General features: G+C 42.6%; 52 protein-coding genes and 1 pseudogene (2 of these 53 cut by a window edge). 15 read left to right on the top strand and 38 right to left on the bottom strand.

The genetic code is table 11. The features are described from left to right. Positions 1-386 carry the 3' end of a DMT family transporter gene (locus tag FPL17_RS02630; protein ID WP_159883028.1) on the top strand. It extends 448 nt beyond the left edge of the window, so only the last 386 of its 834 coding nucleotides appear in the window; its start codon lies off the left edge, out of view; it ends in the stop codon at positions 384-386. Positions 387-438: 52 nt separating this feature from the next. On the opposite strand, the gene FPL17_RS02625 is transcribed toward FPL17_RS02630, so the two are convergent. From FPL17_RS02625 to FPL17_RS02595, 7 genes are all read right to left on the bottom strand, one after another. Then, positions 439-1,623: a porin gene (locus FPL17_RS02625; protein ID WP_159883026.1), complete on the bottom strand. Its 1,185-nt coding sequence runs from the start codon at positions 1,621-1,623 to the stop codon at positions 439-441. Between the two features lie 228 nt (positions 1,624-1,851). Further along, entirely contained in the window at positions 1,852-2,346 is a 495-nt protein-coding gene (locus tag FPL17_RS02620) for a hypothetical protein (protein ID WP_159883024.1), read from the bottom strand. After that, positions 2,343-3,173: a lipase family protein gene (locus tag FPL17_RS02615; RefSeq protein ID WP_159883022.1), complete on the bottom strand. Its 831-nt coding sequence runs from the start codon at positions 3,171-3,173 to the stop codon at positions 2,343-2,345. Before FPL17_RS02615 ends, FPL17_RS02620 begins: the two co-directional genes overlap by 4 nt. A 2-nt stretch (positions 3,174-3,175) precedes the next feature. After that, positions 3,176-5,911 (bottom strand): type VI secretion system Vgr family protein, encoded by a 2,736-nt coding sequence (locus tag FPL17_RS02610; RefSeq protein WP_159883020.1) that lies wholly within the window; start codon positions 5,909-5,911, stop codon positions 3,176-3,178. A gap of 183 nt (positions 5,912-6,094) precedes the next feature. After that, positions 6,095-7,270 (bottom strand): cyanate transporter, encoded by a 1,176-nt coding sequence (locus tag FPL17_RS02605; RefSeq protein WP_159883019.1) that lies wholly within the window; start codon positions 7,268-7,270, stop codon positions 6,095-6,097. A gap of 24 nt (positions 7,271-7,294) precedes the next feature. Continuing rightward, positions 7,295-7,756, bottom strand: a complete 462-nt coding sequence (locus tag FPL17_RS02600; RefSeq protein WP_159883017.1) for a nucleoside deaminase — start codon at positions 7,754-7,756, stop codon at positions 7,295-7,297. Position 7,757: 1 nt separating this feature from the next. Further along, on the bottom strand, positions 7,758-8,444 hold the full coding sequence (locus FPL17_RS02595) for an ankyrin repeat domain-containing protein (RefSeq protein WP_159883015.1): 687 nt from the start codon (positions 8,442-8,444) through the stop codon (positions 7,758-7,760). 170 nt (positions 8,445-8,614) lie between these two features. On the opposite strand from FPL17_RS02595, the gene FPL17_RS02590 reads away from it, so the two are divergent. From FPL17_RS02590 to FPL17_RS02580, 3 genes are all read left to right on the top strand, one after another. Beyond that, positions 8,615-9,472: a LysR family transcriptional regulator gene (locus FPL17_RS02590; protein ID WP_159883013.1), complete on the top strand. Its 858-nt coding sequence runs from the start codon at positions 8,615-8,617 to the stop codon at positions 9,470-9,472. A 195-nt stretch (positions 9,473-9,667) separates the two neighbouring features. After that, positions 9,668-10,510: an alpha/beta fold hydrolase gene (locus tag FPL17_RS02585; protein ID WP_159883011.1), complete on the top strand. Its 843-nt coding sequence runs from the start codon at positions 9,668-9,670 to the stop codon at positions 10,508-10,510. 11 nt (positions 10,511-10,521) lie between these two features. Beyond that, complete coding sequence (locus tag FPL17_RS02580) at positions 10,522-11,451, top strand: metal-dependent hydrolase (RefSeq protein ID WP_159883009.1); 930 nt, start codon at positions 10,522-10,524, stop codon at positions 11,449-11,451. A gap of 104 nt (positions 11,452-11,555) precedes the next feature. Here the strand turns inward: FPL17_RS02580 and FPL17_RS02575 are convergent, their stop codons facing one another. After that, positions 11,556-13,040, bottom strand: coding sequence for a flavin-containing monooxygenase (locus FPL17_RS02575; RefSeq protein WP_159883007.1), 1,485 nt, complete (start codon positions 13,038-13,040; stop codon positions 11,556-11,558). Between the two features lie 350 nt (positions 13,041-13,390). Here FPL17_RS02575 and FPL17_RS02570 point away from each other — a divergent pair, with 350 nt between their 5' ends. Beyond that, on the top strand, positions 13,391-14,386 hold the full coding sequence (locus tag FPL17_RS02570; RefSeq protein ID WP_151716120.1) for an AraC family transcriptional regulator: 996 nt from the start codon (positions 13,391-13,393) through the stop codon (positions 14,384-14,386). Positions 14,387-14,458: 72 nt separating this feature from the next. Here the strand turns inward: FPL17_RS02570 and FPL17_RS02565 are convergent, their stop codons facing one another. From FPL17_RS02565 to FPL17_RS02500, 14 genes are all read right to left on the bottom strand, one after another. Continuing rightward, a complete protein-coding gene (locus tag FPL17_RS02565; protein WP_159883005.1) occupies positions 14,459-15,652 on the bottom strand; it encodes a hypothetical protein in 1,194 nt (397 codons plus the stop codon). A 149-nt stretch (positions 15,653-15,801) separates the two neighbouring features. Then, complete coding sequence (locus FPL17_RS02560; protein ID WP_159883003.1) at positions 15,802-17,442, bottom strand: thiamine pyrophosphate-binding protein; 1,641 nt, start codon at positions 17,440-17,442, stop codon at positions 15,802-15,804. Between the two features lie 38 nt (positions 17,443-17,480). Continuing rightward, entirely contained in the window at positions 17,481-18,947 is a 1,467-nt protein-coding gene (locus FPL17_RS02555) for an aldehyde dehydrogenase (RefSeq protein WP_159883001.1), read from the bottom strand. Between the two features lie 11 nt (positions 18,948-18,958). Further along, complete coding sequence (locus FPL17_RS02550) at positions 18,959-19,750, bottom strand: aspartate dehydrogenase (protein ID WP_159882999.1); 792 nt, start codon at positions 19,748-19,750, stop codon at positions 18,959-18,961. A 9-nt stretch (positions 19,751-19,759) separates the two neighbouring features. After that, positions 19,760-20,554: an SDR family oxidoreductase gene (locus tag FPL17_RS02545; RefSeq protein WP_159882997.1), complete on the bottom strand. Its 795-nt coding sequence runs from the start codon at positions 20,552-20,554 to the stop codon at positions 19,760-19,762. 22 nt (positions 20,555-20,576) lie between these two features. Continuing rightward, on the bottom strand, positions 20,577-21,392 hold the full coding sequence (locus FPL17_RS02540; RefSeq protein ID WP_159882995.1) for an alpha/beta fold hydrolase: 816 nt from the start codon (positions 21,390-21,392) through the stop codon (positions 20,577-20,579). A 33-nt stretch (positions 21,393-21,425) separates the two neighbouring features. Then, the gene (locus FPL17_RS02535; protein WP_004652930.1) at positions 21,426-21,947 is read right to left on the bottom strand and encodes a cupin domain-containing protein; all 522 of its coding nucleotides are present in this window, start codon (positions 21,945-21,947) and stop codon (positions 21,426-21,428) included. 33 nt (positions 21,948-21,980) lie between these two features. Further along, positions 21,981-23,204: an MFS transporter gene (locus FPL17_RS02530; RefSeq protein ID WP_005187272.1), complete on the bottom strand. Its 1,224-nt coding sequence runs from the start codon at positions 23,202-23,204 to the stop codon at positions 21,981-21,983. 40 nt (positions 23,205-23,244) lie between these two features. Further along, positions 23,245-24,456 (bottom strand): NAD(P)/FAD-dependent oxidoreductase, encoded by a 1,212-nt coding sequence (locus FPL17_RS02525; protein WP_159882993.1) that lies wholly within the window; start codon positions 24,454-24,456, stop codon positions 23,245-23,247. Between the two features lie 27 nt (positions 24,457-24,483). Continuing rightward, a complete protein-coding gene (locus FPL17_RS02520) occupies positions 24,484-25,416 on the bottom strand; it encodes a VOC family protein (RefSeq protein WP_159882991.1) in 933 nt (310 codons plus the stop codon). Positions 25,417-25,427: 11 nt separating this feature from the next. After that, positions 25,428-26,192, bottom strand: coding sequence for an SDR family oxidoreductase (locus FPL17_RS02515; protein ID WP_159882989.1), 765 nt, complete (start codon positions 26,190-26,192; stop codon positions 25,428-25,430). Beyond that, complete coding sequence (locus FPL17_RS02510; protein ID WP_159882987.1) at positions 26,185-27,252, bottom strand: aromatic ring-hydroxylating oxygenase subunit alpha; 1,068 nt, start codon at positions 27,250-27,252, stop codon at positions 26,185-26,187. The genes FPL17_RS02515 and FPL17_RS02510 overlap by 8 nt, the downstream gene beginning before the upstream one ends. Positions 27,253-27,269: 17 nt before the next feature. After that, positions 27,270-27,569: a recombinase-like helix-turn-helix domain-containing protein gene (locus FPL17_RS02505; protein ID WP_004772875.1), complete on the bottom strand. Its 300-nt coding sequence runs from the start codon at positions 27,567-27,569 to the stop codon at positions 27,270-27,272. A 25-nt stretch (positions 27,570-27,594) separates the two neighbouring features. Continuing rightward, the gene (locus FPL17_RS02500) at positions 27,595-27,900 is read right to left on the bottom strand and encodes a non-heme iron oxygenase ferredoxin subunit (RefSeq protein ID WP_004772876.1); all 306 of its coding nucleotides are present in this window, start codon (positions 27,898-27,900) and stop codon (positions 27,595-27,597) included. Between the two features lie 268 nt (positions 27,901-28,168). Here FPL17_RS02500 and FPL17_RS02495 point away from each other — a divergent pair, with 268 nt between their 5' ends. Next, positions 28,169-28,981: an IclR family transcriptional regulator gene (locus tag FPL17_RS02495; RefSeq protein WP_123774846.1), complete on the top strand. Its 813-nt coding sequence runs from the start codon at positions 28,169-28,171 to the stop codon at positions 28,979-28,981. A 62-nt stretch (positions 28,982-29,043) separates the two neighbouring features. Here the strand turns inward: FPL17_RS02495 and FPL17_RS02490 are convergent, their stop codons facing one another. The 3 genes from FPL17_RS02490 to FPL17_RS02480 all read right to left on the bottom strand — a co-directional run bounded on the left by FPL17_RS02490 (position 29,044) and on the right by FPL17_RS02480 (position 30,933). Then, on the bottom strand, positions 29,044-29,850 hold the full coding sequence (locus FPL17_RS02490) for an SDR family NAD(P)-dependent oxidoreductase (protein WP_159882985.1): 807 nt from the start codon (positions 29,848-29,850) through the stop codon (positions 29,044-29,046). A 113-nt stretch (positions 29,851-29,963) separates the two neighbouring features. Further along, complete coding sequence (locus FPL17_RS02485; protein ID WP_005187260.1) at positions 29,964-30,419, bottom strand: SRPBCC family protein; 456 nt, start codon at positions 30,417-30,419, stop codon at positions 29,964-29,966. A gap of 241 nt (positions 30,420-30,660) precedes the next feature. Then, positions 30,661-30,933, bottom strand: a complete 273-nt coding sequence (locus tag FPL17_RS02480; protein WP_005187258.1) for a hypothetical protein — start codon at positions 30,931-30,933, stop codon at positions 30,661-30,663. Positions 30,934-31,166: 233 nt separating this feature from the next. Between FPL17_RS02480 and FPL17_RS02475 the strand changes: the two genes are divergently transcribed. After that, on the top strand, positions 31,167-31,583 hold the full coding sequence (locus tag FPL17_RS02475; protein WP_159882983.1) for a hypothetical protein: 417 nt from the start codon (positions 31,167-31,169) through the stop codon (positions 31,581-31,583). Positions 31,584-31,760: 177 nt separating this feature from the next. On the opposite strand, the gene FPL17_RS02470 is transcribed toward FPL17_RS02475, so the two are convergent. Beyond that, positions 31,761-33,209 (bottom strand): NAD-dependent succinate-semialdehyde dehydrogenase, encoded by a 1,449-nt coding sequence (locus FPL17_RS02470; RefSeq protein WP_159882981.1) that lies wholly within the window; start codon positions 33,207-33,209, stop codon positions 31,761-31,763. Beyond that, positions 33,206-34,516, bottom strand: a complete 1,311-nt coding sequence (locus tag FPL17_RS02465; RefSeq protein WP_159882979.1) for a 4-aminobutyrate--2-oxoglutarate transaminase — start codon at positions 34,514-34,516, stop codon at positions 33,206-33,208. The genes FPL17_RS02470 and FPL17_RS02465 overlap by 4 nt, the downstream gene beginning before the upstream one ends. A 162-nt stretch (positions 34,517-34,678) precedes the next feature. On the opposite strand from FPL17_RS02465, the gene pdxR reads away from it, so the two are divergent. After that, a complete protein-coding gene (pdxR, locus tag FPL17_RS02460; protein WP_159882977.1) occupies positions 34,679-36,187 on the top strand; it encodes a MocR-like pyridoxine biosynthesis transcription factor PdxR in 1,509 nt (502 codons plus the stop codon). Between the two features lie 99 nt (positions 36,188-36,286). Here pdxR and FPL17_RS02455 read toward each other — a convergent pair whose 3' ends face one another. Then, positions 36,287-36,754: an Lrp/AsnC family transcriptional regulator gene (locus tag FPL17_RS02455; RefSeq protein WP_151716139.1), complete on the bottom strand. Its 468-nt coding sequence runs from the start codon at positions 36,752-36,754 to the stop codon at positions 36,287-36,289. Positions 36,755-36,874: 120 nt separating this feature from the next. Between FPL17_RS02455 and FPL17_RS02450 the strand changes: the two genes are divergently transcribed. Beyond that, positions 36,875-37,735 (top strand): EamA family transporter, encoded by an 861-nt coding sequence (locus tag FPL17_RS02450; RefSeq protein WP_159882975.1) that lies wholly within the window; start codon positions 36,875-36,877, stop codon positions 37,733-37,735. 33 nt (positions 37,736-37,768) lie between these two features. Here FPL17_RS02450 and FPL17_RS02445 read toward each other — a convergent pair whose 3' ends face one another. The 3 genes from FPL17_RS02445 to aptA all read right to left on the bottom strand — a co-directional run bounded on the left by FPL17_RS02445 (position 37,769) and on the right by aptA (position 42,267). Then, positions 37,769-39,160 (bottom strand): amino acid permease, encoded by a 1,392-nt coding sequence (locus tag FPL17_RS02445; protein WP_159882973.1) that lies wholly within the window; start codon positions 39,158-39,160, stop codon positions 37,769-37,771. 100 nt (positions 39,161-39,260) lie between these two features. Beyond that, positions 39,261-40,823: a CoA-acylating methylmalonate-semialdehyde dehydrogenase gene (locus FPL17_RS02440; protein ID WP_159882971.1), complete on the bottom strand. Its 1,563-nt coding sequence runs from the start codon at positions 40,821-40,823 to the stop codon at positions 39,261-39,263. A gap of 61 nt (positions 40,824-40,884) precedes the next feature. Next, positions 40,885-42,267 carry an omega-aminotransferase AptA gene (aptA, locus tag FPL17_RS02435; RefSeq protein ID WP_167515352.1) on the bottom strand — a complete coding sequence of 461 codons (1,383 nt, stop codon included), beginning with the start codon at positions 42,265-42,267 and terminating at the stop codon, positions 40,885-40,887. 96 nt (positions 42,268-42,363) lie between these two features. Between aptA and FPL17_RS02430 the strand changes: the two genes are divergently transcribed. After that, positions 42,364-43,284, top strand: a complete 921-nt coding sequence (locus FPL17_RS02430; RefSeq protein ID WP_159882967.1) for a LysR family transcriptional regulator — start codon at positions 42,364-42,366, stop codon at positions 43,282-43,284. 68 nt (positions 43,285-43,352) lie between these two features. Here the strand turns inward: FPL17_RS02430 and FPL17_RS02425 are convergent, their stop codons facing one another. From FPL17_RS02425 to FPL17_RS02400, 6 genes are all read right to left on the bottom strand, one after another. Further along, positions 43,353-44,720 (bottom strand): MFS transporter, encoded by a 1,368-nt coding sequence (locus FPL17_RS02425; protein WP_159882965.1) that lies wholly within the window; start codon positions 44,718-44,720, stop codon positions 43,353-43,355. A gap of 90 nt (positions 44,721-44,810) precedes the next feature. Beyond that, positions 44,811-46,097, bottom strand: coding sequence for a DcaP family trimeric outer membrane transporter (locus FPL17_RS02420; protein ID WP_159882963.1), 1,287 nt, complete (start codon positions 46,095-46,097; stop codon positions 44,811-44,813). 263 nt (positions 46,098-46,360) lie between these two features. Next, positions 46,361-47,086, bottom strand: coding sequence for an SAM-dependent methyltransferase (locus FPL17_RS02415; protein ID WP_159882961.1), 726 nt, complete (start codon positions 47,084-47,086; stop codon positions 46,361-46,363). Positions 47,087-47,109: 23 nt separating this feature from the next. Continuing rightward, positions 47,110-48,102, bottom strand: a complete 993-nt coding sequence (bioB, locus tag FPL17_RS02410) for a biotin synthase BioB (protein ID WP_159882959.1) — start codon at positions 48,100-48,102, stop codon at positions 47,110-47,112. Between the two features lie 87 nt (positions 48,103-48,189). Continuing rightward, a complete protein-coding gene (locus tag FPL17_RS02405; protein ID WP_159882957.1) occupies positions 48,190-49,884 on the bottom strand; it encodes an AMP-binding protein in 1,695 nt (564 codons plus the stop codon). Positions 49,885-49,997: 113 nt separating this feature from the next. Next, the gene (locus tag FPL17_RS02400) at positions 49,998-50,615 is read right to left on the bottom strand and encodes a TetR/AcrR family transcriptional regulator (RefSeq protein ID WP_005187203.1); all 618 of its coding nucleotides are present in this window, start codon (positions 50,613-50,615) and stop codon (positions 49,998-50,000) included. Between the two features lie 148 nt (positions 50,616-50,763). Here FPL17_RS02400 and FPL17_RS02395 point away from each other — a divergent pair, with 148 nt between their 5' ends. The 5 genes and pseudogenes from FPL17_RS02395 to FPL17_RS02375 all read left to right on the top strand — a co-directional run bounded on the left by FPL17_RS02395 (position 50,764) and on the right by FPL17_RS02375 (position 57,278). Next, entirely contained in the window at positions 50,764-51,936 is a 1,173-nt protein-coding gene (locus FPL17_RS02395; protein WP_159882955.1) for an isovaleryl-CoA dehydrogenase, read from the top strand. A gap of 24 nt (positions 51,937-51,960) precedes the next feature. After that, positions 51,961-53,562, top strand: a complete 1,602-nt coding sequence (locus tag FPL17_RS02390; RefSeq protein ID WP_159882953.1) for a carboxyl transferase domain-containing protein — start codon at positions 51,961-51,963, stop codon at positions 53,560-53,562. A 9-nt stretch (positions 53,563-53,571) separates the two neighbouring features. Then, positions 53,572-54,406 (top strand): annotated as a pseudogene (locus FPL17_RS02385) (enoyl-CoA hydratase/isomerase family protein). Next, positions 54,388-56,379 carry an acetyl/propionyl/methylcrotonyl-CoA carboxylase subunit alpha gene (locus FPL17_RS02380; protein WP_159882949.1) on the top strand — a complete coding sequence of 664 codons (1,992 nt, stop codon included), beginning with the start codon at positions 54,388-54,390 and terminating at the stop codon, positions 56,377-56,379. Before FPL17_RS02385 ends, FPL17_RS02380 begins: the two are co-directional and overlap by 19 nt. Then, positions 56,376-57,278: a hydroxymethylglutaryl-CoA lyase gene (locus FPL17_RS02375; protein WP_159882947.1), complete on the top strand. Its 903-nt coding sequence runs from the start codon at positions 56,376-56,378 to the stop codon at positions 57,276-57,278. Before FPL17_RS02380 ends, FPL17_RS02375 begins: the two co-directional genes overlap by 4 nt. A gap of 242 nt (positions 57,279-57,520) precedes the next feature. Here the strand turns inward: FPL17_RS02375 and FPL17_RS02370 are convergent, their stop codons facing one another. Continuing rightward, positions 57,521-57,671, bottom strand: partial view of a LysR family transcriptional regulator gene (locus FPL17_RS02370; RefSeq protein WP_159886763.1) — the final stretch only. The gene runs 788 nt beyond the window's last position; 151 of the gene's 939 nt are visible here — the last part of the coding sequence; the start codon falls outside the window, past its right edge; the stop codon is at positions 57,521-57,523.

The following is a 57,671-nucleotide window of genomic DNA, read 5'->3' as shown; positions in this document are numbered from 1 at the left end:
TCCTGATTGCGGGTTATACCTTGCTGGATGGTCATGGCGTTCGTCTGGCAGGATCAGCCATTGCCTATATCCTATGGAGCTTCGTGCTTTCAGGACTGATCTTTTTTATCTTTGCCCTGAAAATGCAGTATCGTCAGATGGGTGAGTATTTTCGACATAATTGGCATTTAGGTTTAATCGGTGGGATCGGTTCATTTTTCTCTTATGGTTTGGCACTATGGGCAATGACACTTGCACCTGTTGCGATTGTTGCTGCACTAAGAGAAACCTCGATTTTATTTGCCACGCTGATCTCGATCTTTATTCTAAAAGAGCGCATCAATGCAGTACGGATTATCTCCTCGTGCATCATTTTAATCGGGGCTTTGATCTTAAGAACCGCCTAAATGAATAAAGCCAGTCTATCGCAAACAGACTGGCTCATTTTCCAAGCTGGATTTAGAAATAATAACCCAACGATAAATAGAACAACTTATTCCATTGATTGCTGTCACCTTGCGCAAGGCCATCTGCGCCACTGCCCGTCATTGGGTCATTGCGACTCCAGATATATTCACCCTGTATGCCGACTTTTTTATAGTTAAAATATAGGCCTGCGATTAAGCGATCCGAATCTTGATAGCCTGATTCATCTTTATAAAAACGGCTATACGACACATAAGGTTTAATATTTTCTAACTGATGAAAAGGCTTGGCAAAGGTGTAGTTAATTTCATTGGCCATATATTTGCCTTTGTTGGCCACTTGATAAGGATAGTCAAATGCCCCAATGGTCGAACTTTTTGGCAAAAGATCATCTGCGTTTTTAATGTCCTGCTCGCCTGCCAGGAACAACCATTGCCATGCCTGATAATTGGTGGTGCTAAAGATACTCCATGTACTACGATGCCCGTCTCGGTTACTGCGATTATTTTCCAATTCCGAATACCAGTAAGAGCCACCAATTTCCGTGGAGAAATTCTGAGATTGATCTAACTCAAACTTTCTAGATAAACGCGTCACCCACATATTCTTTTCATCAATATCGGTACCTTGCGTCAGATCGTCTGCCTGCACAAAGTTACCGCTATAGCGACTTGAATCTTTGGATGTGCCTTTGTAGTTACCACCATCAGTCGGGTAAAAACCGAGAATGAAGTTATACAGATTGTCCTTAAACTGGTATTTCACCCCAAGGTTTTGGATGTCCTCCAATCCCACGGTATTGAGTAAAGTTTCATAATAGCTATTGCCCCACAGTCGCCCAAAGCCGAAATCAACCGATTGAAAACCGACTGTCACGCGCTGCTGATCTGAAAACTTATAGCCTGCCCAAGCATCTTTTAAAAACAGTGCATCACATAAGCGGTCATACTGGTAGCAACGTACATCCATCGATGCAATCCAGTCTGGGTTTTCATAACTCAAGACCGCCTTGATATCGGCTAGTCGCCAGTCATCATTTTTGGAGCCTTCATTGGCTTCGACAATATAGTCTTTATGGATATAGCGGGTACGGATAGCGCCCGTCAGTTTCAGTTCACCCGATTGTGTTTTCGGGTCACCGATACTTAAATCGGCTGCCAAGACTGGCATATTTGCCAAGATCCCTATTGAACCCATGAGAAGCAGTGCTTTTTTCATTGTTGTACGTCCTTGTTTAACCTCATAAGAAAATGAAGAAATTCACGCTGACAAACAACGCTTAAACTATAAAGTCGGTCTTTACGGAGTGTGTTTAATGAAATGCTATAAACCTCAGATTCTAAGTTAAAATTTTCAAAGTTAACCTCAAAAACCCTCCTAAACAAAAAATTAATATTACACTATATCTTTATCAAAAAGATAAAATCACTCCAACATAATATTATATCACCCTTCTTTACCAGCTTTAATAATAGAATTCTTGGATATTATTATATTATCAGCTACTATTTTACTTTTTTGCAAAAGCCCCCCCAAAACAATTTTACAAGAAACATCTTTAATTAGAAAATTCTCAACTTGTTTTTTTTCCAAACATGTATTCATTGACTCATCTTCACAAACTTTAAAATACCCTGATGAAATATACTCTCCATTTTCAATTCGCCCCTCATCTATAGCGACTGAACCAACAACCAAATAACCCTGAACTCCATCACACTTTAAATGTGAATATTTATATTTTTCTCTTTGATAAAAATTATTTAAATTTGTTTTTGTTACTACATCAAATTTAAATACATCACCACTTAGCCCATCCAAATGAGAGTAAGTTAGATTAATTATACTTAAGTCATTGACAACCACCTCCTTATCATTATTTTCTAAAGGGTTACATGCAGATAAGAAAATACTAGTTAATATTAATAGAAAAATTTTCATTTTATTTTGGTTAACTCTCTCGATAAAATCTCTTGGGCACTTGAATTACCAATAATTTTCTCTTGCATCATCTGTCTAAAATCAGCATGACTATAATTTGTCACGTGATAATAAGAGCTATTAGTACTAGGATAAGCACTCCATTGCCCTCCTAAATCTGCAATCAAATCATTATTCCATTCATAACTTTTAGGATCACAACTTATACTAATCCACCATCTAAACACTGGTTTTGGTCGACTATAATAAATACTAGTTCTTGAGCCAATTCCTATTTTTGACAATATCTCACCAACAGGATCAATTGTAATTAGTAAGTTTACTTTACATATATTTTTCTTATGCAATACCTCAGCCAAGCCAGCTGCATTCCACCCTCCAAGACTATGTCCAATAATATTAACTTGTGTTTGTGGATTAACTTTCAAAAAAGACTCTATATCCTTAAATGCATTTAACTTTTTATTTTTATTTGTATTTACAGTTATTTCTTGATCTGCTGATATATATGCTTCTTCATAGCCATAATATTTAACGACTGCATTTTTACTATTTTCTTTTATTTTTGAAAAGTTTTTATTAACATAATTCCCAACAAAAAATGTTGGTCCGATAGGTCTAAACTTTCCCCAGCCAATTGGAACATCTCCCGGAGTAAACACATACTTATCCGCAGCACCACCGATGAAAATTGTTAAACTATGCGTATAGATTGGTATATGTACAGGAATCACAGGTGGAGTCTGCCCCACTTTTCCTTGTGCTTTTTTTAACAAATCATTAGCTTTCTCTTTAATTTCTTTATTAGCATCTACTTCATTCAACATTTTTAAACTACCACATGTATTTTATATTGTTTATTCGGTTCATTTGTCTCTAATTTGACTAAACCTGTTCTATCTAATTTTCCACGTGCAATTTCTTTCTCAGCTTCATCGAAAATAATATACTCTGTTCCATGTGCTAATTTATTGCCTTGCTTATCCATAACATCAAACCATAGACCATATTTTTGTTTTTCATTTTCAGGCAAGTATGGTAATGGGCAATTTATGCGGCTCCCCCCCATAAACAAATGCTGCCCCGCCTTTACCTCAAACTTGCCACCTGTGATTGGAAAAATCCCCGACCCATTCAGCTTGATCTGGGAACTACCCGCTGTGATCACAATCTCTTTCGGACTACTGATCTCAATACGATCTTCAGTTGAAATAATCTGAATGCCTTGCTTGGCCAGTAAATCCATGCCATCTGACTGTGCTTGGACTTCAAACTTACCTTTGGCAGCAACCTGCTTAATACCATTCTGTGCTGCAAACACACTGATTCGGTTTTGAGCATGTGTAATCAGGTTTTTCTGTGTACTTAGATTGATACTCTCGCCTGCAAACTGATTAATCTGGCCATCCGCAGATAAATGAATATCTTCATTGGTGCTTAAGCCAATGCCTGCGGGTGAATTAAGTAATAACAGTGATTTTTTAAACTGGGCGATTTTTTCTTGAATCTGTTCTGCAAATGTTTTCAATTGTTCAACGGATTCAATTTCATCAGTTTGCTGATTCTTGGCAACTTCACTTAAGGCTTTTGCATTATTTTGATTACCATCCAACTGTTGCTTGGCAGGTTGAGCATCCAGATGTTCACCTTGCGCTTGATCCTGTTTATGCGTGGAAAGTAATAAACCCTCGCCTGCACGTACTGCACCCCACTGATCGGTACGCAGTTCAAAACCTTCGCCTCGATCTTCGCTCTCTGCTTTGTCTTTGGGATGACTCAATTTTCCGAGATTGAGTTGACTGGCAGCATGGCTGCTTTGTAGTTGTGCGCTGATTTGTCCAATGGTGTCATCAAAGCGGAGTTGGTTAAACCCTTCGCCTTGAACTTCTTTGGACTTGATCCCTGCCAGTTTTTTGGTGTCTGGCAGCTTACCTGCATTGTCGAATTTGGTTGGGCTACGATGGGCTTCGTGAATCCGTCCTACTACAAACGGACGATCGATATTGCCATCAAAGAAGTCAATCACCACGATTTCATCAATACGGGGCAAGAAGCGTGCCCCATAACCTTCACCTGCCCAAGGGGTCAGTACATCCACCCAAGCAGAATCAGTGTCGTTGTCATTGGCACCTGCACCACCATCATGGCTGTGATCTTCATTGCGAGTAAACAGGAAACGAACTTTAATTCGCCCCCATTCATCCACATGGATTTCTTCTCCACTTGGTCCGACCACTTTGGCACGTTGTGGTGAAGCAGTTGGACGGTGTTGTAATGGATTATATTCGGGTACGGTTTTGATGCTACGACGTTGCAGGGTGAGCTGGTTGGCTTGGCGTTCGTCACTCTCTTTTATTTGCCAGTTGCTTTGGGCTAAGAGTTGGTTGATCTGTTGATGTAGATCTTTAGGTAAATTATTTTGATTATAAAATTTTTTGCCTGTAATCAGGAATTCTTTGTCTGCACCATCGTGTTGATCAATTTCAGGATGTTCGGCTAATTCAAACCAGTAGCCGACATGGGTATCGCGCACGGTGGTATTGGCGGTAAATTGTTTAGATTGTAAATCGTAGTATTGACCCAAGTTCTGATTCAGTTTTTCAATTTGGGCATTGCCTGATTGGGTTACCCCGTCTTCACCATTGAGGTCTTGCATCCATGCTGGTGAAAAATGCCATGCCTGTTCTAGACCAAGACTGGCATTGTCATGTTGATCACTGTGTTTGTGCGTGCTTTGCACACTGCCTGCACCATCTTCCTGTTCTAAGGCATCGGCTTGCCAGCGTTGTACATGCACGCTACTGGGCTGTAATGAACGTTGTCCAACTAGGCTGGTCATACTGTCATATTGTTCAGTGGCACTGCTACGGTGATAACGGATCTGTCGACGCTCTAACGCTTGGTACTGGCTATTGTCATCAATCAAACGAAGTTTTTGCGGCTGAATCGCGGCACTGCTGAGAGGAACTGTGCGCTCGGCTTCATCAATCAACCAGTTAATCCCTTCACTTCTCATCAAGCGGGTGAGGAAGTCATAGTCGCTTTCATTAGACTGCATAATGAATGGGCGGACATCATAGTCTTGACTCAGTCCACTTAAGTCAAGCGTTAGGCTCGATGCAAATAAAGGGCTTTTGCTCTGCCATTCTTTAAAGACAACTTCTACCACATCGCGCACGCTCTTGTTCATAAACACGCGGCTGTTACGGCGTTGTTTCCACAGTGCAGTTGGGTCTTCGAGTGTCAGTTTATATAAAGTTAAGCTACCGTCTGATTGTCCTTGTAAGGCTTGGGTGATAATGCCTGTGACACGGGTCAACTGGCCTTGATCAGTCACGCTATCTATCGCAGCTTGGCTGCCAATAAATTGCTTTAGTGGAATGGTGGCATTGGTCGATAGGCAAATCAGTTCTGCCTTAAATCCATCATTGAGTTGATGCTGACCATCAATACGTTGCAGAAAAACCTGCGAATTTAAATTTTGATTAGAAAATTGAATATGAATCGCACGTTTTTGTGCTGTAAGGCCCAAACTATCCAAGGCCTGAAATATATTAGCCAACATTATTTATAGAACATTTCATTAAATTTTGCATATTTTACTCAAAAAAACGATTCAATGTCTATACAGCCCTGTCTACGTGACAATAAATGTCACACTTTATTTGATTTTTCGGATTATCTTGTGAACTTAATGATTATTACGTTTTAAGACAGGTCTCTTTTCTGCTCGGCAAGACATTTACTTTTATTTTTCTACCCCAATCACCTTCGCATAATGTACCGGATCAAGCCTGATCATAAGCATTGCCACGACAAGCACCATACTCAAATGCCAAATCCAGCCTGATGCATAAGTCCCAGTCATACCATACAATACGGCAACTAACCACGGTGCAATTGCTGCAAGCAGAAAACCACCACCTTGCATCAAGGCTGAAAGCTGCCCCGCATGCGCAGGATCAGGTAAATGGTCTAGAACTACAATCATCAATAAAGCAAAACAGCCACCCAATCCCATACCTACGGTTATCGCCCAAACATAAGGAAAAGTATCTGGTACAAAAGCCAATCCAGCAAAACCAATCAATTGTAAGATCAGGGTGAAAGCAATCCAAACGCGACGATCTTTGTTCTTACGCGATAAATACGGTAGAACCAATGCGGCACTTGCCTGACTCAGCGTCAGCACAGCCATCAAATTTCCACTAGCAGTAGCAGTCCAACCATGCGCTTGAAATGCAGGTGCAAGCCACGCAACAATCGAACTATAGCCCCCATTAATTAAGCCAAAACAACAAATGAGCAACCAAGTTCGTGGTTGTTTTAACAGCACACTTACGGCAGGGATTTTTCTAGATTGATGTGAGGTTTTTGTCAAAAAACAACTAGCAAAGACGATGGCAAGTAATGCTGGAACAGCAAAAATGGACAGACCCATGTTCCAACTTTCACTGCTATTCGAAACAACAGGTGCAATAACAGCACCGAGCGCCCCACCACCCATCAGCATGGCTGAGTACAGCCCCATCATTGGGCTAAGGTGATCTCGAAACTCTCTTTTAATCAAACTTGGAAAAACCGCTTGAACAACAGCCACACCAAAACCGACGATGGCGGCGGTAAATATTAAAGTCCATCCATTTACGACAAGAAAACGCAATGCACAGCCCAAGCAAATCATTGCCAAAGCACTGAGAATGGCACGACGCTCACCTACCGCATTGAGTATGACAGGACCAACAAAGGCGATTAGTCCCATCAGCAACATCGGCACCAGCGTTAAGAGTGCAATGCCTTGTAAACTCAGACCAGTTGTTGTTCGAATCTGATTGGCAACAGGCCCAACACTGGTCATAAATGGTCGAAGGTTTAATCCAACCAAGGCAACCGTTGTCACCAAAAATATTCGGTTATTTTGCATATTCGTCTTTTCCCATCACACCGCTTAGGTCGTGGATTTCCAGTAAACATATAAATCTGGTTTTTCTTCTATTCGGACTGGAATATAGCGAATATTCATCGACTGCTCTGCAAACGGTTTAGCAAGATCAGCATAAATCGCTGCTGTTGATAACCCAAACGGTGCACCATCTTCATTCGAATATGCATAGCTCACCGCCTGAATCCCAGCTAAACGCATTGCAGCCATACACATCGGACAAGGATGCCCACTGGCAAATACGGCACAGCCTTCAAGATTGGCTGTACCTAAACGTTGGCTTGCAGTACGTATTGCCAGTAACTCGGCATGTGCTGTCGGGTCATTGCTTTTTAAAATCTCATTCACACCTGTGGCAATAACAGCTCCATCTTTCACAACTACCGCAGCAAAAGGACGGCCTCCTTGCTGACAATTTTGATAGGCCAATTCAATGGCCTGACGTAGAAAATCTGTTGCTTGTTCCATCTTAATGTTCCATAAATTTTGGTTTCGCACCTGCGGCTAATAATGCTTTCTCAATATGTGTATAGCCACGAGCATGTGCATGTTCAAGCGGCGTTATGCCATCACCATCAGCAATATTGACATTGGCTCCTGCTGCAATCAGCAAATCGACAATCTGTTGATACGGTCGAGTGCCATTACCTAAAATGATCGCTTCCAATAAAGCCGTCCACCCTAGGTTATTAATGTGATCAACATCGATACCCGCTGCAATCAGCGTACGTACAGTATCCACATGCCCTCGTTCAGCTGCTGGAATCAACGCTGTACCACCATAGCGGTTGGTACTTTTTAGATCAGCACCATGCTTCAAAGTCATATTCAATATTTTTAAATAGCCACGCGCGCCAGCATAAAGATAAGGACTATCTTGAATTCGATCTTTGGCATTGACATCCGCCCCCGCATCTATCAGGAATTGTGCAGCATGAACATTGTTTGCACGTGTTGCGATCATTAAAGCGGTTGAGCCTGAAGCATCACGTGCATCAATCTGAATATTTTTAGCGAGTAATTGTTGAATATGAGCCACATCATTGCGCGCAGCAGCAGTATGTAAGGCATCTTCTTGTATAGGATCTCCCGAAGTTGCATGACTACATGCCGTCACCGCTAGTGTAAATACAGCTGACATTAATGATTTGTGCATATACAAGCTCCAAGGATTTACCTAGACAAGTGGATTAAATGAACAATTGCGCCTAGGATAATCAGATTTATTGATATTTAAAAATTAAATTAATTAATCAAATGTATTAAGATTATGAATAGTTAAATCATTCAAATCGCTTACCCCCGTGTGTGCAAAGGTTGCTGTCTATGTTTGATCCACGCTTACTCCGAGCCTTCGTTACTATTTTCGAAGCTGGTAGCTTTACCTTAGCTGCTGAACGCTTGCATATGACTCAATCCACGGTCAGTCAACAACTGGCCAGATTGGAAGAGTCCGTAGGCAAACAATTAATTGATCGAAATGCACGGCCCTTACAACTCACAAGCTCAGGTGAATATTTAATTAGTTATGCACGGCGGATTTTAGCCTTGCAACAAGAGGCAGAAAATATTCTAGGTGATCCAGCAGGTACCATTCCGATTCGAATCGGCTTGCCAGAAGATATAATGAATACCGACATGGCTTTGGCGTTGAGCGCATTTAGTAAGGAAAATCGTACTGTCAGACTGGATGTAACAGCAGGATTAAGCCGTGATCTCATGGAACGCTATCGCAGCGGACAGTTTGATATTGTGGTTGTCAAAGAAATGGCTGCAAGCTCTGATCACCATGCAACATTTCCAGAAGAAATTGCATGGTTTGAAAGCATCGATCACAGCAAACAATGGACTGACCCAATCCCATTGGTGACCTTCCCACAAGGTGGACTATACCGTGAGGAAATGTTCGAACGTATTGAGCGCGAACGTAAACATTGGTATATCGCATTTACCAGTAACAGCTTGGCAAGTGTACTGGTTGGCGTTGAAACAGGTTTAGGTTTATCACTCTTGCCTGTTGCAACAACAAAAGGCCATCGAGTTCGTGAATACCTTCCTTTAGGCAAGGCACCCAGCATGACTGTTTCAATCTATGCGTGGGACAAAGATGGTCTTATCTCAAAATTACTGCAACGTATGACCGCTGTACTTCAACAGCGCTTTGACCAATCAAAAATTGAATAACAACAACGGATAAACCATCAATTAAACGCAAATTAAACAGCGAATAACTGTCTTTAAATGCCAAGCAATATGCTTGATGTGCCAAAAGCTGCTGTCATGGCACAAGAAGTTAAATCCTATCCTCTACTGTCAAGACTGTGCCAATAGCGCTGATTACTATCAATTGAAATAGACATCTTTGATAAGTAGGTCAGCATGGCAAAACAGACTGAGAAACGATATCGCCAATATTGTCGTAATAACCTGATTTTTAATGTGATTGATTCTGGTCCCATGGATGGAAACCCCGTTATTCTCTTACATGGTTTTCCAGAAACTGTACAAAGTTGGCAAGCAACCAGTGAAATCCTCAATCAACATAACTTCCGCACCTTTGCCATTGAACAACGTGGTTATAGCTTAACCGCTGCTCCAAAAGGCCGTTTCCAATATTCGATTGATGAGTTGGTTGCCGATGTCAAAGCTTTCATTGATTTGTTAGGAAAGCCTGTATACGTCATTGGTCATGACTGGGGTTCGATCGTTGCTTGTGAGTTAGCACTGCACTATCCAGAATTGGTAAAGCATCTGACTTTAGTTTCTGTGCCACATACAGGCGCATTTTTAAAGTCGATGCTCAGCAGTACCCAAATCTTCACCTCATATTATATCGGCTTTTTCCAACTGCCTTTTATTCCTGAACTACTCTTTAAACGAGCGAAATCACTCAGTCATTTGTTGTTAAAAAATTCTGGCATGAGTGCCGAGCAAATCATCGACTTCAACCAACATTTTATTCAGGAAAACCGTATTGGCACAGCCATTAATTGGTATCGAAGTATGCCTTTGGCACCGATTCGTTCAAGCTTTAAAAAAGTAAAAGTACCTACCCTGTTTGTGTGGGGAAATAAAGATATCGCCATCGGTAAAAAAAGTGCCGAACTGAATAAACAGTTTTTTACTGGCAAATATCAAGAAGTCCATATGAATGCAACACATTGGATTCCTGCTCAAAATGCCGAGCAACTCAGCCATTATTTTATGAATGCCGTGAACTAAGGAGAAGTGTTATGCATCCCCAACAACGACTCGAAAATCATTATCTGCAACAACGTCGCGTGCAATTCGATTTCAGTAATACGCCAGAGCATTGGATCTATGACAATCCTTTTGCTACCCATTTAATTAATGCTGTTCATCTTATTTTGCCCGTAGGTGAACTGTGGATGTGCCGCTCTTTTAATGAAGCACTTCCCTACGTCAAAGATGAAAAATTACGTGCCGATGTAAAAGGTTTTGTGCATCAGGAAGCGCATCACGCCTCTGCACACAAGGTAGCCCAAGAATATTTACGCCATTATGACTATGACATCGATGGGTTTCTTATATCTTTAGACAACATCTTTAAACAAATCAATACAGCGCCTTTGGGCTTAAACCTTTCCAGCTCCCTAGAGTACCGTTGGCTTACCATTCGCGTCGGTATCGCCGCTGCAGTTGAACATTTCACGACGATGTTAGGCACATGGTGTCTCGATGATCAACCATGGCAAAATAAAACTGCTGATGAAATGATGTCTGATTTAATGACATGGCATTTGGCAGAAGAAGTTGAGCATCGAAGTGTGGCTTTCGATTTATATATGCATTTATGTGGCGAAAACAACAAAGCCTTTGCCTACCTGCAACGCCAAATGATTATGCTGGCCGTTGCTCCTCTATTCACCTTTGCCATTTATCATTGCTTTAAGAAGCTGGCACAACAAGACCAGCATGCAGATCCTTATAAAAACTACGGGCTTATTCGGGCATTAAGACATACCGCCATTGAACATGCACGCAGTAAACAAGTGCCGAGTTTTTTCGCGATGATTTCTAGCTTAAGACACTGGGTTAAACCGAACTATCACCCTTATCATGAAGGAGATACCAACAAAGCATTACAGGTGTTAAATCACTCTCCTGCGGTAAAAGCCTTAACTAAACTCCGCGCCTGTTAATGTCTTGAATCTGAAACTTTCCTCTTTTTAGGCACTTATTCAGTGCCTTTTTTTTGGGCTAAACAATGTAAAAAGGCCTTATCTCAATATAAGGCCTTTCAATATCATCTACTTGTGAAGGTATAACAATCACTATCAAATTCAACCATATCCTTTTCCATGTATTGCATGGTCCATGGATAATTGGCAACGTTCACTTGCTTGCTGTCTAGATAATAACTTGCGCACCCACCTTGATTAAATACAGTGCCATTCAGTTTATTTTGCAACTTTTGATTATATTGAGTATCGGCAAAGGCGGAGATTTCAAAGCTGCTTAAATGATGGTCCAATACAAAACGTATCGCTTTCACTGCATAATCAATCTGGTTTTCAACAGCACTGATTAAGGAGTTATAACTAATACTATTCGGTCCGAGCAACATAAAGGCATTGGGCAGGTCTTTCACCACACAGCCTTTATAGGCCTGTACTGTATTGATTTGCCAGACATCATCCAGCAACACGCCCGTTTTGGTCATAATCCGTTTGGCAATCGGTGGTTTGGCTACCTCAAAACCTGTACTCCAAACAATAATATCCAAGGGAATTTCTTGACCATCTACCAAAATACCTTTTGCCGTGACTTCCTTCACGCCTTGATCAATCAGTTCCACATTTTTGGCTGCCAAAGCAGGATAATAAGTATTTGAAAATAAAATCCGTTTGCAGCCCAGCGTAAATTTTGGTCTGACTTTCTCGCGTAAAATAGGGTCCTGAATCTGATAATGCATCCAGTGAATCAAGCCCTTGCCTAAGACCTCCAAGGTTTGCGGTTGGTTGACACTTGAACTAAACATATCCATGGAAACACTGGTCAATTTACGGATGGAATTCAGGGTAAATGGTACTTTTTGCTGTACATTTTTGGAGGTATTGTTAATGACCATATTGGGCTTTGGAATTACCCATGGTGCCGTTCGTTGAAACACATACAGTTGCTTCACAATGGGTTGAATCGCCGGAATAATCTGTATTGCAGATGCACCTGTACCAATCACGGCAACACGCTTGTTACTCAGATCAACTGAATGATCCCACTGTGCAGAATGGAAAATATGTCCTTGAAAATGATCTAAACCAATCACATCAGGTGTGGTGGGTTCACTTAGAGGACCTGTGGCAAAAAAGATAAATTTTGCCTTATATGTTCCGTTGCTGGTTTCAATCAGCCAAGCTTGTTGCTGCTGTGACCAAGCAGCTTGACGTAGCTCGGTATTGAATAAAATATGCTGATCCATGTTAAAGCGTCTTGCGACATCTTTAATATACTGCTGTATCTCTTTCTGTTTTGCGAAAATATGACTCCAATTCGGATTCGGTGCAAATGAATAAGAATAAATAGAAGATGGTACATCACACTCGCAACCTGGATAGGTATTCTCTCGCCAAACACCACCCACCTCATTTGATTTCTCAATAATAATAAAATTATTCATTTTTTCTTTCTGAAGCTTTACTCCTGCTGCAATGCCTGAAAACCCTGCACCAATAATCACAACATCCAGAGCATAATCATCCACAACAGTAACTTGATTTAAATCTGACATTTCCCACTCCAAACTGATAAAACCTTGTCAGTAGAATCGTTCAATCCTTTTTTAAATGGATTAAAAGACATATCTATGGAAAATAATGAGATTCAGCTATAAAGGCTTGACCGTGGATGCCAGCTTGAAATAACCAAAGTCAAATGAAAGAGTTATGATGAAATTATGGCTTATTTTATTGATTCTTAATAAGAGATTTTGAGATCAAAGCGCATGATTCTGTCCTTTGATGATACAAAAATTTTAAATTGCATCGGCTAAGATAAAAACGTAAATCAACAACGTGATCGCTGCGATGATTTATCTGTAATTGGGTTAAAGGATTTGACTTCGAAACGAGCAGAACAATTATGACTGAAATTCCAAGTATTCCATCGGTTCTGTTAGAACTCATCGACAAGTATCTACAGCAACACAATATTTCGAATAATCAACTCAATGAACTCACCCAACAGTATGCCAATCAATCGAGAATGCCCTTACATAAATGGTGGAGTCTGCTTGAACACATCTATCAGCAACATCCAACGCCTGTGTTAGGACATTATATTGGTGAACTCTCAGAACCTCATCATATCCATATATTAGGTTACTTGGCATTATCCAGTCCGAACCTGATCAGCTTTCTGAATTGTTTTAAGAATTTCCAACCACTGTTGCAAAACTCGGCTTCATTTTCGATTGTGCAAAAAGAAGATCGCTTTTGTATGTGCTGGACGCCTGTGGTACATAAAAACTCTCAACTTTCGAATGAAGTGCTGCTTTCAGGCGTATTGAGTACCATCCGTAAGATCTTGCAGCGACCTGAGATTTGCCCTTTAGAAATCGAATTTTCTGCTCCTGCACCTGTTGATATCGCACCCTATGCAGCAGTGTATGGCTGCTCCGTCAGTTTCGATTCAGATGTATTAAGATTATGGCTACCACTTGAAATCCTGCATCTGCCCATTCCAAGTCGTGATCCGCATCTTAAAAAACTATTAGATCAGCAGGCAGAAGCACTGCTCAAGAGCATTCCCAATCCTGATACTTTCTTAAAAGATTTACAGCTACTCATCGTTAGTATGCTCAAGATTGGTGAACCCTCTGCTGAGAATATTGCCAAACAGATGAATCTGTCGCTAAGAAGCTTTTATCGCAAGCTGACTAGCTATAATTTGCAATACAGCGATCTGGTTAAAAGCATTCGTGTAGAACTAGCAAAAAGCTATTTGGTCAAATCAGAGCTGTCTCTCACTGAAATTGCACTGCTACTCGGTTATGCCGAACAGAGTGCTTTTAGCCGTGCCTTTAAACAATGGGAACACCTGACTCCATCAGAATATCGAAAAAGCCATCTCAGCTAAAAACTTCTCAAAAGCAAAAAGAGTGAATCATGGGCATGACTCACTCCTTCTAAAAAAGTACCAATTGGAAATTTAGAAACTAAATCCAATATTTAAATTGATGCGGTAAAGCCATTGGTCACTATACGGCGAAACGGTTGAGGTATAACCTGTGGCATTGGAAGCCCCACCAATAATATTGGAGTTTTTACCCCAGGTATAATCAGCCCACACCATAAATGGGGAAGCAATAAACATCATCCCTGTGGTATTCATTTGTGAAGCCGACCAGTCATCACGTTTCTTGTCCATATAGCTATAGTCATTATAGAAACGGATGGCTTTGAGTTTACCCATGTCCTGTACAGGCAAGGTATAAGCAAGGTTTAAACTGGCAACGGTGGCTTCCGAAGCAATGAAATAGGCAGGGGTAAAGCCATTATTGCCCATCAAAGTCACATCATTGCTGACCCCATCTGGGTTTTTGGCATCATATTGATAATGAATCACAGAACTTTGTAAATTAAAGCGTTTGTAATTATTATCGGTATGTAGACCGACCGCATAATATTGGCCGTTCTTATCAGTGCTTTTATTATGCAATTGCGCAATAGCACCCGACACACCAAATTCTTGCTTACCAAAATCTGTTTCTAATTTACGTACGATGCGCGTGTTAAATTGATGACGCTTTTCATTTTGATAGGCTTTTTGGGTTGGAAACGCATTATCGGCCAAATCATCATAGGTGGCACTTTCAGGTGAGTAGCGCAGACTGGTATCCAGCATTTGCGGATAATAGCCCAGTTTGATATCCCAATCCTTGTTATTAAAATTCCAGTTCAAACCTGGTGCAATGTTATTGCCATAGCCGAGGAAGAATGGAATATGATAGGTCCAGCCATTCTGTGGATATGGATAGATTGCAAAAGGTTTATAGACAAAACCTGCTTCGATACTATTATTTTGATCAAGGTTATAGCCGACATAAGCTTTCTCAATCGAGCGTTTCTCTTGATCCTGAAACAGATAACTGGCATTAAAATAAGCGTCGTCAAACTTGCCTTTTAAATCCACCCGAAAAATATCAAAATACAGTTTTCCAAAACCGCCATTGGGTCCTTCCCAATTTTCATAACGTTGGTTGAGTCGCGCCACGCCACCCAATTTTACCGAATCCGTTCCATCTTCACTTTTCCATTCTAGGGCTGAGCTTTGCGCAAAAACATGGGATGTGGTACCCAAATAAAATGCAGCAAATAGCATGGCTATAGAGGTCTTTTTCATCTCTTGATTCCTTGGTTTTTGTTCCAACGATCCTGTTGGTTAGCTTTTTTGTTTTACCTATGAAACATAGTTTTTATCGTTTTATGAGCAAAAAAATTTGCCCATAAAACGGTCTTCACATCAGCACGGACTGCCAATGCTCAGTGAGATTAGTACAATTTTTTCTGTGGTGGACCCGCGAAGTTCAATGGCCCAATTGAATGCATATCCAGCTCAATCACGCTTGGCCCTTGGAATGCAACAGCTTCCTGAATCACGGTCTTGAATTCATCAGCACTGCCCACTTTCCAGCTCTTCACACCCATTGCTTCGCCTAAAACTTTATAGTCTGGGGTATGCAATTCATTGAAATACTGGCGACCACCGAAGTAATTCTTTTGGATACCACGCATCACGCCATAACCACCATCATTCATGATCATCAACACCATATTGGTATTTTCTTGCGCCATGGTTGCGATTTCGCCGATGCCTAACATCAAACCACCATCACCGACCAAGCCAATGACTTTTTTATCAGGGTTGGCAATGGAAGCACCAATCGCAGTCGCCAGACCTAGACCAATAGCTCCTGCTAGAGAATGAATATTCTGGTTTGGTGCCTGCACTGGGAATAAACGACTGCCCCAAGTACTTCCTGACATGGTAATGTCACGTACAAAAATGCCATCTTGCGGTAATGCGGCGCGTAAGTGATCACAGATCAAGGCATATTGATCCAATTGGGTACGAAGCGCATCAATCGCAGCCTGTTTAGCCTGAACCACAGCCGCATCATATTCCGCATCGACTTTGGAGACACCTTGCAAGCCCATCAATACACGTTGTAATACATCTTTGGCGTCGCCACAGATGAAGTTACGCACTTTGTAATTACGCTGTTGTGCCACAGGATTGGCATCGATCTGAATAATATTGTCGGGGAATTGCACTGAATAGGTTTTGGTTTCATTACTACGTAACCGTGAACCGACTACCACCAATAGATCAGCATCTTTGAGCAACTGCTCAACGCCAGCCGAGTTATGGAATGCGCCTAAGCTACGCGGATGATCATCTGCCAATACGCCACGCGCATGTGTTGATGACACCACAGGAATGCCGAGATCAGCAATGGCTTTGACTTCTGCGACACTATTCAACGTACCACCACCGATCCAAAATACTGGGCGTTTGGCTTTTTTCAGTTCTTCAACGATTAAGTCAACTTCGACCTGTTCAGCCTGTGGTAATTCAAGGGCTTTTACTGGGCCCAAGTTCAGCGGCAAATCGATTTCTGCTGCTTGTACATCAATCGGTAACTCAACACTGACTGGCCCCATTGGTACTGTCGTAGCTACACGAATCGCTTCACGGATCACACCCACCGCATTGTCAGGGCTGGTGATACGAAATGCAGCTTTGCTCGATGCACGTAAGAAGGTCAGTTGATCTTTGGTTTCATGAATAAAACTGGCATCACGATCCAAATATTCACGCTCAACTTGCCCAGTTAAGTGTAAAACAGGACTGCCTGCATTCATCGCTTCAATCAGTGAACCGACGGCATTACCTGCACCCGCGCCCGTACTGGTGAGCGCCACACCGAGTCCTTTAAAGCGTGAGTGACCATCTGCCATCGTGACTGCACCTGCTTCACCGCGTGCCGCCACAAAACGGATTTTTTCACGGCGACCCACTGCATCAGCAATCGGCAAGTTATGGATCGAGATCACGCCATAAATACTGTCTACTTGGTGTGCTTCTAAAACACGGGCGATCGCTTCGCCGACATTTACACGTTCTGTCATTTGTATATTCCTCAAAAACTGTTCATTCCATGAATGTATTAATTCGCCCAAGGATTTGGCTGCTCGCTTAATCCCATATAGATGCTTTTTTGTTGCATGTAAGACAAAATGCCTAAACGACCTTTTTCACGCCCGATACCACTTTCTTTCAAGCCACCAAATGGCGCAGAAATCGAGAATTTCTTATACGTATTGATCCAGACCGTACCGACTTCTAAAGCACGGGCAATTTGCCATGCCTTACGATAGTTTTCAGTCCAGATGCCTGCGGCAAGACCAAAACAACTGTCGTTGGCTTGTGCAAGCAAATCTTGTTCATCGTCATATTTCATCACCACCAGCACAGGGCCAAAAATCTCTTCCTGACAGGTTTGTGCTGAATTGCTTAAGCCCGTGATAATGGTTGGCAAGTAATAGCTACCTTTGGCAAACTCACCTTCTGTTAAGGCATGACCACCCACAAGGACTTGACCACCTTCTTGTTTCGCGAGCTGTACATAGTCATCGACAGAAGCCAAATGCTTCGGGTTAATCAAAGACCCGAGATGTACGCCTGCTGTTTCAGGATGTCCAACACGTAACCCTTTGGTGATTTCAACCAGACGACTGAGGAATTGATCATAGATACTGCTGTGTACAAACAGACGCGAACCTGCAATACAGGCTTGTCCAGCCGAACTGAAAATACCGTAAGCCACACCTTTTGCAGCCAATTCAATATCTGCATCTGGCAATACAATCGTTGGTGATTTTCCACCAAGCTCCAAAGAGGTCGTGATCAATTTATCAGCTGCTAAATGTGCCAGATGACGACCCGTAGTGGTTCCACCCGTAAATGAAATTTTACGTACCAAAGGATGCTTCACGATCGCATCACCAATCACCGAACCTCGTCCGACCAATACACTGAGTAAGCCTTTCGGTAAACCTGCTTCTTCAAAGATTTTGGCTAACTCCAATGCGATCAAGGAAGTCACTTCCGCAGGTTTTAGGATCACCGCATTACCACCCGCAAGTGCAGGTGCTAATTTCTGTACTTCACTGGCAATCGGTGAATTCCACGGGGTAATTGCAGCGACCACGCCCACTGGTTCATGCACGCTCATGGTCATGAAATCTGCGGCACGTTGCGTGGTCAGCTCATCATTCAAGGTTTCGCAGGCTGCTGCTACATAACGCGCTGTTGCAGCTGCACTCATGGTCAAGGCACGGGTTTCAACCAATGGCTTGCCATTATCACGAGTTTGCAACTTTGAAAGCTCATCTACACGCGCTTCAATAATGTCTGCTACTTTATATAAAATACGGGCACGTTCATGCGGCATGCTGTTGCGCCACTCGGTTTTACGCCAAGCCGCATCTGCCTTTTCAATAGCTTCATTGACATCTTCCAGACTCGCCGTTGAGATTTCAGCATTCACCGATTGATCTGCTGGAAATAAACTTTGAATCGTAGCGCCTTTACCTAATCGCCATTCACCTGCGATATAAATTTCCTTGATCATGTCAAATCCTTTTAAATCTGAATTGCTTCAACACTATTGCGGCAAGCACGAATCACACTTAATGCAGCCAAGGTTGAGGTTTTGGGATTACTCGCCAATGGGACCCCTACCAGTTCAATGGTCATTTCACCAAACACGCCTTCCGCTACAATGGTGTGTTTGTTTTTGTTGATATTTGGATCAACCGTCAGCTCAACCATCGTGTCATCCATACCCAGTCCTGCCAGTGCAATCGTGGCTGCCACATTGGCATTGGCTGGAAACTTCAAAGCTGCTTCTCTGGCTGTACCACGGAAAAAAACCGTTGCTTCACTGACCTGATCGAGGTCGACCAGTTGTTCAGCATAGCTGCCACGCCAGCTTTTTGGACTCTTACAGCCCTTATAGGTGACCTTTTCCAGACCACCTTCTTTGGCCGCAGAGATCCCATCGATCCCAGCAATTGCGCCTGCCAATAAATGCAGATGCGCATCATTTTTTTCTGCCGTCGTTTTCAGTTGAATTAAAAATTCGTTATCCGCCAAAGTGCCTACTGAAATCAGGCCAATGGTCCAACCTTTTTCCAAAACTTTTTGTGCATGTTCTTTCACCGCAGCCTGTCCTGCCACTTCAATCACGTAGTCAGGCGTCCCCTGACATTCATCAATTGAAGAAATAACCTGTACATCAGCTGCAACCTGTGCCTGTACTTTTTCTACACTGCGTGCAGGGACCACAATCCATTTAAGTTGCAGGTCTTGAGGCATGTGGGCATACACTTCTGCCGCCATCGCTCCAAAACCAATCATCATCAACTGTTTCATGTGAACACCTTATAAATGTTTGTTAAATCCACCAGAGACATCCAGTGTCGAACCTGTGGTATACGATGCCAAAGGCGATGCTAAAAACACCAAGGCACGCGCTGGCTCTTCTGGCTTGCCTAAACGTTGCATTGGAATGCCACGGTTTTTAGCAATGTTGCCTGTCCACTGTTCCCATGTTGCATTTGGATCAGAACGGGTTTCAAAACGGCGTTTCCACTGTGCGGATTCCACCATGCCCAAAAGAATTGAATTGACACGAACACCGTACTGGGTAAATTCATGCGCCAGTGAATGGGTTAGATTCAGCAATGCTGCACGGGCAGATGAAGTCGCAATCATGTGCGGTTCAGGTTGCAGTGCCAGCAAAGAATTCACATTGGTAATCGACCCGCATGCCGAATGTTTTAAATCATTTAAAAATGCACGTACTGGATGTAATACACTGAAATACTTCAGTTCAATTTCTTTCATCCAGTCTTCGTCTTGGGTATTTTCAAAATTAGACACACGCCCCTGACCTGCGTTATTGATCAGCATGTCGACATTACCCAAATTTTGGTTTACCTGTTGGGCAAAACGTTTTACATCTTCTTTATCCAAGACATTGCAGATACTGGTGAAGATATTGGCATGCGGATATTTTTCTAAAATATACAGTCTTGATGCCGCCAAACGCTGCTCATCTCGACCACACCACGCCACCTTGGCACCTTCTGCAACTAAAATTTCGACTGCAGCCAAACCAATGCCTGACGAGCCACCTGTTACAACTGCTACTTTTCCTTCAAGTTGGAAGCTCATATCCATATCTCTCGTTTAAGTCTTAATGTGCCGATAAAACAATGTCGTTAAACTGTTCAGGTTGATCGACATAACTCAGATGACCTGCATCTGTAATGAGATGACATCGGCTCAATTGCATTTCTACCGCAAGTTCCTTGATCGCTTGCGCAGGGGTAATTCCATCCTTGTCACCCGCAATCACCACACAAGGAACTGTAAGCTCTGTTAAATAATTTCGAATTTCGTCATATGCCAGCAAATAAGATGCTCGGGTAAAACCGTCTAATGTCAGTTGTCCCATCACTTCACTAACCAAAGCCAATGCCTGAGGGTCTTGTTTATAAATCAAATGCGGTCCACGGCTGGCAGCCATGCCTGCATTGCCCAAGCTTTTCAACATATTCGGGCGTTTTTGATAAATCTGTGCTTTGGTGTCTTCATCAGAACGTTGATAACCTTGTGCTGCATTGGCAATCACTAAGGTCTGTACCCGTTCAGGATAAAGGTGAGCAAAAGCACTGGCTTGTAAGGCACCCAATGAATGTCCAACTACAATAGCTTTTGAAATGTTCAACGCATCCATCAAACCCAATACTTGCTCCGCATAATCGGCTGCATTGGGTTGATCTGTGTTTAAATCATCGGATAAACCATAGCCCGGTGCATCCCAGGCGATGACATGAAAATGCTGACTGAGTGTCTCTAGCTGATTGACCCAAGAGGCTGAACCTGAGCTAATTCCATGCAGCAAAACCAGCGGCTGGCCTTGACCTGCTTCACGATAAGCTTGCACAGCGTCATTTACGGCAACGGTTTTGACTGGATAGTGAGTTAAACGCTCAATCAGTGTCATCATGTCATTCCTTCAACATTTATAAGATCAATCGGATTAACGTTTGATTTGAGACAACGGATGCTCAGGTGGATAGTTCGGGATGGTTGGTTTACCAGCACCCAACATCACACACATCAAGGCATCTTCCTGACCCGGATTGAACAAGCCACGATAAATACCCGGTGGAATTGAAATCAGGTCACGCTCTTTCAGTCGGGTCTCAAATTTCTCCCCGTTATGTTCAATGAACAGGTCAATTTCGCCACGCAACATGAAAAACACTTCTTCAACATCGTGATGAATATGCAAAGGCCCTTCACATTGCGCAGGTAAAACCATAGTTGAAAAGGTAAAGTTTTCAGCTGGAACCGTATTGCCATCATTAACCACACCTGTTGCACCTGTACCCATATAACGCATTTGTGCACGACGATATTTAGGGTCATAGTCTGCTTGGAACTTCAATGCATCAAAATCATATTTACGTGTTTCAAAGCGTGCGATACGTGTATTCAACCAGTCTTGTAAATTTGTACCTTCAGGTTGTGTCCATGATTCGAATTGTTGAGTAGTCATGTTTTAACTCCTAGGTTTTGTTCAATATTTTGATTAATAACGTTTCAATAAAGGAACTAAGAAGAACGATCCAATCACAGCGACGGCTGCCAAGAAGGTAATTCCTAAATTAAAACTATGTGTTTGCATCACGATGTAACCGATCAGAACAGGTGCAATTGCGCTGGCAAAATTACCCATTCCGTTGAAAATTCCACCCGCAGTTGCACCAACATCGGCAGTTGTTACACGGGCAAGTAAAGCGAATACGGCTGCGACACCAAAGCCCCAAGCCATTGCGCTTAAAGACATTGCTGCGATCACGAGAATCGGATCAGTCATAATGACCATGACATACATAAAGATGCCTGCCACCAACAGGCCACTGAAAACCTGAACAGCACGGCGGCCTAACTTGTCCGAAAGGAAAGCACCGATCACTTCACCAATCAGCATGGCAATAAATGGAAGGCTTGAATAAACACCAAACTCTTTCAGGTTAAAGCCCTTGTCCTGAATCAGATAAGAAGGTACCCAACTGTTTAAGCCCCATAGATAGGTCATCAAGGCAATATTGAAAATACACACCAACCAGAAGGCACGGTTCTGTAATAGTACTTTGGTGTTGTGAATATGACCTTTGAAATTGACGCGTTTGCTGGTCGACTCCAATTCAATGGTTTTCTTGAGCTGTAAATTACGTAAACCAAATGCAATCGCAAGTAATGCAATCACAGTTAAACCCGCCATCACGAAGAATGTGGTATGCCAATCATGCTTTGCCAATACTGCAGCAGTAATTGGAAAACCGAGGAATGCACCAATCGGGGTTCCTAATAAAAACATGGTCGAAGCACGTGCTTGCTGACGGTCGGTATAAGTTTGCTTCACGATGGCATACGCCAGTGCAAATAAGGGTCCTTCAGCTAGACCAAGCAAAACGCGCAGGATCAACATGCCTGTATAGTTGGTGGTAAAACCCATACAGAACATGAGCAAGCCCCATGATGCGACGCTCCAGAACAGCATTTTCTTCGGATTAAAAATATCGCCGAGGAAACTCAAAAAGACCGATGAAAAACCATAAGCCAGCAAGAAGCTGGTCATGAGCCATCCGAGTTTTGCCTTATCTTGTGCAATCCCCATCGCACCTTGGAAGTGCGGGTCAGCAAACAAGACCGCGATACTGATTTTGTCGAAAAATGCCAGAACGACACATACCATCAGGACGAAAGCAGGAACCCAATGCTTTAATCCACTTTTCTCTTCATTACTCATACTTCATTCCTTCGATTGAGTCATGAACCGGATTTAATGTTTATGGTTTTAATTTCATTACATTAAATTCAGGGTCTGCTAATAATTTGGGGTCTAACTCGGTATTCGACTGCATCCAGCGCTTTGCCAGTTTGACCAGTTTTGAATCATTGATTGCGATCATATTGAGTAAACGATTTTGCTCATCCAGATATAAATAACTGCATTGATCATCTGCGCTTTTACGAACCACAATCTGCCCTGTTTTTTCAGGTTGATAGGTGCCTAAAATCTGAATATTGAAGTGATACTGATCTGACCATAACCATGGAATATCGCTATATTCGGTTTCAATACCCAGCATTGATTTTGCAGCGGCAATGGCCTGATTCTGTGCATTGGCCCATGACTGAATGCAATAGCCAAGCCCCGGATGAATCGCAACATCACCTGCGGCATAAATATCCTGGTCGGAAGTCTGTCCAAAACAATTCACCACGATGCCATCTTTCACGTCCAAGCCCGCATTGACACCAAGCTCTTTGGCAATATCAGCACCTGCACCTACAACCACACAATCAAACAGCTCACTTGTATTCGGATGATTGACCACTTCAACTTTTTGCTGACCCGCTTCAATCAAATGCAGATTTTTACTGTCTAAATGAATCTGGGTACCTTGCTGCTCATGCATGCTTTTCAGAAAAGCAGATACATCAGGGCTAACACTACGTGCACAAAGACGATCGCCATATTCAAAAATATGAACCTCTTTGCCTTGTTTACGTGCCGTCGCTGCAATTTCCAGACCAATCCAGCCACCACCAATCACGGCTAACTTTTGCGAATGCTGCAAGATTTCGGCTAAACGCTCACAATCCTGAACATTACGTAAAGTCACCACATTGGGAATAAACTGCCACGTATTCACAGGCACACGCGCACGGCTACCTGTGGCAATCAACAATTTGTCATACGGTAAAACCTGACCACTTTCCAGAACCACCTGCTTCTGCTGGCGATCTACCTGAGTAGCAACTGCTGGCTTGTGCCATTGGATATTAAAATCCTGCACCTGCTCTGGAGAAAACAGATGCAAGCTTTCATAAGTGGCTTCTTTTGAAAGTACCTGTTTTGACAATGGTGGACGTTCATAAAACACACGATCTTCATTTGAGACCACATGAATTTCACCTGAATATCCATTCTGGCGCAAAGTACTGACTGCCCAGCCTGCTGCTTGTCCTGCACCCACAATTACGATTCTGTCCATAGCTTATTCTCCCTGCCCGATCTGTACTTATGCAGGTTTGACTTGACGACGAGTGTGATCATCCAGACCGCCTTCAATCGCCCATTCTGTAAAGAGTTCCAGACGATGCTCTTCGATACGTGGCTGCCATTCTTCGGTCAGGTAATCATCATTGGTGTAATACTCAAACGCACCACCAAGCGGTGAATTGACATACCAGAAGTAAGCTGAAGAAATCGGATGACGTCCTGGGCCAATGAAAGTCGACCAATCAGAACGGTTCATGTTCAATCCACCACCAATCACCTCATGGATATCACGAACGACGAATGCGACGTGATTGAGTCCAGCAGGTTTATTTGGCACTGAAAGCAAGAACAGGTCATGGTGGAAACCTTTACCGCGACAGCGTAAGAATGCACCACGATTGCGATAAGCATCTGATAAGAAGAAACCAAGTTTCTCACGATAGAAATTTTCAGTTTTTTCTAAATCTGGGGTAAAAAACACTACATGACCAATCGCAACAGGTTGTCCTTTTTCATATACAGGACTTGCTGCATTGACACGTTGCACATTGCCATATTGGTTAATGCCTTCTGTTTTTAATGCAGGCAGCTCTTGGGTAAAACTCTTTTGAAAACGGATAGTCATGCCATTTGGATCTATGCATTGCACCATATCCGTACTGGCTTGATAACCCTCCACATCATTTAGACGAAGTGCTAAATTTGCCAAATCCTGTGCCGCATCATCTAGCCCCCAAGTCACTTCACGTAGCGTTGAACCTGACTCGATTGCTTTAGGTAAGCGGATATCATCGCAATCAAATAAATAGATCTTGCTGCCATTTTGTGTCTGGTAAAGATCCGTCCCTTCTATATCTGACTGACTTTGCTTGAGACCGAAATCTGCCAAAAATTTATTCGAAGCAGCTCTGTCTTCAACGCCAAACTTTAAAATCTCAATCCCTGTAATCATGAGATTACTCCTTAATTAAAGACAAAACCGCCATTTACTGGAATATTCTGTCCTGTCACAAACGAGGACAAATCTGATAGCAAATAAAGGGCTGTTCCGTTCAAATCCTGTGGTAATTGCTGACGTTGAATCGCACGACCATTCACATATAAATCATGACGTTCTTGTGGCACATAGGCTGTTGCTTCAACCAAAGTTAAGCCTGGTGACAGCGTGTTAATACAGATATTGAATGGCCCAAGTTCTCTCGCCATGGAACGTGTCATTGCGGTTAATGCACCTTTGCTCGCGACATAGGCCATGAGGTTGGGAGCACCCCACAACGCTGTATCCGAAGCCACATTAATGATCTTGCCTGCACTGGACTGTTTGAGATAAGGCACCGCAGCCTTGGTCACCAACCAAGTACCTTTGACATTAATGTTCATGACCCGATCCCAAATATCTGCGTCATAATCCATCATGCTTTTGCCACCCACATTGGTTGCCAGTGCCGCACAATTCACCAAACCATCCATTCCACCCATGCGTTCAGCAGCCTGTTGAACCGCCTGTTCAATCGAGTTCGCACTTGCAAGGTCAATGCTGACTGCGTCAATCCTTAAACCTTTTGCCCGCAATACTTTTGCTTCTTGCTGTACGAGATCAGTCAAGATATCAGCCATGACCACTTGCGCACCTGCTTCCGCAATCGCTTGTGCAAAGTCTAGACCCAAGCCTCTTGCCGCACCTGTGACAAGGACTTTTTTGTCCTGCAACAATGCGACATTAACCATGAACTTCTTCCTGCATTTCAATACGGTTTGAACTATTGAGTGCTGCAATTTTCTTTAACTGTTTTTCCGCTTCTTTTTTCATTAAACGGCGTAAACGAGAGAGTCCGACATCATGCTGATAGAGGAATTCGTGTTGACGTGCATTCGGTGCAAGATGTTCTAAAATAATCCGATCCTGTTCCAATACATCCCAATGCAATTTTTCTAAATGGTTGCGGTAAAGGAAGCGCCAGACATGACGTTGCCAACCACTGACTTTACGACAGCGCCAGAAGAACACACGGGTATTTTTTTCATCAATCGGTGTGGCATAACCCACGATCCAGAACTCGCCGCCTGGGCCAAAGTCTTTACGATACGGAATTGAGAGACGTAACCAGCTTGCACCTGTATTGGCATATTCAACCCAGTCAAAATTCACACCGACTTGGCCTTCTTTTTCAAAAATAAAACCATTTGGGGTCGAACGGTGTTTCATTTCCGCCGTACGATCACCCTCTGCCATTGAGTGTGAGGTGCAATGCAAATAACTACCATGCATCGGGTCCATCACATTATCAATCGCATATTGATGATTCACTTTCCAGTCCGCCTGACACAGAAATGAACTCCATTCTTCACTTGCCAGTTGTTCAGGAAAATCTAGCGGCTTAGGCGCTTCATTGGTATCGATACCAAACCACATGAAAATTGCACCATGCTGCTCAATCACAGGATAGCTCTTTACACATGAAGTGCCTTTCATTGGACAATCATGTACAGCAGGCACATCTTCCACAACGCCATCATGGCGAACTTCAACACCGTGATACCAGCAAGCCACACGATTGCCCAGATTCCAGCCTAAAGAAAGACGTGCGCCACGATGCGGACAGCGATCTTCCAAAGCATGAACCTGACCTTCTGCGTCACGCCAAACCACGATATTTTCACCTAAACGGGTAATACCGACTGGATTTGCAGCCACTTCCCAGCTTGCTAACAGAGGATGCCACTGATCACGTAAACCTAAATCTAAATACTCTTCTACACTTGGAGTAACTGATACTGCTGCGTTCATCACTATTCTTCCTTGAATTAATAACCTAAACGTTGCATTTCTTCTGAGAACTTTTCAGAAGTCCAAAGCTCACCAGATTCACAGCGAAAACCTTGCTGGTTTAAAGACTGGACTAAATCAGTGAGTTCAGTGACGCCTGTAGAAAAGGCTTTGATGAGATGTTGAACAAAATCCTGTTCATAGACAGTTGGCTCTTTATAACGTGTTTGCCAAACCAGCAGCTCTGCCTGTCCCGGTATCTGAATATTGTTAATCCCTGCTTCGGTCGCTGGCGTGGCATGAATCCAGTTCGCTAGCTTCTCATTAAAAGTTTTCATGAGATTCCATCCTTTAAAATAAAACTTATAGTTGAATTTGAACGTCCTGCCCTTCAACACGTACTGGATAGGTGCACAAATCACGGCATCCTGGTCCACTCTTCAACTCACCTGTCTGGATATCAAAGATCGCCTCATGCAATGGGCATTCCACTGTTTGATCTTCGATAAAGCCTTCTGTTAACAAGGCAAAGGCATGTGGGCAAACATTCTCGATGGCAAAGTAATTATCATCGATGAAAAATACGCCAATTTTTTTACCGTCGACTTCAATGGCTTTCGGCTCGTCTTCGGTGATGTCGTCTTGCTGACAAACTGAGATCCAACTCATCCTTGCATCCTCATTTGTTTTATATATAAAACATTATTTGATATAACAAACTTTAGATAAGAATACTCCCATGATGTTTTTTCTGTCAAATTAAATATATTTTTAAAATTCAATAACTTGATTTTTAGAACACATTCTTTTACGTTTTACTAAAAAAATTTTGTTTTATATATAAAAAAATATTTAAACAATCTATTTGCAGTTACAATAGAATCCTAAGAAAACGAAATGTACTGTTTTGCGATTTTTTGATAGGAAAATTGAACACATGAATTCAACAATTGAAACAGACTCCCAAGAATCTGATGCAATAAAAAATGAGGAACGCTATTTAGTCCCTGGCTTAGTGCGTGGTTTGGCAATCTTGCAAGCGTTTAACCAGCAAACCCAAGAAATGACAATTACAGAAATCGCAGAAATTCTGGACGTCAACCGTTCCAGTGCTTTCCGTCTGATCTATACGCTGGAGTCTTGTGGCTTTTTACGCAAAGCTTCACAGAAAACGTATGCTTTGGACTCTAAGGTCATGGAGCTTGGTTTTAATAGCCTAGCCAAACAGTCATTATTGGACTTGGCAACACCGCTAATGAAAGAGTTACGCGATCAAACTCAACTTGCAGTCCATCTTTCTATATTAGAAGGTACGCATATTGTCTTTATCAACAATATTCAATCCAATGGCACATTCACCAGTAATATTGGCCTAGGCACACGCTGGCCTGCCCATGCAACCGTGATTGGACAAATGCTGTTAGCCGATCTAACCGAAACAGAAATTAAAGAGCGCTATAAAGGTTTTAATCAATGGGATACTTTTTCAGAGTTAACCCCGACCAATCTTAAAGCACTGTTACAGCGTCTGAGTTTCGTTAAAACCCAACGCTCTATGGTGAGTTGGGGCCATTACAATCATGACATGGCTGCCTGTGCTGCTCCGATTTATAAACAATCCACCCATAAAATGGCTGCCGTTTTATCCGTGAGTTGCCCACTCGGTAGTTATGATGAACACTATTTTAGAAATGATGTTGCCGAGGCGGTTATTCAAACTGCAGAAAAAATTTCTAAATTTATTTATTAATGATGAAAAGCAGCACACGCTGCTTTTCTTATATCAAAAAATCGATAACCAAATTTTTGAACTTAAGCCTCCGTTTTTAATTTACTTTTTAAGCGCTTATCCATTAACTGAAATAGTGGTCGGGACAGATTCATCATCCATGTCGGCGTCGTATTTAATAATGCATTGGCAACCAGCCCTGCTTTACTACTAACCCGATAAGATTTCCCTTCTATGGCTTTTACAATCCATCCCGCTGCGGCAGGCGTATCCAGCATTTTCATATGTTTATAAATGGCTGTTTTCGATGACATTGGCGTTCTGACCATTGGGAAATACACGATACTGACATCAATTCCTTTGTTCTTTAATTCCATCGACAAAGAACGGGAAAAAGATTCAAGCGCAGATTTACTGGCGAGATAGGCCGAGAACAAAGGAATCGGAACTTGTGTCGACATGGTCGATATATTCACAATATGCCCTGCGCCATTTTTCAGAAAATGAGGTAATAAATGCAGTGTCATATTCACAGCAGCAAAATAATTAATCTGCATGGTGCGTTCATAATCATGTAAACGATCAAGTGACTCAAGAATAGGACGTCTGATTGAACGTGCAGCGTTATTTACTAATACATCAATCTTTTGATGTTCAGACAATATTTTATCTAAGCAGCCTTTGAGCTGCTCGGGATCGGTGATATCCGCTGGATAAATAGAGGCTTTACCTGATTGAAATTGAATCGTTGCCTGAATCTTCTGTAACTCATCAATACGACGTGCAATAAGGCAAACTGTTGCTCCTGCTTGAGCAAGTTGAATCGCCGCCTCTGCGCCAATCCCACTTGAGGCACCTGTAATAATGATCGTCTTTTTACTTAAATTCATTATAATTCCTTAATTACGATATTACCGAACATCCTGATACAGAGCATCTAACAGCAGTAACTTCAGATCAATGTTTGTGTTCATTCTTTTTCTTAAATGACATGCTAGAAAAATTACAGTTCTTTAATCTTAAATTGATTCATTTGAATTGCAATTTTTTTCAAACCACGTGTAGCCGAAGACTTAAGCTGCATAAGGGTAATGTTGGTAACTAAAGGAATTCTGCTGTCTAACCAAATCGTATAGGTTAAATTTGTGCAATTGCCAGCCTTTTCAAATTCCAATCGGCCTAAATGGTAAGAAAACAGGCTATTCTTTAACATTCTATATTCAATCAACTCATTGGACATACTTTGAGTAATTTCTTCTTGGATCGGCTTGAATGGCCCTATCCCCATTTTTCGAATTGAGCCTACACCATCGCTATTTTCAACATCCTGAGACGATTTTATCATTACAGATTGAAGCGGCCACAAAACCGTATTGAATGTTCGGTGTTTAGAAAAAAGTAGAAAAATAAAGTCGATTGGTGCATTGAAGCTCTGTTTCATCACTACATATTTAGGCATCGGATCTATCCCTTTTCAAAACATGTTCCAGACATGACTGCTTTACCTATAAAATTGATGTAATGCCCTTTTCATATTAGGTAAAATTTATTGATTTAAATCTAGCCATGTTTTTTACATTTAAATTTTGGCAATATTTATATTTTAATTATAAAGCTCTGGCTCGATATAACTTGACACTTTTTTAATTCTTTGACTTTGCGTGCCATTTTCACACTATAAAACACTTAAAATTTTTAATTTATTTAGATGAACACTCACACATACCAAACATATTATATACAAAATACACAGGTGCATCTTCAGGGTAAACATCAGTGTCTTTCACCATACATAAAATTCCGTCACTCAGTATGATCAGTAGGTCTTTATTTCGGCTGACAACAGCACCTTTTTTTATTGTTTTATTTATATTATCGATATTTTGTATGAAAAAAACTTTTCGACCTGATTTAATATGACTTGGAACAATCTTTTTGTACAGACCACAATTCTTGCAAATCCATTTCTTCACTATCAAATCTCAAAACAAAAGAGTCATCATATTAAAAATAAAGAGAGATGAATAAACATTAAAAACACTAAAAATTAACCATAAGATCTTTTTTTTACATCCTAAAAATCACAATAAATCAAGCAGACATATAAAACATAAAATAAAGACAAATTAGGACAAAATCTTAGAAAAACAACATTCCTTTGTAAATAAAACTATAATCAAACAATAAAAACATAGAGGTTAATTTTATGTCAGAAATAGAAAGTATATCTATATACATAACAAACTTATTAAACTACCTCTCTAAACTAAAAAAGATAGACTTTCATCAAGCTGAGAAATATTTTACTCAAGACTTCCATTATATGAACAAAGATCAAACTCTTATCAAAAATTCGATCTATCATTTTCTGGAAAACTTAAATGATAGTGAATGTCGATATGAAATTCAAAAAATTAAGCTATTATCTAAGAGTATTTATTTAGTTCACTTAAAATATATTAATGGCAGAGTCGAAAAAATTTACCACAACGCTCTTCTTATCCATGGCGTGTCGATTATAATCATAAAAAGAATTGAAGATCGACATCTTATCTCTGATGCAATTGAATTTAAAAATGATCAAGGTTCTCCAATTTACTCAGTTTTAGAGAAATTTAGCTAAATCAATATCAATAAAAATCTACTCGTCCATTTCGTATTAAATGGCTTAAATAGAAAAACTAAAAATTTAGGCGTTTTAAATATTTAGTTTGAGGAAGTAAATCTATCTCAGTAAATGAATAAAAGCCCAAACTGCTGGGTCCAAGCAGTTTGGGCTTTTAACTGTTATCGTTACAGCTTAAGAAATATCAACACACATATATTTCAGTTCCAGATATTCCTCAATCCCAAATTGCGAACCTTCACGGCCTAAACCTGACTGTTTAATTCCACCAAAAGGTGCAACCTCATTGGAAATCAGTCCTGTATTTACACCCACCATACCATATTGCAGTGCTTCACCTACGCGCCATTGGCGTGCCGTATCTTTAGTGAAAATATAACTGGCCAAGCCAAATTCAGTGTCATTGGCCATCGCGATGGCTTCCGCTTCATCATTAAAACGGAACAAAGGTGCTAATGGACCAAAGGTTTCTTCTTTAGCAACCTTCATCTGCTGAGTAACGTCTCTTAAGATGGTTGGTTCAAAGAAAGTTTTCCCCAATGCATGCGGTTGACCACCCACAACAATCGATGCACCCTGACTCACCGCATCGGCAATATGCGATTGCACTTTTTCAACCGCATCTTGATCAATTAATGGGCCCTGATTCACGCCTTCTTCACGCCCATCACCGACACGAAGTTGCTGTTCAACTGCTACTTTTAAGCGCTCACAAATCGCATCATAAATTCCTGCCTGAACATAAATACGGTTGGCACAGACACAGGTTTGCCCGCTGTTACGGAACTTGCTGACCATGATCCCCTGTACAGCACGTTCAACATCTGCATCATCAAAAATAATGACTGGCGCATTGCCACCCAACTCTAAAGAAAGCTTTTTGATGGTTGGCGCACATTGTTTCATCAGAATACGACCAACATCGGTTGAACCTGTAAAGCTGAGTTTACGTACCGTATCACTTGCACATAAAGTTTGCCCGACTGCAACTGCATCACCACTGATTAAAATAAATAAATCAGCAGGTAAGCCAGCTTGCTCTGCCAGTACCGCTAAAGCATAAGCCGTTAATGGAGTCTGTTCCGCAGGTTTGACCAGCATCGAACAACCCGCAGCCAAAGCAGGTGCAATTTTTCGGGTGATCATCGCTGCCGGGAAATTCCACGGCGTAATCGCGGCTGTTACCCCTATCGCTTGCTTAAGTACAATCAAACGCTGTTGTGATTGAACAGGTGTTAACACTGAACCATCGACACGGCGCGCCTGTTCTGCAAACCAACGAATAAACGAGGCTGCATAAGCAATTTCACCACGTGCTTCAGCCAGTGATTTACCTTGCTCTGCGGTCAAAATTTGCGCCAAAATTTCGCGCTGCTCTAAAATCAACTGATACCATGCCAGTAGAATATCCGCACGGACTAAAGCCGTTTGCTGCTGCCACTGAGCTTGGGCAACTGCCGAGCGAGCAATCGCAGCTTCAACTTCGGCTTGGTCTGATGCTTTAACCCATGCCAAAGCTTGACCTGTAGCCGCATCATCAACCACGAAATAGTTCCCAGTCTGAGCTGCATCAAAACGAATGTCTGGATGCTTTAATAAGACCTGTAAATTTTTATCAATCATACTTCAGCCCCTGCAAACTGTTGTAATGCAGGTTGTTGTGCTGCAATTGCATCTTGGATAATCACCAAGGCTTGATTGAACTGAATCTCAGGAATCGTCAATGGATATAAGAAACGAATCACATTGCCATGCTTACCACAAGTTAAAAGCAATAAGCCCTGATCCATTGCATATTGCTGAATCGCTTTCGCCACTTCGGGTTTTGGCTGACATGTTGCATGATCACCAAACTCAACCGCGACCATCGAACCTAATGCACGAATATCGATGATATCGCTCGAATATTTCTGTGCTGCTTTGAGCATTGCAACTAATTCTTCACCGAGTACATTGGCACGTTGGCATAGCTGTTCTTCTTCAATCACCTCAATCACAGCAGTGGCCGCGGCAATGGCAAGTGGATTACCCGCATAAGTACCACCTAAACCACCTGGATTCGGTGCATCCATCACTTCTGCACGACCGACCACACCTGACAATGGAAAACCACCTCCCAAGCTTTTGGCCATAGTAATCAAATCCGCTTTTACAGGATAATGCTGCATTGCAAACAATTCTCCAGTACGCGCAAAACCGGTTTGCACTTCATCTGCAATTAAAAGAATACCGTGCTCATCACAAATCTTGCGCAGTTGCTGCATAAATTCAACTGGGGCAACATTGAAACCACCTTCACCTTGTACAGGCTCTAGCACAATTGCAGCCACATCATGTGCTGCAATATCTTCGCTAAAGATTTCCTCTAAACTAATCAGAGCATCCTTAACCGTAATGCCTTTAGAAGCAACTGGGTAACGTGCATGGAATACCCCGGCTGTCATCACACCAAAATCACGCTTATATGGTGCTGTTTTGCCTGTCATGGCCATGGTCATAAAAGTACGACCGTGGAAACCTCCACCAAAGGTAATAATGCCATGACGACCCGTTGCAGCGCGGGCAATCTTCACGGCATTCTCAACCGCTTCGGCACCCGTAGTAAAAAATGCGGTTTTGGCAGGACCATCAATTGGCGCACGTGCATTAATCCGCTCAGCCAAAGACACATAACTTTCATAAGGTACAATTTGATATGCTGTATGGGTAAATTTATTCAGTTGTTCCGAAACCGCGGCAATCACCTTTGGATGGCGATGCCCAGTATTTAAAACTGCTATTCCACCTGCGAAATCAATATATTCGTTGCCTTCCGTGTCCCACAAAGTCGCATTGCTGGCACGTTCAGCATACCATTGACACATCACGCCAACACCACGTGGAGTTGCTTGCTGTTTACGAGCATTTATTGCAATATGCTTTGCATCCATTTTGTTACCTCTGATACGACAAAAAAATAATCTTTTTGAGCATTAGAATTGCTTCATGGCAATGTATTGCTGAAACAATTCTAAAATGCGTTATAAGTACCTAATGTGTACCTTTTAAATGGAATAGACGAGAGCCACTTTTGGACTAAAGGAGAGAGCCAATTGCGTACCCTGTTAGGAGACTACCTGTTACAGCACTTACAACAGGCCAGCGAAGGTACCTTACCCGCTCGGGTTTTTAATTGTTTAAGGGATGCAATTTTAGAAGGTATTCTTGCGCCAAATACTCGTCTTCCAGCTTCACGTGATTTAGCAAATGAATTACATGTTTCGCGTAATACCGTACTCAATGCCTATGAGCAATTACGTGCCGAAGGTTATATTCAGGCACATACAGGTCGAGGTACTTGGGTATCAGAGACACTACCTGAAAGCTATATTCAGGTCAGCACAACACCAACCTATGCTGCTGCAACCAAAGAAGAAATAACACACACCCTATCTCATCGTGGGGCAAGTTTGCTGCAACATGCCGCTGCCTCCCCATATCAATGGGGCGCCTTTGTACCCGGTGCGCCTGATGTGACCGAATTTCCGCATGCTGAATTTAATCGGATCAAATCGCGTCTCAGTCGACAGCCTGAAATTGCCAATCTGATCTATAGCAATGCTGGGGGATGTATTGAATTACGCCATGCATTGGCGGATTATTTACGCATTGCTCGTTCAGTCAATTGTGAAACAGACCAGATTATTATTACTGAAGGCATCCATCAGGCGGTTGATCTAGTGTCACGTGCTTTATGTGATTTAAATGATCATGTCTGGATTGAAAATCCAGGCTATTGGGGTGCCAAGAATATTCTTCGTATCAATGGCTTAAATATTATTCCAATGCCTGTCGATGCCGAAGGCATTATCCCAGAAGAACATCCATCTACCCCACCGCGCCTGATCTTTGTCACCCCGTCTCATCAATATCCTTTAGGTTCACATCTCAGTTTAGCTCGACGTAGAAAATTGCTTGATTTGGCTAAACAGCATGGCAGCTGGATTATTGAAGATGATTACGACAGTGAGTTCCGTTTTTCAGGGCAGCCTTATCCATCCTTACAGGGTCTGGAAGACAATCCACCTGTGATTTATATTGGTACTTTTAGTAAAACCATCTATCCAGCCTTGCGTATTGGCTATATGGTGGTTCCGAAACAGTTGGTACAGCCCTTACGAACGATTTCAGCTGAACTGTATCGAGGCGGTCACTTACTGACTCAATGCGCCTTAGCAGAATTTATTCAGGAAGGACATTATGCAGCGCATATTCGCCGCATGCGTCTGCTGTATAGCAAAAGACGTAAATTTCTGATTGAACTGATTCATCGTTATCTGGGCGATGTGTTTGTACATGAGTTTAATCATGATGCGGGGCTGCATCTAGTACTCAAATTACCTGATCATGCCAATGATGTTGAAATATCTAAATTGGCACTTTCGCGCGGGGTCAATGTTCGTCCATTGTCGCAATATTATTCGGGTGTGGATACGCCAGTTCAACCAGGCTTATTGCTTGGCTTTGCCTGTGTTCAAGAACAAGACATGACTTTTGCCTTTAGTATTTTACGTCAATGTCTGATCGAAAATGGTATTGAGCTTTTTCCGCAGAACCGTTGATCACAGTAAAATAGCACTTGGTTTAGGAGATCTAGGCAACAGTCCTTGTATGGATTCACACCTCAACCAAGTGAAACTGAATCAGCAGTTCAATCCGAATTAAAAACAAAGATCTAAACTGACTTTGACCCGATCTAAAACAATTAAGGTTCGATAGGTTTTTACATCCTGATTATCTGCAAAATGCTTTCTTACGGAAACTTCAAAGTGAGATAAGTTATTGGAGATCATAATCATGATAAAAGACACACCGCCATTGACGAAATAACATTGCTGGATTTCTTCAACTGCCGCAAAGTATTGCTTTGCCCGATCCATCACCACTGAACGATCTTCGCTTAAACGGACCTCGATAATGGATGTGACTTTCTCTCCAAATCGCTTTGGATTCAGTACCGCACAATTCTTTTCAATAATGGCTTCCTGTTCCATTCGAACAATACGTCTCTGCACCGATGCCTGAGACAATCCGATCTGTTCAGAAATCTGCCGATGTGAAATTTTATTATCCTGCTGCAATATTCTTAAAATTGCATAATCAAAATGATCGAGTGAAAGTTCTACCATGAATTAATTCCTCATCTTTATTCGATAATAGAGTGAATTACTCATTTGTTTCAATCAATAAGCACTATTTAATCATCATTCTAGAACTAAAATCCCATAATCAATCCATTGGTCATCGACATGATTCAATCTGTGCAGAATAAACAAGAATTTGCCTTAGCTGCAGCATGCCTATCACTTGCCTCGGTACAAATTGGGGCTGCGATTGCCAAAACCCTATTTCCGATCTTTGGTGCCGAAGGGGTTGCGCTGATTCGTTTAAGTTTCTCGGCCCTGTTGTTGTGGATGATTTTCAAACCGTGGCGTACTTTCCATAGCGAGATGGATTGGAAAAATCTGATCATTTATGGGCTGATTCTGAGTTTAATGAATCTTATGATTTATAAGGCTTTTTCACATCTGTCGATTGGTATTGCTATTTCAATTGAAGTCTTGGGCCCACTCACCGTTGCAATTGTCATGTCAAAACAGAAACAGGATTTGCTTTGGGGTGTCTTATCATTTATCGGTCTGATGTTATTACCTTTGGGCAGTACCAATCAGAATTTCAGTTATATCGGCATGTTTTATGCGCTTGCCGCAGCATTATGTTGGGGCATGTATATCATTTACGGTACCAAAGTCGCCAAAGGCGGCAGCAATACGGTGGCGATAGGCATGTTGGTGGCCACTCTATTTGCGCTGCCCTTTGGTATCTCTGATCTGACTCAGCTATTTCAGTCTTATTGGATTTTGCTGCTCTGTGTTTTGGTATCGCTACTTTCCAGTACCCTTCCGTTCTTGCTGGATATTTTTGCAATGAAAAAGCTCGAACCGAAAGTGTTTGGAATTTTACTAAGTGCCTCTCCTGCGGTCAGTGCCCTTGCCGGTTGGCTGATCTTAAATGAACATCTCAACCCGTATCAAATCACAGGGATTGCTATCATCATGCTCTCCTGTGCGGGTTGCTCCTATTTCTCCTATAAAAACAATAAGGCCTAAACTTTAAAGCTTAGGCCTTATCATGATGTTCGATCAGTCTAAGTGCAATGCTACTGTTCGACTACTTTTCTTCTTTCGGGTCACAATCAGTCCACAAATCACCACCAGAGAAGTGACACTTAAAGATAAAGTGGTTTCATAGCTATATTGAGGTGACAGGAACATATAGCCCAGTACGCTCATAATCACCACAATCACAAACCAAGTCAGCCATGGAAATAACCACATTTTAAAAGGCACAGCAGCGCCAACTTTGTCTAATTTGGTTCGCAACCGTAGTTGTGAAACGGCAATGACTAAGTAAACTACCAGCGCAATTGAGCCTGTGGTCGACAGTAGAAATCCAAATACTTGTCCGGGAAATAAATAATTCACTGCACAACAAATCAATCCAATCAATGTTGATGCAAATACCGCGATGGTTGGCACACCTGCTGCATTAATTTTCGTGACCATTTTTGGCGCTTCTTGACGAGCCCCTAAAGCAAATAACATGCGTGAAGAGGTATAGACAGCCGCATTCATACAGCTCGCCACGGCAATAAATACCACAGTGTCCATAATTAACTTGGTTTGAGGAATATTCAGACTGACCAAAACATACTGAAAAGTACCCAATTTTTGTAAATCAGGTGAACGCCAATCAACCAAGGCAACCGCGAGGAAAATCGAAACCACGAAGAATAAGATAATCCGATACAGGACTAAATTGGTCGCTCGTTTGATTTTCTCTTCAGGATTTTTAGACTCCGCCGCAGCAATCGAAAGAATTTCAATGCCAAAGAAGGAAAATGCCGAGATCAAAATTGCAGATAGCACACCGCCCATACCATGTGGCATAAAACCGCCATTTGAAAAAAGATTGCCCACACCACTGACATCTTTGGCTAAAGGCCACAGTCCAAATACGGCAGATGCACCAATCACAATAAATACAAGGATCGCAATCACTTTAATCAGTGCAAACCAAAACTCAAACTCGCCAAAACTTTTGGTGCTAAAGAAGTTTGCCAAACTCAGCAGAATAATAAATGCAAAGGCGTAAATGGCACTGGATACCTGTGGAAACCAAGCATGCAAAATTTCGGCACCTGCAATGGCTTCAATTGGAATCACCAAAACCCAGAACCACCAATACAGCCAGCCCACACTAAAACCCGCCCAAGGGCCAATTGCTTTACGGGCATACGTTGAAAATGAACCTGTGTCAGGCTGTGCAACGGCCATTTCACCGAGCATACGCATGACCAGAAAAACTAAAATGCTTGTAATAATATAAGCCAATACAGCAGCTGGGCCTGCTTTGGCAATGGCAGCAGATGAGCCGACAAATAAACCTGCACCAATCACACCACCAATACTGATCATGGTGATATGGCGATTCGAAAGTCCTTCACCTAATTTTGTTGTTTTTGCACTATTCATATTTTATTCCTTAAAAATACGTCTCGAAAAACCGTTAATTACATGTTTAAATTCCTATAAAATAAAAAGGGAAAACCAATGGTCTCCCCTCGAGCAAAAATTAATTTAAAGTAGGCATAGCAAATTGTTTCGCCTCACGAATTTGTGCAGATGGCCAACGTTGGGTGATGGTTTTACGACGGGTATAAAAACGCACGCCATCTGGCCCATAGGCATATAAATCACCAAACAGTGAACGCTTCCAGCCGCCAAAACTGTGATAGGCAACAGGGACTGGTAAAGGCACATTGATCCCGACCATACCGACTTGAATATGACTGCTAAAATAACGTGCAGCCTCACCATCGCGGGTATAAATACAGGTGCCATTGCCATATTCATGGTCATTGATCAACTGCATGGCTTCCTGCATGGTATCCACCCGCATCACTTGCAATACAGGCCCAAAAATTTCTTGCTGATAGCTGGTCATCTCTGCTGAAATTTGATCAATCAGGGTCGGCCCGACAAAGAATCCATGCTCATAACCGACGGGTTTGGCGTCACGTCCATCCACCACAATTTTTGCACCTTGCTGTTCTGCACTTTGAATATAGGCTTGTACCTTATCTTTATGCATTTGCGTGATCAGCGGTCCGAAATCATTATTACTATCGGCATAATATCCAAACTTCAACTTTTGCATTTCTTGCTTAAGCTTTGTAATCACCACATCAGCCACTTCATCTCCGACTGCCACCGCAACCGAAAGTGCCATACAACGTTCGCCAGATGAACCAAAGGCTGCGCCTAATAAGGATGTGACTACATTATCAATATCGGCATCGGGCATGATAATGGCATGGTTTTTCGCCCCACCTAGGGCCTGACAGCGTTTTCCAGTCGAGGTGGCAGTTCGATAAATATATTCTGCAATTGGCGTTGATCCCACGAAACTGATGGCTTGGATTTTAGGATGATGCAGTAAAGCATCCACCGCACCTTTATCACCATTGACCACATTAAACACACCATATGGCAAGCCGGCCTGTTTCAATAATTCAGCCAAAAATAACACCACAGAAGGTGCTTTTTCTGAAGGTTTTAATACAAAACAGTTCCCGCAAACCAATGCCATCGGGAACATCCACAACGGCACCATTGCAGGGAAGTTAAATGGCGTTATTCCAGCGACCACACCTAAAGGTTGGAATTCACTCCAAGAATCGATATCTGGACCAACATTTTTTGAGTACTCACCTTTGAGTAGCTCTGGTGCACCACAAGCGTATTCTACATTTTCAATACCACGCTGTAATTCACCTTGCGCATCATGAGAAATTTTGCCATGTTCCTGCCCAATTAATTCGCAGATTTTCCCAGCATTTTCTTCCAGCAACTGCTTGAACTTAAACATCACCCGAGCACGTTTAATCACAGGTGTATCACGCCATGCTGGAAATGCTCGCTCGGCAGCCTGAATGGCTTCATTTACTGTTTGCTGATCTGCGATTTCAACAAATTTACTCACCTCACCTGTAGCAGGATTATAAACAGGCTGCCTTTTGCTAGTTTTGGACACTACTTTTCCATTTATAAAATGTCCAATCACCTGAGTGGTTGATGTTTGAGCTGAATCCGTATTGCTGAATGCATTGGCATTAAAATGTTCTAAATTATTCATCTGTATTCCTTGTCTCTGTGTATTATTTTCCGTTTGCTTTTGGCGGGTACTCAGCCAAGCTTTATTTCACTTGGTAAAGGGTTTCCCCCACAGCATTGATCAACCGTGATAATTGCGCTTCGGTGCTATTGAACATTGGACCAAACTGAATGGTGTCTCCGCCAAAACGCACATAGAAACCGGCTTTCCACAACTTCATGCCAATTTCAAATCCACGAATGGTGGCATCGCCATCTCGTGGCACAAGCTGTAATGCCCCAATCAAACCGCAATTGCGAATATCAATCACATTCGGTGCACCTTTTAACTCATGTATCAGCTTTTCAAAACTTGGAGCCAAAGTCGCTGATTGAGTGATCAGGTTTTGATTTTCCAATACATCTAAAGTGGCTAAAGCAGCGGCACAGGCAACGGGGTGCCCTGAATAGGTATAGCCGTGGGTAAATTCAACCACATGTTCAGGCAAGTCTTGTTGCATAAAGGCATCATAGATTTCGCGACTTGCGACAACGCCGCCTAATGGAATGGCACCATTGGTAATTTGTTTGGCAAACGTCAGCAGATCAGGTGTTACATCGAAATATTCAGCCGCTGTCCATGTGCCCATGCGGCCAAAGCCCGTAATCACCTCATCAAAGATCAGCAGGATATTGTGTTGATCACAGATTTCTCGCAGGCGTTTTAAATAACCTGTCGGTGGTACAATACAGCCTGCTGAGCCAGAAACTGGTTCGATGATTACAGCAGCAATATTCGATGCATCATGCAATTCAATCAATTTGAGCATTTCATTCGCCAGCTCAACCCCACCCGTTTCGGCACAGCCTTTGGTAAAACTTAGATGCGCTTGCAAGGTATGAGGTAAATGGTCTACATCCATCAATTGACCGAACATTTTACGGTTGCCACCAATACCCCCTAGGCTTGTGCCTGCCACGTTAACACCATGATAGCCACGGGCACGCCCAATCAATTTGGTTTTGCTCGGTTGACCTTTAATCCGCCAATAGGCTCTTGCCATTTTAATCGCAGTATCTGCTGACTCAGAACCCGAATCGGTAAAAAATACATGCTGTAATTTTTCAGGCATGTGCTGCACAATTTTTTCAGCCAATTGAAAAGACAATGGGTGTCCAAATTGGAAGGCTGGTGAATAATCCAGTTTTGCCAATTGACGAGTTACGGCTTGCTGGATTTCAGGCACGCTATGCCCTGCACCGCAAGTCCATAATCCTGACAATGAGTCATAAATCTCACGCCCTGCACTGTCGATTAAAGATGAGCCTTTGGCAGCCACGATGATGCGTGGATCTTGATGAAAGTTACGATTGGCGGTAAACGGCATCCAATGCGCTTGATAATTTAACTTCATAGCAACGTCTGACGGACTGGCTTCCAATACATCATCACGGTCATTTGTGGTGTCGATATCAAACATAATCACTCTTCTTGTTTTGGACTTATGTTTGGAGTGTACAGCGCGTTATAGTTTTGATAAATTCAAATTGTCTTGAGTTTAGATATAAAAAAGCAAAACTAAATGAAGCCTAAAAAATTAAATCAAGTGACTGATTTTGATATAAAACTGCTTAAAATTTTTAAAACGGTGTGTGACTGCCACAGCTTTAGCGCTGCTGAAAGCCTACTTGGCATCAGTCGTTCTGCGATTAGTCTGCATATGAGTGATCTGGAAAATCGGCTCGGTATTCGACTCTGCCAGCGTGGTCGAGCGGGCTTTGCCCTGACCGATGAAGGTCGTGAAATTCTGGAATATATTGAAGTGTTGAATGCTTCGATTGAAGACTTTCGAGCCAAAATCAATCAAATGCATAATCAGCTCAAAGGTGAATTTAATATTGGGATTATTAATAATTTAGTCACCATGCCCAGCGCCTATATCACCAATACCCTTGCGCTATTGGCTGAAGAAAATCCTGAGGTGGTGATTAACATCAGTATGAGTACCCTGTCTGATATTGAATGTCGTGTCTTGGACAGTCGCTTACATGTCGGTGCCATCCCTCTAGTGACCCCATTATCTGGCTTAGATTATTTTGATTTATATAGCGAAAAGTCTTTGCTCTACTGCGGTAAAAATCACCCTCTATTTCAACATTTAGGTGGCTTCCACACTGCGGATTTAAAAAACTGGCAAGCGGTATTGCCCAATTATACAACGACAGCAGAGGCGGCAAAATTACACCAACTGCTCGATTGCTCGGCCACAGCCAGTGACCGGGAAGGCATCGCCTTTCTGATCTTAACAGGTAAGTTTCTCGGTTTTTTACCCGATCATTATGCGAGGAAATGGGTGCAAGATGGCTTTATGCAACCGATTTTACAGGATGTGATGCATTACAGTACCCCGATCTGTCTGATCACCCATAAAGGCAAAAACTACAATATGATTTTAAAAACCTTTATGGATATCCTGAAAACCAGAATCATGCCTCTGGCTTAACTCAGAGTAAAATACAAAAGTCGATGAATTGGGCTCATCGACTTTGTTTTGTTAATCATGCTGCATTGCTATGCTTCACCTGTTTCAGCGATGTTTGTCGCTGGATTGACTGTGCTTTTACTTCCACTGTCTGACTCATGCCGTTTCAGTACCAGTACCGCAAAAATCGCAATAATGGCAGGGATGGCAATCATCACAAAGTTCAGCTTATGTGGTAGACCTAAGGTCAGCAGCATCCCTGTTAAAATTGGCCCGACAATAGCACCAATTCGCCCAACTGCAGATGCACAGCCAATCCCTGTCGAGCGCACACTCAATGGATAAAATTGCGCGACATAACTATATAAAAGGATTGAAGTACCAATAGTTGCAGCACCCGCAATCGTCACCAAACCATATAAAATATAGGCTGGCGAGTTATAACCGAGTCCGACCAAGGCAAAGACTCCTGCCACAAACATGGTTAAAATCACAGGCTTTAAGTGGAATTTATCTGACAGTATCCCACCAAAAATTGCCCCAATCATGGCCCCGACATTCAGCGCCAATAGGAATAGAATACTTTTACCCAATGAATAACCCGCTGCCAGCATCAGTTTCGGCAGCCAACTACTCAATGCATAAACCATCAACAAGCACATAAAGAATAACAGCCAGAACATCAAGGTACTTAAAGCACGCCCATGTTGAAATAAGGCTTTGGCAGAACTGCCTGTTTCCAGATGATCGTCATTCAAGCATAAGCGCGTCTCACTGCTTAATGCCTGTTCTGGTGCAATTTTTTGAATGATGGCATGGGCTTGTTCAGTCTTACCGCTTTTCACTAAAAAAGTCAGTGACTCAGGTAAAAACTTCCATAAAATCGGTAACAACAACAATGGAATGCCGGCAATCAAAAACATGATTTGCCAGCCTTGGCTCTCGACTAAATAACTGCCCAACAATGCCGAAATAATTCCACCAATGGCATAGCCACTAAACATGCTCCCGACCAAGGTACTGCGTATCCGTTTCGGTGCATATTCAGAGGTTAACGCCACCAGATTCGGCATAACCCCACCAATGCCTAAACCGGCTAAAAATCTTAAAATCCCAAACTCAAAAGGTGTCGATGCAAATGCACCCCAAAAGGTAAAACCACTAAAAAAGGTCACACAAATCAAGATCACATTTTTACGACCGATTTTATCTGCCAACGCCCCGAATAGCATGGCTCCAAACATCATTCCACATAAAGCAGTACTGGCCAACATACCCGCCTGTACCGCGGTGAGTGACCACTCCTGCATCAAGACAGGCAAAACCACACCATAAATAACCAGATCATAACCGTCAAAAATAATAATCAGTAAGCACCAAAGCAAAATGCTCCAGTGAAAAGGGGTAAATTTTGCTTGGTCAATAATTGCATTGACATTCAACGTCGATGTTGCCATTTAATCATCTCCTCTATGAGATAAATTCTTGTTCATTTTTAAAACGACATACTGCACCCTAAAGAAAAAAAAGATTATTCAAGGTCTTGATTAAAAATCGTAACTCGCCATCATATTGAAGCGGTTATCGATCCCGTTACGACCATCAAAGGTTTCACGCTCGCCATAGACATACTCCACGCCCAAGGTAATCGGTTTATACGGGTTGTACATGGCATTGATCCAACCCTGCCAAAGTTCCTTGTTTTGAGTTGCATTATTTTTTTGAATTTCAGCGAAAGTATTGTCATCCTTGGCTTTCATATAGCCATAGCCCAAGGTTGAGCGAAGCTTCGAATTAAACTGATGGGTTAGACCTGCTGAAATGGTGTCGAATTCATTGCTCTGAATATGATTTTTATCATCAATTACATAGCTGTTATTGGTCCAAAGTAGGAAGCGGCCATCACCTTTGACATGGTAATAATCAGCTTTTAAGAAGGTTTGTGGTGTCAGCTGATATTTACCACCGAGACCTACGCCCCATGCCCATTCTTCGTCATTGCTGGTTTTTTTCTCGGCCATAAAAGTACGACCTGACAACAGTGAACCATTGGCAAATTTATGGTTCAACCGCCCAACTAAAGCAGGCAAACGCATTTCATTATCAGGGTCAGAGGTTGCGGTATATTTAGGATCTTCAATCGCGACAGCAAAACTGGTATTGGCTGATAAATTATCGCTATAACGTACCAAAGGTGACCGTTGTAATGCTCCACCGACATAGGTTCCCGCATCAATGGTTTCTGGATAATATTCAGGCGCAATAAAGGTTGACCAAGTCTGACCAATCAACCATTTATCAAAAGTTAAATAGGCATGACGAATACGGAATTGATCACGAGTGCTACCCCCAAAGAAATCCATTTCCAGCTTGCCACCAACATCACCTGCTGCCGTCGGTGTTTTAAAATTTAAGCCCAAACGGGTGACATTGACGGTTGAATGCAAGCGGTCTTTTTGTTGAGCTTCCTCGGCAGTATGTTCCAGCGGTACGCCACTGATATTGTTATACATGGTCGATGCACCCTTGGCCTGATAAGAGGCATCAGCACGGAGATAACCATATAAATTGACTTCAGCTCCGCCTTTGCTAATATTCAGTTTTGGAGCTTGTGCTTCGGTCAGCTGTGGCGTAGCAGCAACCGCGACTTGAGGCGTCGACTGTGTTTGAGCAGGTTGTTTTACATACTGTTGCAGCATGGCGCGCAACTCTTGAACTTCTTGTCTGAGTTGTGCAATTTCAGCACTTTCAGTTCCCGAATAAGCAGAGGACATGGCCGTTAAAACTGCCGTTGCCAATATGCTTTTTTGTACCGTTAAAATAAACTTTTTCATTAAAATCAATTTCCTTTTCGGCTGATCTTAAAACTCGTTTTAAGATCATTCTTGTTTGTGTTTTTCCTTTGTCGTACAGATGTACCACAGCACATTTTTTATTCTAAAAATTCAAACCATTGATTTATTGAGATTTCACCTCCTATGTAAGTGAATAGCCACTTTTTTTAAAGACAACAGAACCTTGCAGCGGCAATTTCCGCCACTGTCAAAAACATCGGTTAGAAGCTAAAAATTAAGTTGCTGTTTTAATATTGAATTCCTTATTGAGTGAAAACAGCCTTGCCAGAAAGTTCCGAGGTCAAAATATCCTCCTGTTTTTTCTGAGCAATCAGTCCCTGATAAGTTAAAACTTGGCTAAAACCTTGCACCTGTTCAAAACCAGTGCTGTAAAGGAGTTGCTGATAAGCGGCAAAAGTGAGCGTGAAAAAGTCGTGCCCCAAACGCTCCATCATGGCTTGACTCTGCTCGACACTCAGACCATTGCTCTGACACAGCAGTGGCAATGCTTTCAATTGTTGAGTATCTTCACAGGCCATCAGGTCGTAGGTCATGAGCAATCCATCCGCTTTTAATCGCTGTGATATTTCAGCAAAGAAACTCGGTTTAAGCGCATGCGGCACAAAATGCGCAACTAAAATAGACAAGGCCGCATCAAATTTTGGCTGTGTAGACAATGCAGCTGTTTCACCATGAATAAATTGCACTCGTTCGGACTGACCCAGTGCCTGAATCAGGGCTTGTGCTTTCTGCAACATACTCAAAGAAGGATCAACAGCCGTAAAACGCCAAGTCGGATGCCGTTTCAATAAATATTCAAGCTCATAGCCTGTGCCGCAACCAACAATTAAAATCTCTGCGTCTGCACTTAAAGCGGATTGTAAAATCGCATCCACTTGTTGATGCATCAGCTCATAACCTGGAATCAGACGACGGATATGATCGTCATAGCGTTCCACCACTTTTTGACTGTTAAAATCTTTCGCCATTTGATCCTCTATTTTTAAAAGCCTTAAACGGTCAGCATTGCATCAACTGATAACTGCTTTATAGAAGGTTTACTCGCTTCGATACTTAAGCCCAATTTTTGAAATAAGGCTTGGTCACGATTTTCACCTGCATTGGCGGTGGTTAACAGCTTTTCACCTGAGAAGATAGAATTGGCACCTGCCATAAATGCCAGAGCTTGATCTGAATCGGTCAATGCTTCACGGCCTGCAGAGAGTCGAATGTAACTTTGCGGCATGATTAATCGTGCCACCGCAATGGTCCGAATCCATTCAATCACATCCAGTTTTTCTACTTGAGCCAATGGAGTCCCTTCTATCGGCACCAGCATATTGATCGGTACAGACTCGGGATGTAGCGGCAAAGTTGCTAACTCGTGTAAAAGACCAATCCGATCCTCTCGGCTTTCACCTAAACCGACAATCCCACCGCTACACACTTTCAAGCCTGCCTGTCGAACATGGTCTAGTGTATCCAGTCGATCATCAAAGGTTCGGGTGCTGATAATGTGGGAATAATATTCCCGCGAGGTATCCAGATTATGGTTGTAATAATCCAGACCAGCATCTTTTAAACGCTCCGCCTGAGAGGCATTCAACATACCCAAGGTCATACAGGTTTCCAGTCCTAAGGCTTTGACCTCACGCACCATGTCCAGTACATAAGGCATATCGCGCTCATGCGGATTGCGCCATGCAGCACCCATACAAAACCGAGATGTGCCTGAGGCTTTGGATTTTTGTGCCTCTTGAATGACTTTCTCGACGGCAATACGTTTTTCTGCTTCCAGCTTTGAATCATAACGCGCTGATTGCGAACAGTACTTACAATCTTCTGGGCATTTGCCAGTCTTAATAGAGAGCAAAGTACTGACCTGAATCGTATTCGCAGCAAAATATTGTCGGTGCAACTGCTGTGACTGAAACAGCAAATCTAATAAAGGCTGCTCATATAACGCCTGTATTTCTGCACGTGACCAATCATTTCTAATCTTCATTTCTTGATCCTGACATCCTATGCTTAGATAACAACCACGACATCAAAGCTCCTCCTCAGTCGCAATGCACAAAGGAGGAATACGGTTTTAATCAAAAATTTCAGCAGTCAAATTCAGCTCTGCCCGCATAATCTCCTGCAATTTAAATTTCTGTGCTTTGCCTGAGGCCGTCATTGGGAACTCAGCAAAAAACTTAACGTAACGTGGCACTTTATTATGTGAAATATGCTCTTTGCAGAAACTGCGGATACTGTCTTCATTGCTTTGATGATGTTCATGCAAAATAATACATGCACAAAGTTCTTCGCCATAACGCATGTCGGGTAGACCAATCACTTGCACATCACAGACATCGGGATGGGTATATAAAAAGTCTTCGATTTCTTTAGGAAACAGGTTTTCACCCCCACGAATCACCACATCTTTAATTCGACCTTTGATTTTGACAAAGCCTTCACTGTCCATTTCAGCAATATCACCCGTATGCATCCAGCCCGCTGCGTCGATCACTTCTTTGGTTTTTTCAGGCTCATCCCAATACCCCGCCATGACCGAATAACCACGTACGCAAAGTTCACCGAGTGTGCCTTGCGGCACAATTTCGCCTTCTAAATCGACAATTTTGACTTCCAAATGTGGATGAACATGACCAACCGTACTAACGCGTTTATCAATTGAATCATCAATATAACTCTGCACGCTGACTGGGGAGGTTTCGGTCATGCCATAACAGATGGTGATTTCTGACATATGCATGCGGTCAATCACACGCTGCATGATTTCTCTAGGACATGGGCTGCCTGCCATAATGCCCGTTCTTAAACTGCTCAAATCAAATTCTGCAAATTGCTCGTGTTCCAAAATGGCAATAAACATGGTCGGCACACCATAGGCCGCCGTACATTTTTCCTGCTCAATGGTTTTTAAGCTTTCCAACGGATTAAACACGGACGCAGGATAAACCATGGTAGCACCATGGGTGATACAGGCCAGATTGCCCATCACCATGCCAAAACAATGGAATAAAGGCACCGAGATACAGACTCGATCTTGGGGGGCTAAGCCAATCCCTTCACCAACAAAATAACCATTATTCAGGATGTTATGATGCGTCAACATGGTTCCTTTCGGGTTACCTGTGGTTCCTGAGGTAAATTGGATATTAATGGTTTCATCAAACTGCAATTGCTTGGCTAAGCGTTGTAATTCATCGAGCTGAGATTGATTTGGGGTTTCAAGCAAATCACTAAAACGATGGATGCCTATATGCTGTTGCTCATCAATTTTAATGACATATTTTAAATGCGGTAACCGAGCTGCATTCAATACCTTATCAGTACTGGATGCCAATTCTGGGGCAATCTTACTCAGCAATTCTTGATAATCTGTGGTCTTGAATTGTGAAGCGATAACTAAGCCTTTGCAGGAGACTTTATTGAGTACATATTCCAGTTCATGACTCTTATAGGCAGTATTTAGATTCACCAAAATAATGCCTGCTTTAAATGCAGCAAATTGGGTCACAGTCCATTCCACACAATTCGGCGACCAGATCGCCAAGCGATCCCCTTTTTTCAAACCCAGCTTGAGCAGACTACAGGCAAATGCATTCACTTCATGCTGTAGTTCTTTGTAGCTTAAGCGCCGGTTCTGATGTGAACTGACAATCGCCTCTTGCTCAGCATATTGCTGGCAGACTTGATCAAATTTATCTCCAATCGTCATCCCCAACAGGGGCTGTGAACTGGTTCCAGAGGCATAGCTTAACCGTACATGTTGCATTGAATCATTCTCCTTGATTCTTTTTTAATTCTGTTCTTACCTGATCTAATTGTTGTAACTGCAACTATTCTTCAAACTGCCTGTTGTTGTGATGTTAAACCGTTTTGTCTGCCCTACTTTTTCTGTACTGCATCCACACAAAAGTCAGCAATCTGTTTGGAAAAATAGTCTTTGTGCGCATGATCAAACTTGGTATTTTGTGCTGGATCCAACGGTTCAACCACCACATAAGTCATTGCCCCGACCACACACATGGCGGTTGTGTTTAGGTCATCCAAAACAAACTCACCACTTGCATTTCCATCTGCAAGGATTTTTTTAATACTTTGTTTAATCAACTGCTTTACCCGAAAACGCTCATGTTCAACGCTTGAATCCACGGGTTCAAACATGAGTGAATATGCCAGCTGCGGACTGTTCAAGGCCCGTTTTACAAAGGTCGCGACTGCCTTGTGCAATTTTTGTTGTGCGGTCAGATCACTTTCTGTGATGGCATCAATCACCAACAGTTCGGTATTGATGGCTTCTGACAAGACCTCAATTAACACCTGACTTTTATTGTCAAAGTAGCGATAAACCAGACCACTTGAGACCCCTGCTTGCTCAGCAATGGTTTGTATCTGTGCGTCTTTGAACCCTCCCTCTGAAATTAATTTTCTGGCTGAACTCAAAATCGATTTACGATTTTGCTCCATCCGCTCCTGCATTAAAGTTGATCGTTTATAGCTCATAAATTTTATTCTCTAACAAATAAAGTGAATTGTAAATCATTTTATGAATCACTATTCACTTTTTTAAAAATTCATTGTAAGGTAGTTCCTAAGCACACACAACAACGCTTAATGGAACAACAAATATAATCACTGGGATGACAACATAATGAACCTACGTAGCTTGAACTTTGGTCTGGATGAAACGTTAATTGCTCTACAAGATTCGGTTGCTGCATTTTGTGCAAAGGAAATTGCACCTATTGCACAACAAGTCGATCAGGACAATGTCTTCCCTGCTCATCTCTGGAAAAAGTTTGGAGATATGGGATTGATGGGCTTAACCGTTTCTGAAGAATATGGTGGCACCAATCTAGGTTATCTGGCACATATCATCGTGTTGCAAGAAATTTCGCGTGCATCCGCCTCTATTGGTCTTTCTTATGGTGCGCATTCTAACTTGTGTATTAACCAGATTAACCGTAACGGCAGTGAGCAACAAAAGCAGAAATATTTACCTAAGCTGATTTCAGGTGACTTTGTCGGTGCTTTGGCGATGTCTGAACCCAACGCAGGTTCGGATGTGGTCAGTATGAAACTGCGTGCTGAACAAAAAGGCGATCACTTTGTTATCAATGGTTCAAAAATGTGGATCACCAATGGCGGTGATGCTGATGTATTGGTGGTGTATGCCAAAACTGATCCACATGCAGGTGCCAAAGGCATGACTGCCTTCCTAATCGAAAAAGACATGCCCGGCTTTAGTCATGGTAAGCATTTAGAAAAACTCGGGATGCGTGGCTCTAATACCTATCCGCTATTTTTTGACAATGTAGAAGTACCTGCCGAAAACGTACTTGGGGGTGTTGGCAACGGAGCCAAAGTTCTAATGAGTGGTCTGGACTATGAACGTGCAGTTTTAAGTGCTGGCCCTTTAGGCATTATGGATGCCTGTCTGGATGTGGTGATTCCCTACCTGCATGAACGTGAACAATTCGGTCAGGCCTTGGGTGAATTTCAATTGATGCAAGGCAAACTGGCGGATATGTATTCCACTTGGCTGGCTTGTAAAGCCTTGGTCTATGCGGTTGGCGCGGCCTGTGACAAAGCCGACCATGATCGTAGCTTACGTAAAGATGCGGCCAGTGCAATCCTATATGCAGCAGAAAAAGCCACGTGGATGGCGGGTGAAACCATTCAAACGCTCGGTGGTAATGGTTATATCAATGAATTTTCGGCTGGTCGTTTATGGCGTGATGCCAAACTTTATGAAATTGGTGCAGGAACTTCGGAAATTCGCCGCATGCTGATTGGCCGCGAACTGTTTAATGAAACCAAATAATAACCATAAATCAGGATGCAGTTTATGAACCAATTACACAGCAAAATTAATGTTCGAAGTGAAGACTTCAAAACCAACCAACACACCATGCAAACATTGGTCAGCGATCTGAAACAAGTGGCTCAAAAAGTAGCACTTGGTGGTGGCGAAAATGCCCGCCAAAAACATTTGGCCAGAGGCAAACTATTACCACGCGATCGTATTGATCAACTGATTGACGTCGGTACTGCTTTTTTAGAAATTGGTCAATTGGCTGCTTACAAGGTATATGAAGATGACATCCCTGCTGCGGGTGTGATTGCAGGGATTGGTCAAGTTAATGGTGTGACCTGCATGATCGTCGCCAATGATGCAACCGTCAAAGGTGGCACCTATTATCCATTGACGGTGAAAAAGCATTTACGTGCGCAGGAAATTGCAGAGCAAAATCACTTGCCATGTATTTATCTCGTCGATTCAGGTGGTGCTTTTTTACCAATGCAAGATGAGGTGTTTCCTGATCGAGATCATTTCGGCCGTATTTTCTATAATCAAGCGCGTATGTCGAGCCAAGGTATTGCCCAGATTGCGGTGGTGATGGGCAGCTGTACCGCTGGTGGTGCTTATGTCCCCGCCATGTCTGATGAAACGATTATTGTCCGTAACCAAGGTACGATTTTCCTCGGTGGCCCACCATTAGTCAAAGCCGCAACAGGTGAAGTGGTCAGCAGTGAAGATTTGGGTGGTGGAGATGTACATACCCGCCTGTCAGGGGTTGCCGATCATTTAGCAGAAAATGATGAACATGCGCTTGCGATTGCCCGTAATATCGTTGCCAATCTGAATAAGAAGCCCAACGAATTAAACAAGCAGATTGATGAACCACTATTTGATGCCAACGAACTTTATGGCGTTGTACCAAGTGATGCACGTAAACCTTTCGATGTCCGTGAAGTCATTGCCCGCATCGTAGACGGCTCGCGCTTTGATGAATTTAAAGCACGTTTTGGCTCAACTCTGATCACAGGTTTTGCCTCTTTGTACGGTATGCCTGTCGGCATCATTGCCAATAACGGCATTCTATTTTCCGAGTCAGCACAAAAAGGTGCTCACTTTATTGAATTATGTACTCAGCGCAATATCCCATTGCTATTTATCCAAAACATCACTGGCTTTATGGTCGGTCGCCAATACGAAAATGAAGGGATTGCCAAGCATGGTGCCAAGTTGGTGATGGCGGTTGCCACAGCCAATGTGCCGAAGTTAACTCTGATTATTGGCGGTTCTTTTGGTGCAGGTAACTATGGTATGTGTGGACGTGCCTATTCCCCACGCTTTTTATGGACATGGCCGAACTCGCGTATTTCGGTGATGGGTGGCGAACAGGCTGCTAGCGTGCTATCAACCTTGAAACGTGATCAGATTGAACAAAAAGGCGCGCAATGGTCAGCACAGGAAGAAGATCAATTTAAACAACCGATTCGTGAACAATATGAGCACCAAGGGCATCCATATTATGCCTCTGCCCGCCTTTGGGATGACGGCGTGATTGACCCTGCTCAAACCCGTCATGTGCTGGGGCTGAGCCTTGCTGCTGCGCTGAATGCACCAATTCAGCCGACCAAGTTCGGCGTGTTCCGCATGTAAGAGGTGTCTATGAGCTATCAATTTTTACAACTGGAACGACACGGTCAAGTGGCCTATGTTTGGCTCAATCGACCTGAACTGCACAATGCCTTTAATACTACGGTGATTGAAGAATTACATGCCTGCTTTAACAGCTTAAATCAGCGTGATGATGTGCGTGTGGTGGTCTTGGCTGGACGTGGCAAAAGCTTTTCAGCAGGTGCCGATCTGAACTGGATGAAACAGGCAGGTCAAGCCTCTTCTGCTGAGAATGAAGCCGATGCGCTCAAACTTGCACAAATGCTCAATGCACTCGCGACCTTAAAGCAACCGACACTTGCGCGTGTGCATGGTATTGCCTTTGGTGGTGGTATGGGCTTGGCATCGGCCTGTGATATTTGTATTGCCAGTACTGACGCCAAATTTGCGACTTCAGAAGTTCGACTCGGCCTTGCACCATCGACCATCAGTCCCTATGTGATTCGTGCTATTGGTGCTCGACAGGCTTCTCGTTACTTCTTAACTGCGGAACGTATTTCAGCACGCGACGCCAAGCAGATTGGCCTAGCTCATGAAGTTGCTGATGCCGAAGACTTGGACCAAAAAGTTCAAGAAATCATTGATGCACTGTTACTCGGTGGACCTCAGGCGCAGGCTGCATCAAAACAGTTAATTCAGATGGTCAGCCACCAAACTATGAGTGATGATTTGCTCAAGCAAACTGCACAGCATATTGCTCAAGTTCGTCAAGGTAGCGAAGCAAAAGATGGTCTGAATGCCTTTTTAAATAAACAACAACCTGCGTGGACTTCCACCTCCCAATAACAACAATTCAGGACGATCACAATGTTTGAAAAGATTTTAATTGCGAACCGTGGCGAGATTGCCTGCCGTGTGATTCGTACTGCAAAAAAACTCGGTATTGCAACGGTTGCAGTGTATTCAGATGCAGATGCCAATGCACAGCATGTTAAATTGGCCGATGAAGCGATTTATATTGGGCAATCCCCTGCCACACAAAGCTATTTACAAGTGGATCGTATTATTCAGGCAGCGATTGATACTGGCAGCCAAGCGATTCACCCGGGTTACGGCTTCTTGTCCGAAAATGACCAATTTGCCCTCGCTTGTCAGCAACACAATATTTGCTTTATTGGCCCACCCGTGGATGCGATTCTAGCCATGGGTCTCAAAGCGACCTCTAAAGCCTTGATGGAAAAAGCAGGCGTTCCTTTAACACCGGGTTATCACGGAACCAATCAAGATGCCGACTTTTTAAAGCAACAGGCAGACCAAATTGGCTATCCTGTTTTAATTAAAGCCAGTGCTGGCGGCGGTGGTAAAGGCATGAGTCTGGTTGAACGCAGTGAAGATTTTCTGCATGCCTTAGCCTCGTGTAAACGTGAAGCTAAATCTAGCTTTGGTAATGATGACGTGTTAATTGAGCGTTATGTGATTCAACCCCGCCATATTGAAGTTCAAGTGTTTGGCGATACACATGGCAACTATGTGCATTTGTTTGAACGCGACTGCTCTGTACAACGCCGCCACCAAAAAGTACTCGAAGAGGCCCCTGCACCACAAATGCCAAGTGAAAAACTGGATGCCATGCGTCAGGCTGCGATTGATGCTGCCCGTGCAGTGGATTACGTCGGTGCGGGTACAGTCGAGTTTATTGTGGAACAAGACGGTACCGCGTATTTCATGGAAATGAATACCCGTCTACAAGTCGAACACCCTGTCACCGAAATGATTACTGGTGAAGATCTGGTCGAATGGCAATTGCGTGTCGCTGATGGTGAGCCGCTACCGAAACTGCAACATCAATTACAGATTCATGGTCATGCGCTTGAAGCACGTATCTATGCCGAAGAACCTGAAAAAGGCTTCTTACCTGCCATCGGCAAAATTGACTATCTACACTACCCAACACAAAACCAGTCTGTCCGTGTTGACAGCGGCATTGTTGAAGGTGATGAAATCACCACCTATTACGACCCAATGATTGCCAAATTGATTGTATGGGGCAAAAACCGTGAAGCGGCTTTGATCCAAATGCAACATGCGCTCGGTCAATTCCACGTCGATGGTTTAGGGAATAATATTGCCTTTCTGGAAAAAATTGTACGCTGTGATTCATTTAAACAGGCCAAACTGGATACCAACCTGATTCAGCATGAACAGGATTTCTTGTTCCGCCCTGAACAAATTAAACCTGAATTGGTAGTCGCCACGGCCTTTATCGAGTTTTTAAGCAAACTCAATCACAACCACTCTAGCCAAAAACAGTTATGGCAAGCACAACCGCTATGGCGTTTAAATATTGCTTTTCAGCAAAAGATTAAACTGAGCTATTTAGATCAGACTATTCACATCAAGCTAAGTTCGGCAGAACACGGTTTTAATGCTGAATATAACGGTGAAAGTTACCAGATTTCTGGACAATTGCTGGATGCGCATAGCGCTGTGACTCATATTAATGGCACCCAGCAGAAACTGTCTTTTAACCAGAGTTTGCAAGGCATTACCCTGTTCCATACGGGACAAAGCCATAAGTTTGGCTATATTCTTCAAGATTATCATCAGGACGATAGCCAAGCAGATCAAGGCCATCTCAAAGCACCCATGCCGGGTGTGGTAACACAGGTTCTGGTCGGCGCTAATCATAATGTCAAAAAAGACGATATTTTAATGACGCTTGAAGCCATGAAAATGGAATACACCATTCGTGCACCGCAAGATGGCGTGATTGTTGATGCCTATTTTCAGGTCGGTGATCAGGTCAAAGCTGGTGATGAACTGGTGGAATTTCAGCCTTTGCAGGAGGAAGTTGCATGAGTGAGTTTGTCAAAATCGTGGAAGTTGGCCCCCGAGATGGTCTGCAAAACGAAAAACAAGCGTTGACCGTCGAACAACGCCTAAACTTCATTCATGATTTAATTGCTGCTGGTTTAAAATCAATTGAAGTCGGTTCCTGTGTGTCTGCCAAATGGGTACCACAAATGGCACAAAGCGATGAGCTGTTTAAACAGCTCCAACAAGGTAGCGATCTGAATTTAAGCCTACTCACGCCAAATATCAAAGGCTTTGAGACTGCTCAGGCGGTGGGATGCAAGGAGGTTGCGGTATTTACCGCAGCTTCTGAAAGCTTTACCCGTAAAAATATCAACTGCTCAATCGACGAGAGCTTTGAGAAATTTGCTGATGTACTAAGTGCCGCTAAAGCGCAGAATATCCGTGTGCGCGGATATGTCTCTTGTATTGTCGATTGTCCTTATGAAGGTGCAATTGCTCCTGAGCAAGTGGTAAAGGTGGTTAAACGGCTTTATGACATTGGCTGCTATGAAGTGTCTTTAGGTGAAACCATTGGCACAGCAACACCAGATCGCGTTCAAAAGGTTTGGCAAGCCTGTCTGGCTGAACTCGACAGCAAAGTTTTGGCAGGACATTTCCATAATACTTATGGCATGGCGATTGCCAATATTTACCAGTCCTTACAACAAGGCATTCGTGTGTTTGATTCATCCCTTGCGGGACTGGGTGGTTGCCCCTATGCCAAAGGCGCTTCTGGCAATATTGCGACCGAAGATCTTTTCTATTTACTCTCCCATATGGGTTTTGAAACGGGGATTGATTTAGAAAAACTGATGCAAGCCAGCCAAAATATTAGCCATGTACTCAACCGAAAAAGCTTATCCAATTACAGCAATGCCTACTGGCAAACAAAGTGTGCTTAGTGATATCTAGATTCGGATTCACTTATCGTTTGGCGGCAAGCTTGATCAATGAAGCTTGCTCTGCTCATTAGCTCTCACCTTTTTCTCGTTACATGTCGATCGTGGGACGAAACTCGTCTATGCGATTTATTGAAATATAATATTTATCTCTGTACGAAATGCCTCTTTCTAAAGAAGCATTTTCTAGTTTTAATTTTAATTCTTATTCTTTTGATCCTTTTTCTAACACGCCTCAAAATTATTTATAAAAAATAATCCGTATCCTTTTGGATTTTAGGAGAAATATGCTGCTCGACCCACTCCAACCATGCCCGTGTTTTTGCATCTACAAAATGACGCGATGGCAATAAGGTATACACTCCAATATCAGGTGATCGCCAAGCAGGTAAAATA

This window comes from Acinetobacter dispersus, assembly GCF_009884975.1.
Classification (GTDB): Bacteria; Pseudomonadota; Gammaproteobacteria; order Pseudomonadales; family Moraxellaceae; genus Acinetobacter; species Acinetobacter dispersus.
This window is presented reverse-complemented; position numbering and strand designations above follow the sequence as displayed.

Coding starts and splice junctions, on each gene's coding strand:
- FPL17_RS02500 (WP_004772876.1), bottom strand. CDS start 27,900: ATGAGTTGGATCTCAGTTTGTCAGCAAGACGACATCACCGAAGACGAG.
- FPL17_RS02565 (WP_159883005.1), bottom strand. CDS start 15,652: ATGAAAAAGACCTCTATAGCCATGCTATTTGCTGCATTTTATTTGGGT.
- FPL17_RS02585 (WP_159883011.1), top strand. CDS start 9,668: ATGGCAAAACAGACTGAGAAACGATATCGCCAATATTGTCGTAATAAC.
- FPL17_RS02620 (WP_159883024.1), bottom strand. CDS start 2,346: ATGAAAATTTTTCTATTAATATTAACTAGTATTTTCTTATCTGCATGT.
- FPL17_RS02545 (WP_159882997.1), bottom strand. CDS start 20,554: ATGAGCTTCCAACTTGAAGGAAAAGTAGCAGTTGTAACAGGTGGCTCG.
- FPL17_RS02455 (WP_151716139.1), bottom strand. CDS start 36,754: ATGGTAGAACTTTCACTCGATCATTTTGATTATGCAATTTTAAGAATA.
- FPL17_RS02475 (WP_159882983.1), top strand. CDS start 31,167: ATGTCAGAAATAGAAAGTATATCTATATACATAACAAACTTATTAAAC.
- bioB (WP_159882959.1), bottom strand. CDS start 48,102: ATGAAGATTAGAAATGATTGGTCACGTGCAGAAATACAGGCGTTATAT.
- FPL17_RS02525 (WP_159882993.1), bottom strand. CDS start 24,456: ATGGACAGAATCGTAATTGTGGGTGCAGGACAAGCAGCAGGCTGGGCA.
- FPL17_RS02515 (WP_159882989.1), bottom strand. CDS start 26,192: ATGGTTAATGTCGCATTGTTGCAGGACAAAAAAGTCCTTGTCACAGGT.
- FPL17_RS02520 (WP_159882991.1), bottom strand. CDS start 25,416: ATGATTACAGGGATTGAGATTTTAAAGTTTGGCGTTGAAGACAGAGCT.
- FPL17_RS02490 (WP_159882985.1), bottom strand. CDS start 29,850: ATGAATTTAAGTAAAAAGACGATCATTATTACAGGTGCCTCAAGTGGG.
- FPL17_RS02595 (WP_159883015.1), bottom strand. CDS start 8,444: ATGCACAAATCATTAATGTCAGCTGTATTTACACTAGCGGTGACGGCA.
- FPL17_RS02400 (WP_005187203.1), bottom strand. CDS start 50,615: ATGAGCTATAAACGATCAACTTTAATGCAGGAGCGGATGGAGCAAAAT.
- FPL17_RS02395 (WP_159882955.1), top strand. CDS start 50,764: ATGAACCTACGTAGCTTGAACTTTGGTCTGGATGAAACGTTAATTGCT.
- FPL17_RS02465 (WP_159882979.1), bottom strand. CDS start 34,516: ATGGATGCAAAGCATATTGCAATAAATGCTCGTAAACAGCAAGCAACT.
- FPL17_RS02580 (WP_159883009.1), top strand. CDS start 10,522: ATGCATCCCCAACAACGACTCGAAAATCATTATCTGCAACAACGTCGC.
- FPL17_RS02420 (WP_159882963.1), bottom strand. CDS start 46,097: ATGAAAAAGTTTATTTTAACGGTACAAAAAAGCATATTGGCAACGGCA.
- FPL17_RS02625 (WP_159883026.1), bottom strand. CDS start 1,623: ATGAAAAAAGCACTGCTTCTCATGGGTTCAATAGGGATCTTGGCAAAT.
- FPL17_RS02570 (WP_151716120.1), top strand. CDS start 13,391: ATGACTGAAATTCCAAGTATTCCATCGGTTCTGTTAGAACTCATCGAC.
- FPL17_RS02510 (WP_159882987.1), bottom strand. CDS start 27,252: ATGAACGCAGCAGTATCAGTTACTCCAAGTGTAGAAGAGTATTTAGAT.
- FPL17_RS02605 (WP_159883019.1), bottom strand. CDS start 7,270: ATGCAAAATAACCGAATATTTTTGGTGACAACGGTTGCCTTGGTTGGA.
- FPL17_RS02380 (WP_159882949.1), top strand. CDS start 54,388: ATGTTTGAAAAGATTTTAATTGCGAACCGTGGCGAGATTGCCTGCCGT.
- FPL17_RS02615 (WP_159883022.1), bottom strand. CDS start 3,173: ATGTTGAATGAAGTAGATGCTAATAAAGAAATTAAAGAGAAAGCTAAT.
- FPL17_RS02430 (WP_159882967.1), top strand. CDS start 42,364: ATGAAGCCTAAAAAATTAAATCAAGTGACTGATTTTGATATAAAACTG.
- FPL17_RS02495 (WP_123774846.1), top strand. CDS start 28,169: ATGAATTCAACAATTGAAACAGACTCCCAAGAATCTGATGCAATAAAA.
- FPL17_RS02560 (WP_159883003.1), bottom strand. CDS start 17,442: ATGACAGAACGTGTAAATGTCGGCGAAGCGATCGCCCGTGTTTTAGAA.
- FPL17_RS02505 (WP_004772875.1), bottom strand. CDS start 27,569: ATGAAAACTTTTAATGAGAAGCTAGCGAACTGGATTCATGCCACGCCA.
- FPL17_RS02375 (WP_159882947.1), top strand. CDS start 56,376: ATGAGTGAGTTTGTCAAAATCGTGGAAGTTGGCCCCCGAGATGGTCTG.
- FPL17_RS02550 (WP_159882999.1), bottom strand. CDS start 19,750: ATGAAACAGTTGATGATGATTGGTTTTGGAGCGATGGCGGCAGAAGTG.
- FPL17_RS02610 (WP_159883020.1), bottom strand. CDS start 5,911: ATGTTGGCTAATATATTTCAGGCCTTGGATAGTTTGGGCCTTACAGCA.
- FPL17_RS02445 (WP_159882973.1), bottom strand. CDS start 39,160: ATGAATAGTGCAAAAACAACAAAATTAGGTGAAGGACTTTCGAATCGC.
- FPL17_RS02405 (WP_159882957.1), bottom strand. CDS start 49,884: ATGCAACATGTACGGTTAAGCTATGCCTCTGGAACCAGTTCACAGCCC.
- FPL17_RS02600 (WP_159883017.1), bottom strand. CDS start 7,756: ATGGAACAAGCAACAGATTTTCTACGTCAGGCCATTGAATTGGCCTAT.
- FPL17_RS02485 (WP_005187260.1), bottom strand. CDS start 30,419: ATGCCTAAATATGTAGTGATGAAACAGAGCTTCAATGCACCAATCGAC.
- FPL17_RS02450 (WP_159882975.1), top strand. CDS start 36,875: ATGATTCAATCTGTGCAGAATAAACAAGAATTTGCCTTAGCTGCAGCA.
- FPL17_RS02555 (WP_159883001.1), bottom strand. CDS start 18,947: ATGATCAAGGAAATTTATATCGCAGGTGAATGGCGATTAGGTAAAGGC.
- FPL17_RS02575 (WP_159883007.1), bottom strand. CDS start 13,040: ATGTCAGATTTAAATCAAGTTACTGTTGTGGATGATTATGCTCTGGAT.
- FPL17_RS02440 (WP_159882971.1), bottom strand. CDS start 40,823: ATGAATAATTTAGAACATTTTAATGCCAATGCATTCAGCAATACGGAT.
- FPL17_RS02470 (WP_159882981.1), bottom strand. CDS start 33,209: ATGATTGATAAAAATTTACAGGTCTTATTAAAGCATCCAGACATTCGT.
- FPL17_RS02540 (WP_159882995.1), bottom strand. CDS start 21,392: ATGATGACACTGATTGAGCGTTTAACTCACTATCCAGTCAAAACCGTT.
- FPL17_RS02530 (WP_005187272.1), bottom strand. CDS start 23,204: ATGAGTAATGAAGAGAAAAGTGGATTAAAGCATTGGGTTCCTGCTTTC.
- FPL17_RS02415 (WP_159882961.1), bottom strand. CDS start 47,086: ATGGCGAAAGATTTTAACAGTCAAAAAGTGGTGGAACGCTATGACGAT.
- FPL17_RS02535 (WP_004652930.1), bottom strand. CDS start 21,947: ATGACTACTCAACAATTCGAATCATGGACACAACCTGAAGGTACAAAT.
- FPL17_RS02590 (WP_159883013.1), top strand. CDS start 8,615: ATGTTTGATCCACGCTTACTCCGAGCCTTCGTTACTATTTTCGAAGCT.
- FPL17_RS02425 (WP_159882965.1), bottom strand. CDS start 44,720: ATGGCAACATCGACGTTGAATGTCAATGCAATTATTGACCAAGCAAAA.
- FPL17_RS02390 (WP_159882953.1), top strand. CDS start 51,961: ATGAACCAATTACACAGCAAAATTAATGTTCGAAGTGAAGACTTCAAA.